The sequence below is a fragment of the uncultured Rhodoblastus sp. genome (assembly GCF_903903185.1).
GTDB lineage: Bacteria > Pseudomonadota > Alphaproteobacteria > Rhizobiales > Beijerinckiaceae > Rhodoblastus.
The window spans coordinates 1-43,673 of sequence record NZ_CAIUXT010000044.1; the positions used below are offsets into that span (position 1 = coordinate 1).

The 43,673-nt window shown below is 62.9% G+C and carries 43 protein-coding genes; 23 read left to right on the forward strand and 20 right to left on the reverse strand.

The genetic code is table 11. The features are described 5' to 3' along the window. Positions 1-135: 135 nt before the first annotated feature. The 6 genes from QZY01_RS03610 to crtD all read right to left on the reverse strand — a co-directional run bounded on the left by QZY01_RS03610 (position 136) and on the right by crtD (position 5,218). Positions 136-402 (reverse strand): hypothetical protein, encoded by a 267-nt coding sequence (locus QZY01_RS03610; RefSeq protein ID WP_294533461.1) that lies wholly within the window; start codon positions 400-402, stop codon positions 136-138. 211 nt (positions 403-613) lie between these two features. Beyond that, on the reverse strand, positions 614-1,087 hold the full coding sequence (locus QZY01_RS03615; RefSeq protein WP_294533464.1) for a hypothetical protein: 474 nt from the start codon (positions 1,085-1,087) through the stop codon (positions 614-616). A 580-nt stretch (positions 1,088-1,667) separates the two neighbouring features. Next, positions 1,668-1,829: a hypothetical protein gene (locus QZY01_RS03620; RefSeq protein WP_342394871.1), complete on the reverse strand. Its 162-nt coding sequence runs from the start codon at positions 1,827-1,829 to the stop codon at positions 1,668-1,670. 132 nt (positions 1,830-1,961) lie between these two features. After that, positions 1,962-2,333, reverse strand: coding sequence for a Crp/Fnr family transcriptional regulator (locus QZY01_RS03625; protein ID WP_342394872.1), 372 nt, complete (start codon positions 2,331-2,333; stop codon positions 1,962-1,964). A gap of 441 nt (positions 2,334-2,774) precedes the next feature. Continuing rightward, on the reverse strand, positions 2,775-3,728 hold the full coding sequence (locus QZY01_RS03630; RefSeq protein WP_294533468.1) for a carotenoid 1,2-hydratase: 954 nt from the start codon (positions 3,726-3,728) through the stop codon (positions 2,775-2,777). Then, positions 3,632-5,218 (reverse strand): 1-hydroxycarotenoid 3,4-desaturase CrtD, encoded by a 1,587-nt coding sequence (gene crtD / locus QZY01_RS03635; protein ID WP_294533473.1) that lies wholly within the window; start codon positions 5,216-5,218, stop codon positions 3,632-3,634. Before crtD ends, QZY01_RS03630 begins: the two co-directional genes overlap by 97 nt. A 139-nt stretch (positions 5,219-5,357) precedes the next feature. On the opposite strand from crtD, the gene QZY01_RS03640 reads away from it, so the two are divergent. The 13 genes from QZY01_RS03640 to rquA all read left to right on the forward strand — a co-directional run bounded on the left by QZY01_RS03640 (position 5,358) and on the right by rquA (position 17,163). After that, on the forward strand, positions 5,358-6,227 hold the full coding sequence (locus tag QZY01_RS03640) for a polyprenyl synthetase family protein (RefSeq protein WP_294533475.1): 870 nt from the start codon (positions 5,358-5,360) through the stop codon (positions 6,225-6,227). A gap of 76 nt (positions 6,228-6,303) precedes the next feature. Next, positions 6,304-7,395, forward strand: a complete 1,092-nt coding sequence (locus QZY01_RS03645) for a methyltransferase (protein WP_294533554.1) — start codon at positions 6,304-6,306, stop codon at positions 7,393-7,395. A gap of 76 nt (positions 7,396-7,471) precedes the next feature. Then, positions 7,472-8,404: a chlorophyll synthesis pathway protein BchC gene (bchC, locus tag QZY01_RS03650; RefSeq protein ID WP_294533478.1), complete on the forward strand. Its 933-nt coding sequence runs from the start codon at positions 7,472-7,474 to the stop codon at positions 8,402-8,404. Continuing rightward, positions 8,401-9,387, forward strand: a complete 987-nt coding sequence (locus QZY01_RS03655) for a chlorophyllide a reductase iron protein subunit X (RefSeq protein WP_294533480.1) — start codon at positions 8,401-8,403, stop codon at positions 9,385-9,387. Before bchC ends, QZY01_RS03655 begins: the two co-directional genes overlap by 4 nt. 91 nt (positions 9,388-9,478) lie before the next feature. Beyond that, a complete protein-coding gene (bchY, locus tag QZY01_RS03660) occupies positions 9,479-10,969 on the forward strand; it encodes a chlorophyllide a reductase subunit Y (RefSeq protein WP_294533559.1) in 1,491 nt (496 codons plus the stop codon). Further along, on the forward strand, positions 10,963-12,396 hold the full coding sequence (gene bchZ / locus QZY01_RS03665) for a chlorophyllide a reductase subunit Z (protein ID WP_294533483.1): 1,434 nt from the start codon (positions 10,963-10,965) through the stop codon (positions 12,394-12,396). The genes bchY and bchZ overlap by 7 nt, the downstream gene beginning before the upstream one ends. Positions 12,397-12,434: 38 nt before the next feature. Continuing rightward, the gene (locus QZY01_RS03670; protein WP_294533486.1) at positions 12,435-12,716 is read left to right on the forward strand and encodes a hypothetical protein; all 282 of its coding nucleotides are present in this window, start codon (positions 12,435-12,437) and stop codon (positions 12,714-12,716) included. Positions 12,717-12,776: 60 nt separating this feature from the next. Then, on the forward strand, positions 12,777-12,995 hold the full coding sequence (gene pufB / locus QZY01_RS03675; RefSeq protein ID WP_294533488.1) for a light-harvesting antenna LH1, beta subunit: 219 nt from the start codon (positions 12,777-12,779) through the stop codon (positions 12,993-12,995). Between the two features lie 12 nt (positions 12,996-13,007). Next, positions 13,008-13,184, forward strand: a complete 177-nt coding sequence (pufA, locus tag QZY01_RS03680) for a light-harvesting antenna LH1, alpha subunit (protein WP_294533491.1) — start codon at positions 13,008-13,010, stop codon at positions 13,182-13,184. A gap of 100 nt (positions 13,185-13,284) precedes the next feature. Beyond that, a complete protein-coding gene (gene pufL / locus QZY01_RS03685; RefSeq protein ID WP_294533493.1) occupies positions 13,285-14,109 on the forward strand; it encodes a photosynthetic reaction center subunit L in 825 nt (274 codons plus the stop codon). Positions 14,110-14,228: 119 nt separating this feature from the next. Next, positions 14,229-15,209 (forward strand): photosynthetic reaction center subunit M, encoded by a 981-nt coding sequence (pufM, locus tag QZY01_RS03690; protein ID WP_294533496.1) that lies wholly within the window; start codon positions 14,229-14,231, stop codon positions 15,207-15,209. Next, positions 15,206-16,225, forward strand: a complete 1,020-nt coding sequence (gene pufC / locus QZY01_RS03695; RefSeq protein WP_294533498.1) for a photosynthetic reaction center cytochrome PufC — start codon at positions 15,206-15,208, stop codon at positions 16,223-16,225. The genes pufM and pufC overlap by 4 nt, the downstream gene beginning before the upstream one ends. Positions 16,226-16,365: 140 nt before the next feature. Beyond that, positions 16,366-17,163 (forward strand): rhodoquinone biosynthesis methyltransferase RquA, encoded by a 798-nt coding sequence (gene rquA / locus QZY01_RS03700; protein WP_294533501.1) that lies wholly within the window; start codon positions 16,366-16,368, stop codon positions 17,161-17,163. Positions 17,164-17,716: 553 nt separating this feature from the next. On the opposite strand, the gene hpnE is transcribed toward rquA, so the two are convergent. The 5 genes from hpnE to hpnA are packed head-to-tail and all read right to left on the reverse strand — an operon-like array spanning position 17,717 to position 22,824. Further along, positions 17,717-18,952 carry a hydroxysqualene dehydroxylase HpnE gene (hpnE, locus tag QZY01_RS03705; protein WP_294533562.1) on the reverse strand — a complete coding sequence of 412 codons (1,236 nt, stop codon included), beginning with the start codon at positions 18,950-18,952 and terminating at the stop codon, positions 17,717-17,719. Then, positions 18,949-19,788, reverse strand: a complete 840-nt coding sequence (gene hpnD / locus QZY01_RS03710; protein ID WP_294533503.1) for a presqualene diphosphate synthase HpnD — start codon at positions 19,786-19,788, stop codon at positions 18,949-18,951. The genes hpnE and hpnD overlap by 4 nt, the downstream gene beginning before the upstream one ends. After that, positions 19,785-20,675, reverse strand: coding sequence for a squalene synthase HpnC (hpnC, locus tag QZY01_RS03715; protein WP_294533506.1), 891 nt, complete (start codon positions 20,673-20,675; stop codon positions 19,785-19,787). Before hpnC ends, hpnD begins: the two co-directional genes overlap by 4 nt. Beyond that, positions 20,672-21,853, reverse strand: coding sequence for a glycosyltransferase (locus QZY01_RS03720; RefSeq protein ID WP_294533509.1), 1,182 nt, complete (start codon positions 21,851-21,853; stop codon positions 20,672-20,674). The genes hpnC and QZY01_RS03720 overlap by 4 nt, the downstream gene beginning before the upstream one ends. Beyond that, the gene (hpnA, locus tag QZY01_RS03725) at positions 21,823-22,824 is read right to left on the reverse strand and encodes a hopanoid-associated sugar epimerase (RefSeq protein ID WP_294533511.1); all 1,002 of its coding nucleotides are present in this window, start codon (positions 22,822-22,824) and stop codon (positions 21,823-21,825) included. Before hpnA ends, QZY01_RS03720 begins: the two co-directional genes overlap by 31 nt. A 322-nt stretch (positions 22,825-23,146) precedes the next feature. Between hpnA and QZY01_RS03730 the strand changes: the two genes are divergently transcribed. From QZY01_RS03730 to cysN, 6 genes are read left to right on the forward strand one after another with little or no spacing between them, the layout of a single operon-like run. Further along, positions 23,147-23,470 carry a DUF2849 domain-containing protein gene (locus tag QZY01_RS03730; protein WP_294533514.1) on the forward strand — a complete coding sequence of 108 codons (324 nt, stop codon included), beginning with the start codon at positions 23,147-23,149 and terminating at the stop codon, positions 23,468-23,470. A gap of 35 nt (positions 23,471-23,505) precedes the next feature. Then, positions 23,506-25,176: a nitrite/sulfite reductase gene (locus QZY01_RS03735; RefSeq protein WP_294533517.1), complete on the forward strand. Its 1,671-nt coding sequence runs from the start codon at positions 23,506-23,508 to the stop codon at positions 25,174-25,176. Further along, positions 25,163-25,684: a DUF934 domain-containing protein gene (locus QZY01_RS03740; RefSeq protein WP_294533520.1), complete on the forward strand. Its 522-nt coding sequence runs from the start codon at positions 25,163-25,165 to the stop codon at positions 25,682-25,684. The genes QZY01_RS03735 and QZY01_RS03740 overlap by 14 nt, the downstream gene beginning before the upstream one ends. Then, the gene (locus QZY01_RS03745) at positions 25,677-26,426 is read left to right on the forward strand and encodes a phosphoadenylyl-sulfate reductase (protein ID WP_294533522.1); all 750 of its coding nucleotides are present in this window, start codon (positions 25,677-25,679) and stop codon (positions 26,424-26,426) included. Before QZY01_RS03740 ends, QZY01_RS03745 begins: the two co-directional genes overlap by 8 nt. Further along, positions 26,427-27,332, forward strand: coding sequence for a sulfate adenylyltransferase subunit CysD (gene cysD / locus QZY01_RS03750; RefSeq protein WP_294533565.1), 906 nt, complete (start codon positions 26,427-26,429; stop codon positions 27,330-27,332). It abuts the gene before it with no gap. Beyond that, positions 27,332-28,957, forward strand: coding sequence for a sulfate adenylyltransferase subunit CysN (gene cysN, locus QZY01_RS03755; protein WP_294533524.1), 1,626 nt, complete (start codon positions 27,332-27,334; stop codon positions 28,955-28,957). Before cysD ends, cysN begins: the two co-directional genes overlap by 1 nt. A gap of 52 nt (positions 28,958-29,009) precedes the next feature. On the opposite strand, the gene QZY01_RS03760 is transcribed toward cysN, so the two are convergent. From QZY01_RS03760 to QZY01_RS03775, 4 genes are all read right to left on the reverse strand, one after another. Next, on the reverse strand, positions 29,010-29,411 hold the full coding sequence (locus QZY01_RS03760) for a hypothetical protein (RefSeq protein WP_294533526.1): 402 nt from the start codon (positions 29,409-29,411) through the stop codon (positions 29,010-29,012). 131 nt (positions 29,412-29,542) lie between these two features. Next, positions 29,543-29,983, reverse strand: coding sequence for a DUF3775 domain-containing protein (locus tag QZY01_RS03765; RefSeq protein WP_294533527.1), 441 nt, complete (start codon positions 29,981-29,983; stop codon positions 29,543-29,545). 93 nt (positions 29,984-30,076) lie between these two features. Continuing rightward, positions 30,077-30,655, reverse strand: a complete 579-nt coding sequence (locus tag QZY01_RS03770; protein WP_294533529.1) for a hypothetical protein — start codon at positions 30,653-30,655, stop codon at positions 30,077-30,079. A gap of 70 nt (positions 30,656-30,725) precedes the next feature. Continuing rightward, positions 30,726-31,895: an AAA family ATPase gene (locus tag QZY01_RS03775; RefSeq protein ID WP_294533531.1), complete on the reverse strand. Its 1,170-nt coding sequence runs from the start codon at positions 31,893-31,895 to the stop codon at positions 30,726-30,728. 1,105 nt (positions 31,896-33,000) lie between these two features. Here QZY01_RS03775 and QZY01_RS03780 point away from each other — a divergent pair. Then, entirely contained in the window at positions 33,001-33,411 is a 411-nt protein-coding gene (locus QZY01_RS03780) for a response regulator (RefSeq protein WP_294533567.1), read from the forward strand. Between the two features lie 146 nt (positions 33,412-33,557). Here the strand turns inward: QZY01_RS03780 and QZY01_RS03785 are convergent, their stop codons facing one another. The 5 genes from QZY01_RS03785 to QZY01_RS03805 all read right to left on the reverse strand — a co-directional run bounded on the left by QZY01_RS03785 (position 33,558) and on the right by QZY01_RS03805 (position 39,834). Continuing rightward, positions 33,558-33,893 (reverse strand): cupredoxin domain-containing protein, encoded by a 336-nt coding sequence (locus tag QZY01_RS03785; RefSeq protein ID WP_294533534.1) that lies wholly within the window; start codon positions 33,891-33,893, stop codon positions 33,558-33,560. A gap of 32 nt (positions 33,894-33,925) precedes the next feature. Next, positions 33,926-34,831 (reverse strand): hypothetical protein, encoded by a 906-nt coding sequence (locus QZY01_RS03790; protein WP_294533537.1) that lies wholly within the window; start codon positions 34,829-34,831, stop codon positions 33,926-33,928. A gap of 505 nt (positions 34,832-35,336) precedes the next feature. Further along, complete coding sequence (locus QZY01_RS03795) at positions 35,337-35,648, reverse strand: DUF3240 family protein (protein ID WP_294533540.1); 312 nt, start codon at positions 35,646-35,648, stop codon at positions 35,337-35,339. Then, on the reverse strand, positions 35,624-38,740 hold the full coding sequence (locus tag QZY01_RS03800; RefSeq protein WP_294533542.1) for a CusA/CzcA family heavy metal efflux RND transporter: 3,117 nt from the start codon (positions 38,738-38,740) through the stop codon (positions 35,624-35,626). Before QZY01_RS03800 ends, QZY01_RS03795 begins: the two co-directional genes overlap by 25 nt. 2 nt (positions 38,741-38,742) lie before the next feature. Further along, complete coding sequence (locus QZY01_RS03805; protein WP_294533543.1) at positions 38,743-39,834, reverse strand: efflux RND transporter periplasmic adaptor subunit; 1,092 nt, start codon at positions 39,832-39,834, stop codon at positions 38,743-38,745. Between the two features lie 512 nt (positions 39,835-40,346). Here QZY01_RS03805 and QZY01_RS03810 point away from each other — a divergent pair. The 3 genes from QZY01_RS03810 (at position 40,347) to QZY01_RS03820 (ending at position 43,484) form a co-directional block, all read left to right on the forward strand. Continuing rightward, the gene (locus QZY01_RS03810) at positions 40,347-41,189 is read left to right on the forward strand and encodes a MaoC family dehydratase N-terminal domain-containing protein (protein ID WP_294533546.1); all 843 of its coding nucleotides are present in this window, start codon (positions 40,347-40,349) and stop codon (positions 41,187-41,189) included. A 160-nt stretch (positions 41,190-41,349) separates the two neighbouring features. Continuing rightward, complete coding sequence (locus tag QZY01_RS03815) at positions 41,350-42,564, forward strand: CoA transferase (protein ID WP_294533549.1); 1,215 nt, start codon at positions 41,350-41,352, stop codon at positions 42,562-42,564. 92 nt (positions 42,565-42,656) lie between these two features. Continuing rightward, positions 42,657-43,484, forward strand: a complete 828-nt coding sequence (locus QZY01_RS03820; RefSeq protein WP_294533551.1) for a CoA ester lyase — start codon at positions 42,657-42,659, stop codon at positions 43,482-43,484. Positions 43,485-43,673 lie beyond the last annotated feature (189 nt).

The following is a 43,673-nucleotide window of genomic DNA, read 5'->3' on the forward strand; positions in this document are numbered from 1 at the left end:
GCCAATCTCCTCCAGCGCGTCACCAAAGTTCGAAAAGGCCAAAAACGGCGCGACGCGCCGAACAATTACGCGCGACCAGCGGCGCAGACCTCGTCTCCATCGGCCAGGGAGGCAACTCGCGGTGAATAGATCAGGCTAGCGGGCCTTCACCCAGCCCGCCTCTTTGCCGGAGCCGACGACCGTCTTCCCGAAGTATGCGGCGGCAGCGGAGGCGAGCGCCGCCGCGATCGCGAGCGACGATCCCAGACCGCTCGGCGTCGGGAAGATTGTTGTCGCCGCTCCACAGAGAGCGGCGACAACAATACAGATCAGCGCAAGGACATTCCAGAAATCCGATTCCAACTGCAGGTCGCGCGCCCGCTTCGCCCAGCCCCGGTAGTTCGCCCAGCTATCCTTCATCATAATCGTTCTCCTAGCGTCGCTTGCATCGACATTCTGTCGTTGACTCGATTGAGTTGTCGGCCGGTCGCCAAGGCCCGCTGTTCCGACCGAAACTTCGGCGTTTCGGCGCCATGAATGGCGCGCATCAGAAAGCCGCGGTTGAAGCCCGCAATGCAGCCCAAGCGATCGTCTTCCGGATTCCATGGCGTCCCGCGTTGCGGCCGGGTGGTTGCTACGGCAGAGGGCAAATTTTCGGATCGAGCCTGAATTGAGAATGGCTGGAGCTGTGGACTTCGTCCGCGTTCAGATTGCGGCCCGCTATTCGGCAGGCAAGCGTCTTCAGATCGGTCGGATTCACCTGGTACAGTTCGCTGTCGGCATCGGTCGAGGCAAACATCAAGCTGTCAGGACTGAATGGATTGGCGCAGTACTCGGTTTGATTGAGCGCCAGGCGCTTTCCATTCGGGCTAAACGAAACACAAAGCCCGACTGGCGCGTTGAGTAATGCCGAGGAGGTGGAGGGATCGTCATTAATCGAGCTCCACAGGCGAACAGTTCGGTCTTCATTCCCTGTAGCCAGCCACTTGCTGTCGGGGCTGAAGGCCAGCGAAAGGGTTCGCGCATTGTGGCCTCGGAGCACGAAGTCGCGGATCTCGATTGCTTTATCGTTGTTGTGGCTCGAATGACTGATAAAAAGAAGTGCCATAGGCCGGACCCAGTTTTGCCGAGACACCTTGAAATCCTCAAAATTTGTACCAGTTCAGACGACCGTGCAAGTCGAATAGTACAACTTATTTTTATTGTGATTCCCAAATTGACGCTACGGTGCCTGTCCGCGGGGCGGCGTCTTTGCTTTGCATCGATCCTCGCTGAGGGGAAACGGTTCTACTTCTGCCACGCCGTCACCAGTCTCCAGCAGCGCCAGCGGGCGAGATGTGGGCGAGATGGTATTTCGAGACATCGACGCAGATGGTATCATTCTGCATCTTTTCCGCGCCTCTACTTGCCATCCGGGGCTCTCCCCCGTGTATTTGTGCGTGTCTGGTACAGTGTCGATATCGCGTTCACGTTGCTGCACGAGACGAAGTAAGCGAGAGGGATGGAGGAGACAGCCAGACCACGACGCGATTGTCGACACTGGCCCGCGACGCGTGCGCGGCCTTCTGGGAAGGTCCGGACTTCCTGCTAAAGTGCTCGTTCAGCCAATGGCGGCAATCCGCCGAATGGAGCCATCGCCGCTAAAAAATCTACGGCCTCCGCCCGCCTTCCTCTCTCACAACCCGACCTCACACCCGAGGCATTCGAAACGGCAGCATCGCCTTGACGACGGGGTTTACAAAACGGTCGAGATCGAGGCTCTCGTGCGTCGAAATGGCGTCCTCGCCATCGACGCAATGCGCGATGCTGGAACGCGCGTAGAAGGGAGCGTCCCCCAGCGTCGCCAGCACGCGCGCCGGGCGTTCGCTTCGGGTGAGACTGCGCGAGCATTTTGCGCACGCACGGCTGCAGCCCGTTGCAAGACCCCGCCTGCCAATCTTAATCAGCCCGCCGGATTGGACGCGAGCGACGGCGAAAACGGATCAGGCCGCCGCGTTTTGAGCCCGCAAGCGACTTGCAAGAGCGCGCATGACGTTGAGCGCGAAATGCGGGGTTTCGCTGACCATGAACAAAAACTGTTTTTCCGTGACCGGAACGATTGTGACGTCCGTTGCGGCGGTAGCCGTCGCGCTGCGGGGCTGTTTGTCGATCAGCACCATTTCGCCAAAAATGCCATGATCGCCGATGGTCGCGAGCACCCGGCCGCCGCAGGAAATCTCAACCTGACCGTGTTCGACGACGAAAAGTTCGGTAGCGATGTCGCCTTCCCGAAAGATCGTCTCGCCTTTTTTGAACGCTCGGACTGGAATGCCGGCTCCTACAAGCATTTTGAATTGAACTTCGTTGTTCGACATTCGAGACCCTCACGCTTTGGGACGGAACCACACCCGGCTTAAGCGCCTTTAGTAGCGGTTTATTACATTTTGATGACGAGGCCAAAGCGCATCCGAATGGCGTTCTTTGCAACCTGGTCGCGGAGACCGACCGCCCGATGTCGGTGAGACAGGCGCGCTCGACGGCGCTGCGCTCGATCTTGCTCGGCCATTGATTCCGCGAGAAGTCGCAAGCGATCTCGTTGGTCCTTGCCGTCGCCAATGCAAAGTCGCCGGGGCGCCTCAATTCCGGCGGGGGCCGAAAGTCCGCTACGCGTCGAAATCATCGGCGCTACTTCATCAAACCCAAATTACCGCTCATGGCGCAACCTGCTCATTCGGCAATCGACCGGTGATTTCTCGCGGCCGGTCCTTCACGCTATGCCCGCTCCCCGCCGAATGGAGCCATCGCCGCTAAAAAAGCTACGGCTTTCGCCCGTCTTCCTCTCTCACCGCCGGCCCTCGCGCCCTTGGCATGCGGAACGGCAGCATCGCCTTGACGACGGGGTTGGCAAAACGGTCGAGATCGAGGCTTTCGTGCATCGAAATGGCGTCCTCGCCATCGACGCGATGCGCGATCCGCGAGCGCGCGTAGAAGGGCGCGTCCTCCAGCGTCTCCAGTACGCGCGCCGGGCGCTCGCTTCGGGTGAGGCGGGGCAGCCGCCAGAGGGTTTGCGGCAAGGGGACGACGCCCGGCGCCGGCCTTTCGACCCATTCGCCGCTTTCGGTGAAAATCAGGCTCAGCGCGGTTTGGCCGCCGCGCCGGTTTTCGGATTCGTAAAACACCCGCGTCCCTTCGCGCAGGCGCGCGCGCGACCAATGCCAGGAGCTAAAACCGGCTTCGAGCGGTTCATCGCCGCGATTGGTGTCGAAATAGGCGTGGCCGCGCCATTGGATCGCCGGGTGCTTCATCTCGACGCTGACGCGCGCGAGCGGGGCGATGGGGCGCCAGAAATGGCGCCCCTGCGACTCGAGTTCGAACGACTGGCGGTTGAGCGTCTCGGCATCGAGCCGCACCCGGCCGATCAGCCGGCGCGGCAAGGGCGCGCAAATCTCGTCGATGTCGATGTCGAGGCCCTGCCCGTCCCAATGCAGCGCGCTCGGCCCGACCGCGAAAGAATTCGTCGAACGCGCGAGCGCGCCGGCGCCGCGCTCGGTCATCGACCAGCGCGCGCCGCCGCCATAAAGTGCGACATTGATGGCGCAATGATCTTCCGGAGCGCGCCGGCCGCTCCAGGCGTAATAAGGCGAGAACACGCTGCCGACGAAGGCGATGATGGTCAGACCATGCTGTCCGTCGTCGCTGATGGCGTCGACGTACCACCAGACGTAGCCTCCCGGCGCGACGGGCGCAGCGAAGTCGGGTCCGGGCGCCACGACAGGTCCGAGAGCATCGCCAGCGCCGCCTGACGCCCCGACAGCGCCGCCATCGGTACGCCCGGACCCGGATGCACGCCCCCTCCCGCCAGATAGAGCCCCGGCAGCCGCGACCGCGCCCCCGGCCGCATGAACGAGGCTCTCCATCCGTGTGTCGCCGGGCCGTAGAGCGCGCCTCCCGTCGCCGGAAAGAAAGTGGCGAAATCCGCCGGCGTCGTCACCGCCCGCTGCGTCCAGGTCAGCCGGGCGCCGCAATCCTCCATCACCCGCATCGCCGCTTTTTCGCATCTTTCGATCTCCTGCCCGCCAAGCGCGTGGGGGCCCTCGGGGGGCGCGTTGATCAAACAGAACAGCCGCTCGGTTTCGCCCGGCTTGGTGTCGGCGTCGCCGCGATCGCCGGCGCAGACATAGACGGTCGGCCGCGCCGGCGCCCGTCCGCGTTTGAAGATCGCGTCGAATTCCTCGGGATAGTCGTCGCCGAAAAACACATTATGCCGAATGAGCGGCGCGCCCTCGATGCTGCCGACCCCCGCGAAGGTCACAGCCGACAGCGAGCGCGCGCCTGGCGGCGTCGGCTTGGCCGCCGCTTGCGCCTGCGGCCCCAGCAGACCCAAGCCCGAGACGTCGCCATTATACAGGATCGCGTCGGCTTCGAAACGCTTCCCGGAATCCGTGACGACGGCGCGCGCCCGCCCGCCCTCGACGACGAGACTCTCGACCCGCTCGCCGTATTGAAAACGCGCGCCGCGCGCTTCGGCGAATCCGGCGAGCGCCTCGGCGAGCTTGATCATGCCGCCTTCGACGTACCAGACGCCCTCGCGTTCGACATCGGCTACGAGCATCAGCGTCGCCGGCGCAAGGAACGGCGACGAGCCGCAATAGGTGGCGTAACGTCCGAATAATTGCCGCAGCCGGGGGTCGCGAAAATGCGCGCCGAGCGCCGGCCAAAGCGTCTGGAAGGGAGAGATCGCCAGGATGTCGCGCCAGCGCCGCCATCCGATCCGCGCCGCAAGCGAAATCGGATTGGGGCGCGAGGCGCGCATGTAGGAGCGATCGAGGGTCGCGTGAATGCGCGCCGCGCGCGCGGCGAAAGCGCGATAGCCTTCCGCCTCGCGCGCATCCGAAAAATCCCGGATCGCCGCGACATTGGCCTCGATGTCGGCGAACAGGTCGAGCCGCGAGCCGTCGGTCCAGAAGTGACGCGCCAGCCGTTCGGCGCGCGTCAGGGTCAGGTGATCGCGCAGCGCGCCGCCGCATTCCTCGAACAGGGATTCGAACACATCGGCCAGGGTGAACACGGTCGGACCGACATCGAGGCTCTGGCCGGCGACGTCTACCGAGCGGAGTTTGCCGCCGGGAGCGCCGGCGGCCTCGATCACCAGCGTGTCGAGACCCTGCGCGGCCGAAATCAGCGCCGCCGCCAGGCCGCCGACGCCGGCGCCGACGATGATGACCTTTGGCCTTTTCGCACCGGCTGGCCCTGTCGCCATGGTTGGCCTTCCCGCCATGGTTGGCCTTTTCGCCATCAGACCAACTCGAACTTCGCGCGAAAACGATTGACGCGAGGACAAAAATGTCAATATTATATTACACATTGGATGTCTAATAAAAAAGACAACGGAGGCGGGGATGCAGCAGGCGAAGCGCGTCGAAATGGCTCTGGAGATGGCTTTGGCGGAAGCGGCGGGACCTCGGTCGCCTCCGCTGCTCGCTGCGGCGCTGCGTTACGCCCTGTTTCCCGGCGGACACCGGATCAGGCCGCAAATCGTGCTCTCGGTTGCGCGCGCCTGCGGCGACGCCAATCCGGAGGGCGCGGACGCCGCCGCGGCGGCGATTGAACTGCTGCACAGCGCCTCGCTCATTCATGACGATCTGCCGGCCTTCGACGACGCCGGCACGCGGCGCGGGAAGCCGTCGGTGCATGTGCAGTTCGGCGAGCCGATCGCCGTCCTGGCCGGCGACGCGCTCATCATTCTCGCTTACGAGACGCTGGGACGCGGCTTCGCGACCGATCCGCGCCAGCTCGGGCAGCTGGTTTCCATCGTTTCGCGGGCGGTCGGCGCCCCGGGCGGCATTGTCGCCGGTCAGGCGTGGGAATCGGAGACCGCGATTCCGCTGGTCGATTATCAGCGCGCCAAGACCGGCGCCCTGTTCGCCGGAGCGACCCTCGCGGGCGCGGCGGCGGCGGGCTGGGATCCCGAACCGTGGCGCGCGCTGGGCGAGGCGATTGGCGAAGCCTATCAGGTGGCCGACGACCTGCGCGATCTTCTGTGCAGCGCGGAGGAGCTCGGCAAGCCCGTCGGACAGGACGAGCGCCGCGCGCGGCCCAATGCGGCGACGCAATTGGGGATCGGCGGCGCCAAGACGCGACTGACCGCACTCGCCGATCTGGCCGCGGACTCGATACCCGCTTGCCCCGGCGCCGAGGAATTGCGCGCGGTGATTCGCGCTCAGACCCGGCAATTGTTCCCGTCGCAACTCGCCCAGTTCGCTGCGTGAAATGACCCAATTCGCCGCCTCCGCGCGCGCCGGCGCAGGGTCGGTGGTGGACGCCTTTCGCCAATGGCGCAGGCGGATGATCGCCCAACCCGCCTTTCAGAGATGGGCGGCGGGATTCCCTTTGACGCGCAGCGTCGCGGAGCGGCAATCGGGCGCCTTGTTCGATCTCTGCTCCGGATTCGTCTATTCGCAAATCCTCGCGGCCTGCGTTCGCCTGAACCTGTTTTCGCGTCTGGCCGAAGGGCCGCGCCCCTGTGCGGCCCTGGCCGAAGAACTCGGTCTGACCGTCGAGGCGACGCGGCGGCTGCTTCGGGCGGCGGCGGCCCTGAACCTCGTCGAGCGGCTTTCCGACGACCGCTACGGTCTTGCCGACCTCGGCGCGGCCATGCTCGGCAATCCCGCGATTGAAGCCTTCGTGGAGCACCACGCTCTGCTTTACGCGGACCTCGCCGATCCCGTGGCGCTGCTGCGCGGCGAGGCGTCGACCCGCCTGTCCGGTTTTTGGCCCTATGCCGAGCGCAAGCCCGGCGATCCGCCGCTTGCCGAACCCGATCCCGAAACCGCTCGCGCCTATGCGCGCTACAGCGAACTGATGTCGCGTTCGCAGGCGCTCATCGCCGAGGACGTGCTCGAAGCCTTTCCGCCGCGCGGCCGGCGCCGCTGGCTCGATGTTGGCGCGGGCGAAGGCGCCTTTGTCGCGGCGCTTATGGCCAGGGCGCCCGACCTGGAGGCCATGATTTTCGATCTTCCACCCGTTGCCGCGCGGGCGCGCGCGGCGCTGGAGAAGCGCGGCCTATTGTCGCGGGTCGAGATTTTCGAAGGCGACTTTCTTGCCGACCCCCTTCCCAAGGGCGCGGATATCCTGTCGCTCGTTCGCATCCTGCACGATCACGACGACGATTCGGTCGCTGTCCTGCTCGGCCGCGCGCACGACGCGCTGGCGCCCGGCGCGACCCTGATGATTGCGGAGCCGATGGCGGGCGCGCGCGGCGCCGAGCGCGTCGGCGACGCCTATTTCGGTTTCTATCTCCTCGCCATGGGACGCGGCCGAGCCCGGTCCTCGTCCGAGATCGCGACGCTGCTCGACGCGGCGGGGTTCGATTCGGTCCGCGAATTGAAAACCCGACGCCCGCTTCTCGTCAGCGTCCTGACCGCGCGGCGGGTGTAAATTTAACTTGACGATTTAATTCGTCGGATTAAAGTTACAGTGGTGAAAATCAAGACGCGAGCAGAAGGTCCACGTCATGCAATCCGTCGCTGTTGTCATGGAAGAGCCGAGGCGCCTGAAGTTGGCGTCCCTCCTCCTTGATGAGCCCGGCCCCGCCGATGTGGTCGTCGAGACCCGTTGGTCCGGCGTCAGCGCCGGCACGGAGAAGCTGCTCTATTCCGGGCGCATGCCGTTTTTCCCCGGCATGGGCTATCCCTTGGTGCCCGGCTACGAGAGCGTCGGACTTGTCGTCGGCGCCGGCCCCGAATCGGGCCTGTCGGTTGGCGAGAATGTCTTCGTTCCCGGCGCGAAGTGCTTTGGCTCGGTGAGCGTGGTGCATGGCGGCTCGGCGTCGCACCTCGTCGTTCCCGGCGCGCGCGCCGCCCGTGTCGATCCCGCGCTCGGCGAAAACGGTGTTTTGCTGGCGCTGGCGGCGACGGCGTTGCACGCCGTAAAGGTCGCCGACCCGAGCGGCCCGACCCTGATCGTGGGCCACGGCGCCTTGGGTCGTCTGATCGCGCGCCTCGTCGTCGCGCGCGGCGGCGAACCGACTGTCTGGGAAACCAATCCGGTTCGCGCGACGGGCGCGGAAGGCTACGAGGCGCTCGCGCCGGAGGCCGATCCGCGGCGCGACTATCGGCACATCATCGACGCAAGCGGCGACGCCAAAGTGCTCGACGCGCTCATTCAACGGCTGGCGCGGCTCGGCCGGGTCACGCTCGCCGGCTTTTATGAAACCATCGGCTTTGCTTTCGCGCCGGCGTTCATGCGCGAGGCGGAAATTCGCATCGCCGCGCAATGGGCCCCCGGAGACGTCGCCGAGGTCATCGCCGAAGTCGATCGCGGTCGGCTTTCGCTTGACGAACTCATCACCCATCGGCGCGACGCGCGCGAGGCGCCCGAAGCCTATTCCATCGCCTTTGGCGACCCGTCCTGCGTAAAAATGGTCCTCGATTGGAGCACAATATGACAGTCTTGCTGAGCGAATCGGAAATCGCGAGCGGGCCGGGCGCCGAGGATGAAGGCGGCGCGCCGGCGCCGGCCAAGAAAACCACGCAGATCATTGCAATCTATGGCAAAGGCGGCATCGGCAAAAGTTTCACGCTTGCCAATCTCTCTTACATGATGGCCCAGCAAGGCCGCAAAGTGCTGTTGATCGGCTGCGATCCCAAGAGCGACACCACCTCGTTGCTGTTTGGCGGACGCGCCTGCCCCACGATCATCGAGACCTCGTCGCGCAAGAAGCTCGCGGGCGAGACCGTCGACATCGGCGATGTCTGTTTCAAGCGCGACGGCGTCTATGCGATGGAGCTCGGAGGGCCCGAGGTCGGTCGCGGCTGCGGCGGGCGCGGCATCATCCATGGCTTCGAACTGCTCGAAAAACTCGGATTCCACGAATGGGGATTCGATTTCGTGCTGCTCGATTTCCTCGGCGACGTCGTTTGCGGCGGGTTCGGTCTGCCGATTGCCCGGGACATGTGCCAGAAGGTCATCGTCGTCGGTTCGAACGACCTGCAATCGCTCTACGTCGCCAATAACGTCTGTTCGGCGGTCGAGTATTTTCGCAAGCTCGGCGGCAATGTCGGCGTCGGCGGCCTCGTCATCAACAAGGACGACGGCACCGGCGAAGCCGAGGCTTTCGCGGCGGCGGTCGGGATTCCCGTGCTGGCGGCGATTCCCGCCGACGAGGATATTCGGCGCAAGAGCGCCAATTACGAGATCGTCGGCAGGCCCGGCGGTCGCTGGGCGCCGCTGTTCGAGCAGCTGGCGGTCGGCATCGCCGAGTCGGCCCCGCACCGCCCGAATCCACTAAGCCAGGACGCACTGCTTTCCCTGTTCAAGGGCGAGGCGGTCGGTCGCGGCTACAAGCTTGAGCCGGCGACAATGGAAGACCTCTGTGGGCCTTCCCATGTCGCCAAGCCCTCGCTCGAAGTCGTCTACGACAGCATGTGAGGCGACAGTGGCGTTCGACGATTTCCCCAAAACTCCCTCCCCGATCGACGCGACGCGCGCACTCGCCGATTCGCCGGAAGCGGCAATCGGCGTGAACGCCGAGGCGGTAGGCAAGGACGGTCTGGGCTGCCACGCCGGGCGGGAGACGATGTTGGCTGCTGCGCGTCAGGCGGGCGCGGGCGAGACGCTCGCTCGTTACGCCAAGGATTACCCCGCCGGTCCGCACGATCAGCCGCAGAGCATGTGCCCGGCCTTCGGCTCGCTCCGCGTCGGTCTGCGGATGCGCCGCACCGCCACCGTACTCTCCGGCTCGGCCTGCTGCGTTTACGGCCTGACTTTCACATCGCATTTCTACGGCGCCCGGCGCAGCGTCGGCTATGTGCCTTTCAGTTCGGAAACGCTGGTCACCGGCAAATTGTTCGAGGACATTCGCGACGCGGTGTTCCAGCTCGCCGATCCCGAGAAATACGACGCGGTGGTCATTATCAACCTTTGCGTTCCGACCGCCTCCGGGGTGCCGCTGCGCCTGCTGCCAAAAGACATCAATGGCGTGCGGGTCATCGGCATCGACGTCCCCGGCTTTGGCGTGCCGACCCATGCCGAGGCGAAGGACGTTCTTGCCGGCGCCATGCTTAATTACGCGCGTTGCGAAGCCGAGCAGGGACCTGTGCAGTCGCCGCGCGCGCCGCGCGCGCAAGAGCCGACCATAACCCTGCTGGGCGAACTTTTTCCCGCAGATCCCATGCAGATCGCGGGCATGCTGAAGCCCCTTGGGCTGGCGGCCGGGCCTGCCGTTCCGACGCGCGAATGGCGAGAGCTCTATGGCGCGCTCGATTGCTGCGCCGTCGCGGCGATCCACCCATTCTATACCGCCTCGATCCGGGAGTTTCAGCTTGCGGGCCGGCCGGTGATCGGCTCCGCCCCGGTCGGCGTCGAAGGAACCGCCGCCTGGCTCGACGAGGTCGCAAAAGTTTGCAATGTCGATGCCTCCAGGCTGGACGCCGCCAAAGCAGCGCTGCTTCCCGCGATTCGCGCCGCGCTGTCGTCAGCGCCGATCCGGGGACGCGTCACGCTCTCCGGTTACGAGGGCTCCGAACTGATCGCCGGGCGCCTGCTGGTCGAAAGCGGCGCCGACCTGCGTTACGTTGGCACCGCCTGTCCGCGCACACCCTATTCGGAGGCCGACCGCGAATGGCTCGAGTCGAAGGGCGTCGAGGTGCGTTATCGCGCCTCGCTCGAACATGACCTCGCGGCCATGGAAGAATATGCTCCGGATCTGGCGATCGGCACGACGCCGGTCGTGCAGGCCGCCAAGAGCCGGGCGATCCCCTCGCTCTATTTCACCAATCTGATCTCGGCGCGTCCGCTGATGGGCGCCGCCGGCGCGGGATCGATCGCCGCCACGATCAATGCGGCGATCGGCAATCGCGCGCGTTTCGCGGAAATGCGGCAGTTCTTCTCGGGCGTCGGCGAAGGCTTCGCCGCGGGCGTCTGGCGCGAGGCTCCGAAGGATCGGCCGGAATTTCGGACCAAGCGCCGCAAGGCGACCGTGCCCACGATTCGGGAGGACGGCGCATGCTAGTTCTCGATCATGACCGGGCCGGCGGCTATTGGGGCGCCGTCTATGTCTTTACCGCCGTGAAGGGTCTGCAAGTCGTCATCGACGGTCCGGTCGGCTGCCAAAATCTGCCGGTCACCTCGGTGCTCCATTATACCGACGCGCTTCCGCCCGAGGAGTTGCCGATCGTCGTGACGGGCCTCTCCGAAGCGGAACTCGGCCGCCACGGCACCGAGGCGGCGATGACCCGGGCCCACAAGACGCTCGATCCCGATCTGCCCAGTGTCGTCGTCACCGGTTCGATCGCCGAAATGATCGGCGGCGGCGTGACGCCCGAGGGGTCCGGCCTGCAACGTTTCCTGCCGCGCACCATCGACGAGGATCAATGGCAGTGCGCCAATCGCGCCATGTTGTGGCTGTGGAACGAATATGGCCCCAAAAAAGCCAGGCCGGCCAAGCGCGAGTCGGGCGCCAAACCAAAGGTCAATATCATCGGCCCGTGCTACGGCGTTTTCAACATGCCTTCCGATCTCGCCGAGATCGTGCGGCTTTGCGAAGGGATCGGCGCCGAGATCAATCTGGTCTTCCCGCTCGGCGCGCATCTCGCCGAAATTCCCCGGCTGGCCGAGGCCGACGTCAATATTTGCCTCTATCGCGAATTCGGCAGGGCGCTCTGCGAAGCGCTCGACAAGCCTTATCTGCAAGCCCCGATCGGCCTGCATGGCACGACCAAGTTCCTGCGCGCGCTGGGCGCGTTGACAGGGCTCGATCCCGAACCCTTCATCGAGCGCGAGCGCCATACGACGATCAAGCCGATCTGGGATCTCTGGCGTTCCGTCACCCAGGATTTCTTCGGCACCGCCTCGTTCGGGATTGTCGCCACCGAAACCTATGTGCGCGGCATCCGGCGCTTTCTCGAAGACGAGTGCGGCATGCCCTGCGTGCTCGCCGTGGCGCGCAAGCCGGGCGAGAAAACCGATAACGCCGCCTTGCGCGAAACCCTGCGGTCGAGGCCGCCGCTCGTCGTGTTCGGCAGTTATAACGAGCGCATGTACCTCGCCGAGGCGGGCTCCCGCGCCACCTACATCCCGGCCTCGTTTCCGGGAACGGTCATCCGGCGGCATACCGGAACCCCTTTCATGGGCTATGCCGGCGCGACCTATCTCGTGCAGGAAGTCTGCAACGCGCTGTTTGACGCGCTGTTTCACATCCTGCCGCTCGGCAGCGAAATCGATCGCGTCGAGGCGACGCCCTCCAGGCTGCATCGAGAACTCGAATGGAGCGCGGAAGCCAGAGCAAGGCTCGACGAACTTGTCGAAGCGGCGCCGCTGGTGGCGCGTATCTCCGCCGCGAAGCGCCTGCGCGACGCGGCGGAGCGGGAAGCCCGCCGAGCCGGGGAAGTTCAAGTCAATCTCTCGCGTCTCGAACGCGCTGGGGAACTCACGAGCTAGCGCGTAGAGCGCTCGCTCGTCTCAAAGGGAGACGATCAATGAAACTGGCTGTCCACCCGGTCTCAGCGATAAGCCAAGAAGATATTCCCTGGCGCGTGTTCTACGGACTGCTCCTGGTCCTGATGGTAATTTTCGGCGGGCTGAAAGCTCTGTCCACCCGTTTCCTCGCGGAGACGGAAGAGAGCCGGCCGACAACCAACTCGTGGCTCGCGGAAGCGCGCTCACAAGCCTCTATCGCGACTTCGTATGCGCTTATGGCGAAATCGTCGTTGCAATCTTCCGGGCGGGAAAACCGTCAGGAACGCCGGTCGAGACCCTGAAAAGTCGAGACGAATCCTGCCGCGTAAGGCGTGCGCGGTAACCTGAAGGAGGTCAAAAAAATGGCCGATGACAGATCATCTTTGTCCGGATTGACGGATGCTGAGGCCAAGGAATTCCACACCTTGTTCGCCTCCAGCTTCATCGCGTTCACCATCATTGCAGTCTTCGCGCACATCCTGGTTTGGTTGTGGCGCCCCTGGATCCCTGGAGCCAAGGGTTACGCGTTGCTCGATGGCGCCGCGACGGCGGTCAATCACGCAATCTCATTGATCGGGTAAGGGGAGAGGCAAATGTATAAAGTATGGCTGCTTTTCGATCCCCGTCGTGCACTGGTTGCGCTCTCAGCCTTCCTGTTCGTTCTGGCGCTGATCATCCACTTCATCCTGCTCAGCACGGATCGGTTCAACTGGCTCGAAGGCCATGCGGTCAAAGTGGGTCAGATCGCGCAGACGGTTTTGGTCGTCTGAATTTTCCGACTGGCGGGATTCACCCGCATCTCGGGCGGACGCTTCGGCGCCCGCCTGTATCAGAAATCTTCAACCACATGTCGTTTGAGGGGCGCCGACCATGGCGATGCTCAACTTTGAAAAAAAGTACCGCGTGCGGGGCGGTACGCTCCTGGGCGGAGATTTGTTCGACTTCTGGGTCGGACCTTTTTACGTCGGCTTCTTCGGTGTCACCACCCTCATCTTCTCCGTGCTTGGCACGGCGATGATCGTCTACGGGGCGGCGCTTGGCCCCACCTGGAACATCTGGCAAATCAACATCGCGCCGCCGGACCTCAAATATGGTCTGGCTCTCGCGCCCTTGAAGGAAGGCGGGATCTGGCAGATCGTGACCGTCGCCGCGACCGGCGCCTTCGTATCCTGGGCGTTGCGCGAGGTCGAGATCTGCAAGAAACTGGGCATAGGCTACCACGTTCCATTCGCCTTCGCCTTCGCGATTCTGGCCTATGTGACCCTGGTCATCATCCGCCCGATTCTTCTGGGCGCATGGGGACACGGATTTCCCTATGGCATCCTCAGTCACCTCGATTGGGTTTCGAACACGGGTTACCAGTATCTCCACTTCCACTATAACCCGGCGCATATGCTCGCGATCTCCTTCTTCTTCGGGACCGCCTTCGCGCTCTCCCTGCACGGCGGCGTGATCCTGTCGGCCGCCAACCCGAAACCCGGAGAAACCGTCCGTCCGACCGAATACGAGGATTGGTTCTTCCTGGATTCGATCGGCTATTCGATCGGCACGCTCGGCATTCATCGGCTCGGCCTGTTCCTGGCTCTGTCCGCCGTGTTCTGGAGCGCTGTGTGCATCGTGATCAGCGGTCCGTTCTGGACCCGCGGATGGCCGGAATGGTGGAACTGGTGGCTCAACCTGCCGATCTGGCGCTAAGAGCGTTCGGTGAACTAAAGCTTCACCGAACACGCTCCAGAGTTTTGCTTTGCCGCGTTTCTTTAACGCGAACCGGCATCCACTTCGCAATTAAACGCTTCAGCATCTAGGAGGCGCGCGTGTCCGTTTACGAGAACGTCTTCACTCAAGTCCAAATCCGTCCGACCTCTCCCGAGGAGGGCGTAGGCGACTCAAGCCACCAGCGAGAGCGCATCGGCGGCACCACATTTTCGTATTTGCTCGGTTTCATCGGCAATGCGAAGATCGGACCGGTCTATCTCGGCACGCTCGGAGTCTTTTCGCTCATCAGCGGGTTCTTCGCGTTCGAGATCATCGGCCTCAACATGCTCGCCTCGGTTCACTGGAATCCGATCCAGTTCGTCAGGCAATTGCCCTGGCTGGCGCTTGAACCGCCCAAAGCCGAATATGGCCTCAAGATATTGCCGCCGCTCGCGGAGGGCGGCTGGTGGCTGATCGCGGGATTCTTTTTGACCGTGTCGGTTCTGCTCTGGTGGGTGCGCATGTATCGCCGCGCGACCACTCTTGGCCTTGGCACCCATGCCGCCTGGGCTTTCGCTTCGGCGATCTGGCTCTATCTGGTGCTTGGTTTCATCCGCCCCCTGTTGATGGGCCATTGGAGCGAGGCGGTGCCTTTCGGCATCTTCCCGCATCTGGACTGGACCGCGGCCTTTTCGCTGCGTTACGGCAATCTGTTCTATAACCCCTTCCACATGCTCTCCATCGCTTTCCTCTATGGATCCGCGCTGCTTTTTGCGATGCATGGCGCGACGATCCTCTCGGTCGGGCGCTATGGCGGCGAGCGTGAAGTCGAGCAGATCCTGTATCGCGGGACGGCCTCGGAACGCGCGGCTCTGTTCTGGCGCTGGACCATGGGGTTCAACGCGACGATGGAGTCCATTCACCGTTGGGCGTGGTGGTTCGCGGTCCTGACCCCGTTGACCGGCGGCATCGGCATACTTCTCACCGGAACCGTCGTGGATAATTGGTATCTCTGGGGAGTCCAGCACGGTATTGCGCCGTCCTATCCGCACGTCTTCCCACCCATCGTCGATCCTGCAGTGTCGGGAGCCCCGCAATGAAAAACATCGTTCTGATCTTCGCCGGGGTGGCCGCCGTGCTGCTCACCGCGGCCATGTTGCTGACCGCAGGATGGACCAGTCCGCCTATCCAAACCGTTCAGGGCGGATTCCGCGGCCTGTCGATCGGCCAGCTGTCGACCAAAGAGAGCCGACACGTTCTGCAACTCGCCAACACTCTGCCGGATCCGATCGATCCGGCGGAAGCCGGCGGCAAAAAAGCCACCGACGTATACAAGAATGTGCAAGTCCTGACCGACCTTACAGAAGCGCAGTTCAATCGCGTCATGCTGGGCCTGGCCGCCTGGGTCGGCGGCGAACAGGGATGCAACTATTGCCACAACCCGGAAAATTTGGCGGAAGACAAGCCCTATACCAAGATTGTCTCCCGATCCATGCTGAAGATGACGCGCCACATCAACAAGGATTGGTCACATGTGATTAAAAGCGGCGTGACCTGCTATACCTGCCATCGTGGCAATCCTGTTCCGGCCAATATATGGTTCAAAGGCGCTCCGCCGAAGTCTGGAGGATTCGCCGCGACCAATGACGGGTTTGGCCACCCTAACGCTTTCAATGGCTCTACTGGCCTTGGCGAAGACCCGTTCAGCGGCTATCTCGATGCGAAAGAACCGATCCGCGTCCAGAGCACGCAGGCGCTGCCGGTGAATTTCGGCTCTTCGATTCAAGACGCGACCAGGTCCTATGGGTTGATGATGTCGTTATCGACCAGTCTTGGCGTCAATTGCACGTTCTGCCACAATAGCCGGGCCTTCTCGAGCTGGGAGCAGGCTTCGCCCCAGCGCGTCACCGCCTGGCATGGCATCCAGATGGTGCGCGATCTCAACATCAACTACATGAACCCGCTTCTGGCCCAATGGCCCCCGAATCGCCTGGGTCCGACGGGCGACGGTCCCAAAATCAATTGCGCGACCTGTCACCAGGGAGCGTCAAAGCCGCTGCTCGGCGTCAGTCTCGCCAAGGATTGGCCTGAACTCGGCGGCGGCGCCGCGCACTGACCAACAAACAGGCGCGGCGGCCGAAACAACAGGCCGTCGCGTTTTTGGCAAAAATTTGATTTGCCACAAGACGGCGGAAGACGCGTCGGTTAGAGTGGGCTGGCTTCATGGTGATGCCAAGCGCACCGGGGATGTATAAAGTGTTCCAACCAGCCAATAGCTCGACACCAATCGATAGTGCGACCGATCAACCCACCTGGACGACGCCCGCGTCGTCTGAATCGCCGGTCGCTCGGCACGCAAAAAACGCCGAGGGAGTCCACGAGATCCCGCGTTATCTGACCGATCATTATTGGTGGGCCTATGTCCACCCGCGGGCGATCTGGGTGTTCGAGCGGCAATGGTTGGCCGACGGCATCCTGTGGGGAAATTATCGGCGCTTGCGGGACGCCGGACTGAATGAGCTCGGCGCCGCCCTGCCGGGCCGTACTTTGCAGGTTGCGAGCGCTTACGGCGATTTCACGCCCGCGCTGGCGGAGCGGGCGGCGGCGGGCGGCGGCGAAATCGACGTGATCGACGTGTTGCCGCTCCAGCTCGAAAATCTCAAACGCAAGTTGAGCCCGGACGCGCCGGTGCGCATGACGAGGATGGACTCGGCGGCGCTGGACTTCGAGAGCGAAAGTTTCGATCGCGCGGTGCTGTTTTTTCTTCTGCATGAAATGCCCGATCAGTGGAGACGCCGCACATTGTCCGAGACGCTGAGGGTGGTGCGGCCGGGAGGCCGGGTCGTCATTGTCGAATATGCGCAACCCTCGCGGTGGAATCCGTTGCGCTATCTCTTCGCGCCGGTGCTTGCGGCGCTGGAGCCCTTCGCGCTCGACCTTTGGCGCAATGACATAAGGGAATTTCTTCCCAAGGGCGCGAAAATCGATGGTTTTACCCGGCGGCGCCTGTTCGGTGGTCTCTATCAGGTCGTCAGCTTCGAAATTCGGGGATAATGGCCGTCGGCGCATTCCGGCTTGCGCCACCAAATTCGGGCGATCGGCGGCCTGAGCCCCTTTACAGAATTCGCTTTGGCCCGCTTCGACCTCCGCCTTGCCGGTTTCTGGCAAGGTTGGGTCTTTTTCGCTGTGGAAATTACCATCTAAGGTTGTGAATCGAACGCCTAAACCGTGCAAAATATGTGCGATTCAGTGAATTTTCGCGTGATTTTCGTTCAAAAAGCGTCGATTTTCACCCCATGCAACGCAAGGTTGCGCGGCAATCGCCCTTTGCGGACGGTGGTGAGGCGTCGGCGAATTAATCGAGCGCGCCGCCGGACCCTTTTGGCGCACCTGCAATTTTCAGTTTTGGAACAATAGCTTAAACCAAAACGGCGCCGTTGCGCGGGTCCATCCGGGCACAACGAATCGGCGCGGAAGTTTCACGTGAAACAAAACAAGAACAAGATTCGCGGATCGAAAAGGGTTTTCACCCCCTCGATTTCATTTTCACCCTCAGCCGTTTTGGCCAAAGAACCCTCGTCCAGGCTGCGTTGGCCGCCCAAATGGATCAGCCCGAGCATAAGCCCGCCGCTGTCGCCCCCGAGCGGATTGCGCCTTCGATGGTCGCCGGCAGTCCCGTCTGGGTCCAGTCTCCGGCCATCGCCAGATTGCGCCATTGGGTTTCGGCGAAGGGCCGCAAGGCGTCCTGTTCCGGCGTGGCGGCGAAGGTGGCGCGCTTTTCCTTGATGATCTGCCAGGCCGGCAGAGGCGCCTCGAAGCCCGCGACCGCCTGAACCTCGTCCCAGATCGCGCGCGCCAGATCTTCGCGCGGCGTCGCCAGAAAACGCTCCGCGGCGCTGATCGTCACCGACAGGCGGTCGGAAAAGCCGAACAGCCATTCGGAAGCCGCGCCGATCACCCCGGTCAGCAGCGGCAGGTTTTTCGGCGCCGGAAAGGCGAAATGGGCGTTGACGATGGCGCGAAACTCCAGCGGCGCCTTGAGGCCGGGAACAAGCGCGACCGCAACCAGCGGCGGGACGGCGAGGACAACTTTATCCTGCCCGCCGAGTTGAACAATTTCTTCGCCGAAATCCAGCGCGCTCACCCGATCCCCGGCGAACTGAATCGCCCGCAATTTGGCGCCGAAACGGACCTGCCCCCCTTGCTTGCGCAAAAAATCGAGCGCCGGATCGACGAAAGCGGCGCTCAATCCCTCGACCGCCACCAGCGGCCGGCAGGCCTCCCCGCCCCTTGCAAAAGTCTCGCGCACGATTGCGGCGGCGAGGAAGGCCGAGGCTTCCGATGGATCGGTGTTGAGCGCCGAGACGAAGATCGGGTCCCAGAGTTTGCGCGCCAGATCGCCCGAGCCGATAAATGGCCGCAAAGTCTGGTCGCGGCGCGCAAACAGCAATTTCGCCAGCGCCGCGTAATCGAGGCCGGCGGTATGGGGCACGCGCCGTTCGGGTGCGAGAATCCACCACGGCAGCCGCCCTGCATTTGGACGCAGCCGCCAGCACTCGCGCCGCTCGATGTCGCAAAAGTCGAAGACCGCCTCGTCGGGGCCGGCGAGCTTGCGGTCGCCGCCGATCTTTCTGGCATAGGCCAGCGCGCTGTCATTGCCGGACAGCAGCAGGTGATTGCCATTGTCGATGGTCATGTTCAGGCTGGAATCGAAATAGGAACGGCAGCGCCCGCCCGCCTGCGGCGCCGCCTCGTGAATCAGGACCTCCCGGCCGTCGGCCAGTTCGACCGCGGCCGACAGGCCCGCGAGGCCGGCGCCGACGATATGCACGCGCGCCATCAGAAAATCCCATAGGCGAGAACGGCGCCGAGCAGCGCCATTTTCGGCATTTTGATTTTTTCGCGCGGCCGGGCGAAGCCTCGGGCGGAGAGCCGGCGCCAGATTGCGCTATAGGCGAGGAACATGATTTTTGGCGCGCGAATTTCGTCGCGGGGCCTTGGCGCCATCAGCGCGTCGGCCTGATCGAAATGCTTTTTCGCCTGAGCCATCAGCGGCGCGCAGACGGCTTCGAGATCGGGCAGAGCGACGATGGACGAAGGCGTCAAATCGACGATGCCGGCGGCAAGGAAATTTTCGCGCGGCAGATAGAGCCGGCCGACTCCGGCGTCCTCGTCGATGTCGCGCAGGATATTGGTCAGCTGGAGGGCGCGGCCGAGGTGGTGCGCCAAGGCGATTCCCTCCGTCTCAGGCAGGCCGAAAATGCGCACGGACAGCCGTCCGACCGCGCTGGCGACGCGGTCGCAATAGAGATCGAGCAGGCTCGCGTCGGGCGCGACGATGTCGGCGTCGACATCCATCTGCATCCCGTCGATAACGCTGAGAAAATCCTCGCGCAAGAATCCGAAGCGGCGCAGCGGCGCGACCAGACCGAAGGCCAATCCCGGCGATCGACCGGCGTAAAGCGCCTCTATGTCGCGCCGCCATCGGTCGAGACCGGCGCGTTTTTCCGCCCGGGAGCCGCCCCCGTCGGCAATATCGTCCACCGCACGGCAGAAGGAATAAATCTCGAACATGGCGTCGCGTTTTTCGCGCGGCAAAATCGCCATGGCGCGATAGAAGGAGCTTTTGCGCGCCCGCTGCCGGGCGGCCTCCGCCGTCTCGGTGGGCAGGGCCGTCATCCTCTTCCCCGCCGGAAAAGGCGGGCAGCCGCGCCGGCGCCCGCCGCCGTCACAGCGCCAAAAAGCATCTGCGTCTTGTCTAAGCGGACATTTTCGCTGAGCGGATCGCGCGCGACCAGAAGATCGGCGATTTTTCGCGCATGGCTCACGACCACGGCGATTTCCAGACCGAGGCGAAAGTCCGCGATCTCGCCGGAAAGGGCTGCGCCGCTCTCCAGCAGGGCGCGATTCCGGTGCGCGAGTTTTTTCAGGCAGGCGCGCAAATAAGGCGAGGCGCGGGGCGCGCCGAGCTGGGCGACGTCGGCGCCCTCCGCCGTCAGGGCGTCGAGCGGAATATAGACCCGGTTCAGGTCAACGAAATCCTTGCCGCAATCCTGCAAATGATTGTTGATCTGCAATGCGGCGCAAATGACGTCCGAGGCCGGCCACCGATCGCGGCTCTCGCCATGGACGTCGAGCAGGAAACGTCCGACCGGCATGGCGGAAAGGGCGCAATAGGAAATCAATTCGTCCCAATTGGCATAGCGGCTTTTGTCCACGTCCTGGCGGAAAGCGTCGAGCACGTCGCGCGCGTGCCGGTTGACGAGCCCCCGCGCCGCGAGTTGCGCCCGCAAGCGGACGCCCAGCGGTTCGACGTCGCTCTCGCCGATCAGGCTGCGGTCGAGCTGGTCGAGAAGCGCGTGTTTGCGATCCGGCGAGAGGGCCGGATGGTCGGCGACATCGTCGCCGGCGCGCACGAAATCATAAAAGGCGAGTATAACCGGACGCAGAGGCGCGGCGATCAGCAGCGAGGCGACGGGGAAATTCTCGTCGCCGCCGCTCTTGCCGCTCCGAAAGCTTTCCGCCGTCGGCGGGGCCGAAGGTTCTTGCGAAATGGCGGTGCTCATGCACCCTCCGTCCTGTGCGCCTGAGCGCGCCCTTTCCACATGCCGCCGCGCCCGCGACGAAATTGTAGGGCTGAATCGAGCGTATAGACCATATAAAGCGCGGCGATAAGCGGCAAGGTCAGGGCCCGCATTCCCCAGAGGCCGTAAAAGCGCTGAATCGGCCAAAAAGTCACGCTCATCAGCGCGAAAGCGGCAATGCCGCAGGCCTGCGGGGCGCCGTCGGCGAACAAAGCCAGCAGCGGCGGCGCGAAATAGGTCAAAACCATTCCAGTGAGCGCGCCGGCCAGAGCCCAGGGCGAATAATGCAATTGCGCGTAAGCCGAGCGGGCGACCATTTTTCTGATGTCGTCGAAATGCGGATAGGGCCGCAGGCTGACGACGCGACGGGTCAGGCCGAGCCAGATAGGCCCGACCCGTTTCATCCGGGCGCCGAGCGCGCAATCGTCGATCAGCGCGCCGGAGATCGACTCGACGCCACCCGCCCTGGCCAGCAGATCGGCTCGGGCCAGCATGCAGCCGCCCGCCGCCGCAGCGATTTTTTTCCGCACGTCGCAGACAAAGCGGAACGGATAGAGCATCTGGAAGAAATAGACGAAGGCCGGGATCAAAAGCTTTTCGGCAAAACTCTCGCAGCGCAACAACGCCATGAGCGAGACGAGCGCATAAGACCCCTGCTCCGCCCGCGCGATCAACGCGCGCAGATTGTCGGGCGCATGGGCGATGTCGGCGTCGGTGAGCAGAAAATAGTCCGGAGCGAAATTCTTTTCCGCGAAATGGACCCCCTGCGATACGGCCCAGAGCTTGCCGGCCCAGCCCGAAGGCAGCGGCGCGCCTTGCAGCACGGTCAGGCGACCAGGAGCAGCCGAAGCGGCGGCGCAGGTTTTCGCCGCCTGCGCCGTCCCGTCGCCGCTCTGATCGTCCACCAGCACGATGCGGAAATCGCCGGGATAATCCTGCGAAAGCAGCGAGCCTATGCTCGCCGCGATGACATCGGCCTCGTCGCGGGCCGGGATCACCGCCGCCACGCGCGGCCAGCGATTCGGCGCCGGCGGGTTGGATCGATCGTCGCGTTCGCGGCACAGCCAGAAGCCGCCGCGCGCAAAAAACAGCGCCAGCCATATCGCCAGAACGAGAAAGGCCAGCACGATCAACCGACCATGCCCCGGTTGCGGAACCACTCGATCGCATCGGCCAGAGCCTCGCGGTAGGGCCGCGCCGTGAAGCCCAGTTCGCGCTCGGCCTTCAGGGAAGAAAAATACATGCGATATTTCGCCATGCGCAAGGCGTCCACCGTGGCGAAGGGCTCCTTTTTGGTGAATTGCGCCAGAACTTCTGCGGCATAGGCAAAGGGGAAAAGCGGCGCGCGCGGAATTTTCAAGCGCGGCGGCTTCCGTCCAACCAATCCGGCGATTTCGCCGAGAATCTCGCCGAGCGGCGCGTCCTGTCCGCCGAGAATATAGCGCTCTCCGATGCGGCCCTTGTCCATCGCCGCGAGATGGCCGGCGGCGACATCCTCGACATGGACGAGATTGAGACCGGTATCGACAAATCCGGGCATGCGGCCATTGGCCGCCTCGACGATCAGTCTCCCGGTCGGCGTCGGCTTGATGTCGCGCGGACCTATCGGGGTCGATGGATTGACGATCACCGCCGGCAGGCCCCGCTCCAGGATCATTTTCTCGATCAGACGCTCGGCGATGGTCTTGCTTTTCTTGTAGGCGCCAATGGCCTGATCCGGCGAAGCGGGCGAGGTCTCGTCCACAGGGCGGCCTTCAAGGTTGAGCTTCAACGTCGCCACCGAGGAGGTATAGACGATGCGACTGACCCCTTGTGCAAGGGCGGCGTTCATGATCGTGCCGACGCCGATGCGATTGGCCGCGATGATTTCTTGGGGATCGGGCGCCCACAACCGGTAGTCGGCGGCGACGTGATAGAGTTTTTCCGCCCCTCGCAGGGCGGCCTCCATCGAGGCGGCGTCGCGCAGGTCGCCGATAACCACTTCCGCATCCAGCCCTTCGATATTGCCTCGAGGCGAGTCTTTGCGCGCCAGCAGCACGACCCTGTCGCCCCGCGCGATCAAGGCGCGCGCGACCGCCGCGCCGACAAAGCCGGTGGCGCCGGTAACGAGGGTTTTCCCGTTGGAAATCATGCCAATCCTTAAGATCGCTCAGTTCTGCGTGCTTCTACTACCATGGCGGCGCGCTTGTCAGAATGGTGAAAAAGCCGCGCGCAGTTGGCGTCGCCATTTTTTTGAAACAGGAATAAAATTCTCCTTTAATGCCAGCAAATCGGTCAACTAAAGGGGTTTTAATCTATTTTTGAGGCAAAAAAAGGGTTTTATTCTATTTTGGCGCATTGCAACGCGCCGCCGCACCATTTATTCTGCGTCCGCTTGTGGAAAAGCTGCCGCGTTTTCGCACGAGCGCGCCGGTCGCCGATGGAATCGCGGCCTTTTTCAAGGAATTTCGACCATGGCCGCCGTGAAGCGACCGCACATGCCGGTAATGCTCGTCGCCAATGATCTGCTTGAAGGCGATGTGGTTTTCGCCGCAACCGAAGGCTGGACCCGCGATCCGCGCGAGGCGTGCATCGCTCGCGACGACTCGCATGCGCAGGCGTTGGAAAGCTTCGCCGCCGACGAGTTCCGGTTGGCGCGCATTGTCGATCCCTATCTGGTCGAAGTCACGCTGAACGCAAAAGGCCATCCGGTTCCGCGTCATTACCGTGAAGTCCTGCGCATGCTCGGGCCGAGCAACCGCCTCGATCTCGGCAAACAGGCGGATTTTAAGTTTTGAACGGAGCGCCAGGCAAGGCGTGAAAATGGACCCCAATGTACGCTTATGACCAATTCGACGAGCGCCTGGTGCGCGAAAGGGTGGCGCAATTCGCCAGCCAGGTGGAGCGCCGGCTCGACGGTTCGCTGAGCGACGAAGAATTCCGCCCACTGCGCCTCAAGAACGGCCTCTATCTGCAATTGCACGCCTATATGCTGCGCATCGCCATTCCTTATGGAACCTTGAGCGCTAGGCAATTGCGACAGTTGGCGCATATCGCCGATGTCTACGATCGCGGCTACGGCCATTTCACCACCCGCCAGAATCTGCAGTTCAACTGGCCCAAACTGAAAGACGTGCCTGCTATCCTGGGCTTGCTCGCCGATGTCGAGATGCATTGCATCCAGACTTCGGGAAACTGTATCCGCAACGTCACAGCCGATCATTTCGCCGGCGTCGCCCATGACGAAATCGAAGACCCGCGCCCGAGCGCCGAATGGATCAGGCAATGGTCGACCCTGCATCCGGAGTTCGACTGGCTCGGGCGCAAATTCAAGATCGCCGTGTCCGGCGCGCCGCATGATCGCGCCGTGCTCAAGGCGCATGACATTGGCGTGCAGATTCTGCGCGACCCCGTTACGCAGCAGATCGGCTACCAGTTGCTCGTCGGCGGCGGGTTGGGCCGCACGCCGATGGAAGGAAAAATCCTTCGGGAATTCCTGCCGCGTGAAGAATTGCTCGGCTATCTCGAAGCGGTTCTCCGAATTTATAATCTCGAAGGCCGCCGCGACAACAAATACAAGGCGCGTATCAAGATCCTGACGCATGAAATCGGCATCAAGGCCTTCCGCGCCAAAGTCGAGGAAGAGTTCGCTCGTATCGACTCAACGAATTTCGGCGCCGATCTCGAAGAATTTTCGCGTATCGCCGCACAATTCGCGCCTCCAGCCTATGACAATCTTCCCGATGTCTCGCGTAAGCTGGAAGTCGCTCAGGCCGGCGACGAGGAACTTGCGCGTTTCGTCGAGCACAATCTCTATCGCCACAAGCGCAAGGGCTACACGGCGGTCACCATTTCGCTCAAGGCCATCGGCCAGGCGCCCGGCGACGCAACTTCTCTGCAGATGCGCGTCATCGCCGATCTCGCTGAAAAATATTCGCTCAACGAGGCGCGCGTCACCCATATGCAGAATATCGTGTTGCCGGACGTGCGGCTCGACGACGTTCCCGAAATTTTCGCGGTTTTGCGCGAAAACGATCTCGCCACCGCCAATGTCGGCCTGATCACCGATATTTTGTGCTGCCCCGGCCTCGATTATTGCGCGCTCGCGACGGCGCGTTCGATCCCGCTGGCGCAGACGCTTTCCCGCCATTTCGCGGATCCGATCAAGCAGAAGGAAATTGGCGAGCTCAGCATCAAGATGTCGGGGTGCATCAACGCCTGCGGCCACCATCATGTCGGCAATATCGGCATCCTCGGGCTGGAGAAGAAGGGCGCCGAATCCTATCAGATCACCATCGGCGGCGACGCCAGCGAAAATTTCGCGCTCGGCGAATTGCTCGGTCCCGGGCTGCCCGAACAAAATGTGCCCGAGGCCATCGACAAGGTTCTCGGCGTCTATCTGGCTCTCCGCCAGCCCGGCGAGAGCTTCATCGAAGCCTATCGCCGCCTCGGCCTTGCGCCTTTCAAGGCCGCCTTCAAGGAAGTCGCCGATGCTGTTGCTTGATCGCCGGGGCGCCAAGGAGGAAACCTTCACCCGTATCGAAAGCGCGGGGGAGTCCGGCGGCGGCTCAATACTGGCGCCTTTCGCGCTGATCGAGGAAATTCTGGCGCAGCATGGCGACAATCGCCGAATCGGCGTGCTGGTCTCCAACAATGTCACGGCTGACGCACTCGAGCCTTATTTCGACCGGCTGGCCCTTATCGCCGTCGTATTTCCGAGCGGGACCGACGGGCGCGGTTTTTCGCTGGCCCGCCAGATTCGCCGGCGCGGTTTCAGGGGAATTCTGCGCGCCTCCGGGCCTCTGTTTTCCGACCAGTTTCCGCAGGCGCTCGCCTGCGGTTTCCATGAAGTCGAAATTCCCGACGCCAATGCGGCGCGCCAGCCGGTTGAGCAATGGCTGGCTGCGGCAAACCGCGTCAGCCTCGCCTATCAACGCACGCATGGCGCGGGCGAAAATATTTTAGACCTGCGCCGCCGGGCGCGGCTCGATGGGGAAGCCAAGGATGTCTGAAGTTTTACGCAAAGCCGCCGACAGGTTGAATGATGCTTTCGCCGCCGCCACCCTGGCGGAACGGCTGCGCCTGCTGCGCAACTCGACCGGCGGCCGCATCGTTTTCACCACCAGTTTCGGCATTGAGGATCAGGCGATTACCCATGCGCTCGGCGTGGAAAAAATCGATGTCGAAATCGTCACGCTCGACACCGGCAGATTATTTCCCGAAACTTATGACGTCTGGGCGCACACGGAAGTCAGATACGGGCTTCGCATCGGCGGGTTCTATCCAGACGCGATCGCTTTGCAACAACTTGTCGCGCGCCAGGGCATAAATGGATTTTATGACTCGCTCGAAGCGCGCAAGGCTTGCTGCGAGTCGCGCAAGGTCGAGCCGCTGGCGCGCGCGCTGGCGGGAGCCAAAGTATGGATCGCCGGTCTGCGCGCCGATCAGTCGGCGCATCGCGCCGGCGCGCGTTTTGTCGAATTCGACGAGACGCGGGGCTTGATCAAGGCCAGCCCGCTGCTCGATTTTTCACGCGACGAGGTCGCGGAGTTCTGCCTGACGAACGATGCGCCCACCAACGTCCTGCATCAACGGGGTTTTGTTTCGATCGGCTGCGCGCCCTGCACCCGGGCTATTCAACCCGGCGAGCCCGAACGCGCCGGACGCTGGTGGTGGGAAGATGAAGCGAAAAAGGAATGCGGCCTGCATATCGGCGCCGACGGCAAGATTTCGCGCGCGACCGAGGCCGCCTGAATCATGATCCAGTTCACCCATCTGCAAAAGCTCGAAGCCGAGAGCATTCACATTTTTCGCGAAGTCGCGGCGGAATGTGAAAATCCGGTATTACTCTATTCGATCGGCAAGGATTCCGCCGTCCTGCTTCATCTGGCGCTCAAGGCTTTCTATCCTTCGAAACCGCCCTTTCCGCTGCTGCATGTCGACACGACATGGAAGTTCCGCGAAATGATCGCATTCCGCGACCAACTCGCAAAAGATCTCGAACTGGATCTGCTCGTCCATATCAACGAGGAGGGCGTAAAGGCGGGCGTCAATCCCTTCGATTCCGGCTCGCGCATTCACACCGACGTGATGAAAACGCAGGGGCTCAAACAGGCGCTCGATAAATATAAATTCGACGCGGCTTTCGGCGGCGCGCGGCGCGACGAAGAAAAATCTCGCGCCAAGGAGCGCGTGTTTTCGCTGCGCTCAGCCGAACATCGCTGGGACCCCAAGAACCAGCGGCCGGAGCCCTGGAGACTTTACAACACGCGCAAAAAGCCCGGCGAAAGCTTTCGTGTCTTCCCTCTGTCCAATTGGACCGAAGCCGACGTTTGGGACTATATCGCGCTGGAGAACATTCCCGTGGTTCCGCTCTATTTTGCGAAGGCGCGCCCGGTGGTGCGGCGCGATGGCGCACTGATCATGCGCGACGACGAGCGGATGAAATTGCTTCCCGGCGAGACGGTCGAGAACCTGAGCGTGCGCTTCCGCACGCTCGGCTGCTACCCCCTGACCGGCGCCGTCGAAAGCACGGCGGCGACCCTGCCCGAAATCATCGCGGAAATGCGCGGCTCGACGAATTCGGAGCGCGAGGGCCGCATCATCGATCATGACGGCTCCGCCTCGATGGAGCAGAAAAAGCAGGAAGGCTATTTCTGATGGCTCATGCATTGGCCGAAGCCGGGTATACCTTGCTTCCGGAGCCTTTCTCCGGCGGCGCGCCCGCGCCACAGATTCAGGAAAAGGCGCTGTTGCGCTTTATCACCTGCGGCTCGGTCGATGACGGCAAATCGACCCTGATCGGCCGCCTGCTCTATGATTCGAGCATGATCGCCGACGACCAACTGGAGGCGCTGGACCGCGATTCGAAAAAATTCGGCACCCAGGGCGGCAATCTGGACTTCGCTCTGCTGGTGGATGGGCTCTCCGCCGAGCGCGAACAAGGCATCACCATCGATGTCGCCTATCGTTACTTCAAGACCGACCGGCGCTCATTCATCGTCGCCGACACCCCCGGCCACGAGCAATATACGCGCAACATGGCGACCGGGGCCTCGACCGCCGATGTCGCGGTGATCCTGGTCGATGCGCGCAAAAGCATTTTGCCGCAGACGCGACGCCATTCTTTCATCGTCGCCATGCTCGGCGTGCGCGACGTAATCGTGGCGATCAACAAGATGGACCTCGTCGACTACAGCGAGGCGCGGTTCAACGAAATCGTCGCTGCCTATCGGGAAATGGCGCAAAGCCTGAAATTTCGCACCATCGCGCCGCTGCCTATTTCGGCTCTGGCCGGCGACAATATCGCCAGCCTGTCGGACAGGACGCCCTGGTTTCAGGGTGCGCCGCTGTTGTCGCTGCTCGAAACCATCGACGCCTCGCGCGCGGAAGAAGTCGAAGGGGAGTTCCGGTTTCCCGTGCAATGGGTCAACAGGCCCAATCTCGATTTTCGCGGCTTTTCCGGCTGGGTGGCCAGCGGCGCCGTCAAGGTCGGCGATGCGATCGCCTCCATGCCTTCGGGCCGCGAGTCGCGGGTCAAGCGCATCGTGACCATGGGCGGCGATCTTGACCGCGCCGTAGCGGGGCAATCGGTGACGCTGACGCTCGAAGACGAAGTCGATGTGTCGCGCGGCGACCTGATCGTCGGCGCGTCCGAGAAGCCGGCGGTCGCGAGCCGCGTCGGCGCGAGGCTATTGTGGACGGCGGAAACGAACATGCACCGGGGCGCGTCCTATATCGCCAAGCTTGGCGCGCGCAGCGCCAATGTCTCGATCGAAAAGCTGCACTATCTGATCGATATCCACACGTTTGAAAAGGCGCCGGGCCGTCCGCTTGGGCTCAATGAAATTGGCTTCGCCAGTCTGCAATTCGATCGGCCGATGATTTTTTCCGACTATCGCGACAACCGCGAACTCGGCGGCTTCATCCTTATAGATCGCATTACCAATGAAACCGTGGCCTTCGGTCTGATCGACCGGCAGGCGCAGACGACGCGCGATGAGTCCGCGGCGACGCCCCAGGGCGCGGAAGCGGCCTGGCCCCGGCTGGCTCGGGAATATGGCGCAAGACTGGCGCCGGCGGCGGCCAGCGGCATGGCTGTAGGCCTGGGGGCCGTGCTGTTGGGCGCCAGCCCCATGACTGGCGCGACGCTCGGTCTCGCCGACGCCGTGTTGCGTCCGCTGGCGCATCGGCTTTATGGCGACTACCTGGGCTATTCGGCCCGGCGAGACGCCCGCCAGCAGGCCGTCCGCGACGAGGTTCGGTCCGAAGGCGACGGAATCTGAAAGAAATCCCGCGAAACATGCCGGTATGCCGGATTGTTTATCGGCGCAACTTCTACCAGCGGCGGCCGTAGCCCCAGCCGCCACCATAATAAACGGCGACGCCGGGTCCATAAAAAGGACCGGGACCCCAATAGGGGCCGGGACCATAAAAATAGGGACCGGGTCTCCAAGCGTAGCGCGGAACCGGCGGCCCCTCGATTTGATAGCCGCGATCCGACATGCATTTCGCGTAAACGCTGTCATAAAGGTTCTGCAAGCCGAGTTCGCCATTGGCCGCCGCCCGGTCGGCCCCGCCGTGTGCGCGAGCGCGGCATTCGGCGTCGTCTCGTGCGAATTTCTGGTCGCTGACGTTTTCTCCGGCGACAGCGACCACGCTCGGGCCGCTCGGCGGGATGCTGGCGCAGGCGCCAAGCGCCAGACAAAAGGCAATCGGCAGGAGCGGAACGGACTTCATCGAAGCGGACCCGGCGGCGAATAAGGAAACGCCAGAAATCTCGCCCGATCGGCGGGCGGAAGCAAGGCGATGCGCCGCCCGCCCGCAATTTTCTCTGGCGACGGCGCCCAAAAGCCACACCGCTCTGGCATTCAGACCCGGGGATCCGGCTTTAGATCGAAATCGCGGCAGGATCGACCGAAAGCGGAAAGCGCGTCCTCGAGATAATCGGCCAGCAGCGGTTCGCCGAGCAGATAGGTTGTGGTGGGGGTTTCGCGGCGTTCGCGCGCCTGCGCCACCGCATCCTCCCATTCCCCGGCCTCGAAATCGCCCCGTCCAATCCACAGCAGCGCGACCAGCGCCGCCGTCTCGTCCTCGTCGAGATCGGCGACATATTCCATGAACTCCGCATGGATGGGCGGCCGGGCGGCCTCGGACAGCGCCAGGCGTTCGTCGTCGTCGGCCGCATTGGAGCCGTCCGGCCTCAAACCCTCGTCCTCGCTCAGCAGTTCGCGCGCCATGGTGGCGATGAAACAGACTTTCTGCGGATTGATGTCCGGCATGGAGGGAGTGGATTCGTCGATGATGCGCATGACCCGTTCCAGCTTTCGCCGCCTTCCGTTCTAGCCCGATCCCGGCCTTTCCGCATTTTGCAAGCCGCGGCGCGGAAAGCCGCTTTGCTAAAGTCAACGATGGTTTTCGATCGTCAGGCTCTCGACCCAGCGCGCGCCGGGTTGAAGGTCGTAGCGGCGATCGGCGTTGTAATAAGCGGTCGACAGATCGTCCGGGGGCATGGCGATTTCATCGAGATCGATCGATTGCGGCGTTCCGACCAGACCCTTGTCGGTGATTTTCAACGAATAGATCAGACCGTTGCCCATGCGCGCGCCATATTCCGTTGGCGTTTTGAAAATGAACAGCAAAGCATGTTCAAGCCATCCGAGGTCTTTTGGCGAGACGGTGCGTGGGTTGGCGTAGGGATAGGGAACGTGGCACAGGACATCCTCGCCCTCCACGCATTTGAACTCGCGCATCGACAGGAAATATTCGGCGAATTTTTTGTCGTCAAATGCGATGGCAAAAGCGGCCTCTTCACCCTTCGGCGCGAAAGTCACGGTTCCGATAGCGATATTCTTGCCGTCGCGCGTGTGCAGGACGATGTCCTTGGCGCCCTCCAGCGCCGGTTCGCTGGCCCAGGCCAAGCCTGAAAAGCCCGATCCAGAACAGGCGAGCAGGCCCGCCAGCACGAGCGCGAAATATTTCATTGGACCTCCCGAAACGAAATTCGTCTCAGGCCCTATGTGGGCGGTTGTTCGCCCCGGCACAAGCGGCGCCTCAACCGCCAACAGCATGCAGCAGGGTCGCTCCCCGAGCCAGTTCGGATTCAGCCTCCTCGGCTGTCAGGGTCGAGAACAGGCGCTGCAACTCGGCGCCGGGACGCGGCAAATAGGCCTTGATCCCGTCGCGGCCATAAAACGCGCGGAACATTTTCCGCGCGCAATCCAGTTGCAGCGGACCTACCTCGATCACCTCATCGATGCGGCCCGGCCGGATAATGGCTGGATCGAGACGGTCGAGATGATTGGTGGTGACAATGAATTTCAACCCGTCCGGCGTCAGCATGCCGTCCATGCTGTTGAGGATTTCATGTAGCGGCGAAGCGCGCAGCGACGCCTCGTCCGGGCGCGACGCGTCGGCGTCGCGGCTTAGCGCCCCGGAGATCGCGTCAATGTCTTCGATGACGAACAGGTCGTCTTTCCTGCCCGTCTTGAAGGCGCCGGCCAATCCATGCAGGGATTTGATATATTTGATGTTGAAGCCGAAGTCGGACGCCAGAGCGTGGATCAGGCTGGTCTTGCCCGTGCCGGGGGGGCCATGCAGCACGACTCCCAATTTCCAGGGAATGCCACGTGAAAAATGCCATTCCTGGGCGCCCTCAAACCATTCGAAGCGCGAAACCAGCCGCCGCTTGACCTCCTCGGCGACAAAAACCGTATCGAGGCCCCTCTTGCGCCGACGCAGGCCGCCATCATTGCCCGACGCGGAGAACATCGTCACCTGAATGGTATTCTTATGCTCATCGGGCCGGCATTCGTGCATGAACCGCTCGATCACGGCGCGGTCGCGGGTGAGAAACGACAGGGTAATGGTTTCGAAATGGGCGATCTGTTGCGCCGCCTTGGTCTTGGAATATCTGAACAACACGCCGTCATACAGGCCAAAGCCCTCGCCGAAGCCGGTTTTCAGTTCGCCTTCCTTGATTTCCAGCGACCGGCTGAAGAATTTAAGCCTCTTGCCTTCGATGAAGGCGTCGACGTCGCGATACTCGTTGGACAGGCTCTCGACAAAAACCTTGGTCCAGGCGGTCTTTTCGATCAGATCGAGGATTTTGAGCGGCACGGCGCGCAGGGCGTAGACGAAGCCGCCGAACATCAGCGTGCCGATGCCGCCGGCCAGAAGCTGGTTGGAGGCGAGAGCCGAGAAAAATGTTTCGATCAGCGTCATGCCGCGTCCGTCCGTCCGGAGTCGAATTGCAGCCTCGCCCTGTTGCGCCGTTCGGCGGGCCACACGAGGTTGGGCCTTTAATTTGGCGTGGCCGCTCGAAAGCGAAAGGGGCCGCGCGGCGGGGTTTATACGGACGCGGCCAGAACATCGGCAATGCCCGATCCAGCAAGGCTTTGCCACGCATCGAACCGGGACGCGACGCTGCATTTCGCGCCAGACGGCAGGCGCAAACCGGGCGCGCCGCCTCGACGTCATGGGCGTGACCTCGTTTGCGGCGGGTGAAAATGAATTGGCAGGGGTGAAAAGACTGTCGGAGCCGCCTCGTTTGTTCTTGTTTTGTTTCACGTGAAACAAGCAGGATGCGGCGTCACCCGGAGATCGGCGCGCAGGCCGACCTCGATATTTCTAGCAACATTCTGTTTTAAATATGAAATTCGCTTATACGCGGGAATGGCGATCGGCGGCGCTCAATCTGTTTGGCCCATTGCGGAGACCCGCCCGAGGCGGGAAAACCAACCGCAACCTTAGGTAGAAATCGGTGAAAATGGTAATTTTTGGAACGAAAATGCATCGCTTTTTTCAAAAATCTGCACGGTTTTTCATTGTTTCGCGCGCCATTATACAATCAGGGATTGTAATTTCTCACAAAATCGAGACCGACTGGAAAAAAGGACCGCCTGAAGATCGACCGCCAGCGCGAACGCCTCAGGGGTAAGCCGCGCGGCAGGAACTCTGGGGCTGGGCCGCAATTTTGGGAGCCGGGCGCCGCTCGATGGATTCGCAATTTGGCAAGTATTCCTCGTCGCGACGCGAATTTTCTTGCCCAAGTCTTTGCATTTTGCATTTCGCGCTGCCCGCGAATTTCAAAATATCCATTTAAAATCATATAGTTAATCAAAATAAGCCGGCAATTGCCGCTCGGCGCCAAGATTGCGTGGGGCCGAGGGAGGCGAAGGAAGGCCGCAGCGCGTCATTTTGGACGCGCGGCCGGTAAAATGTTGATGAAACACCAGTTTGGCCGGGAGCGACGCCCAAGACCAGTCAGGTGAAAGCTCGGCGTTTGACCAACTCCTTCCGAGCTTCATGAACAGGTTACTGTGATTTGGTGACGATAAAGAAAGCAAAAAAGGAGGTTACGGTGAATGCATGTCAAACTACCCATGTCGTCACCGCTCATCGCGCGACAAGGCATTCATTGGATATGTTATTGAAATTGGAGGGTTATACGGTTAAAACATATGGCTCCGCCCGATCGCTCCTCGCTGCGATCGACACAACCGACACCGGATGCATTTTGACCGATGTTCAACTGCCCGGGATGAACGGTCTGGATCTATTGGCGGCGTTGAATGAGCGGGGCGTCTATTTGCCCGCCATTGTCATGAGCGGACTTCCCGATGCTGAAATTGAAATGACGGCCAGGATGCGAGGGGCAGTCCATTTTTTCGAGACGCCTTTGGACCCCGAAATCCTGCTTGCGGCCATTCGCAATACATTCAAGCAAACCCAAAGCTGAGGCGCATTTGCCCCAATCCCCCGGACCTAAGCCGCCCGGCAGGGGCGAGGAGGTCCTACGGTCGAAGATGTTCGATGTCGGCTGATTGAATCGCGGATCTTGCCATGGGAATCCGCCAAGCTGTAACCGTTACCCCTGAAAGCCGTTCACTCGACGATCAGTTCGCCTTCGGCCTCATCGACATGAAAATCGTCGAAAAAACGATAGCGGCCCGGATTGAGCGGGCGAACCTGCATCGAGATTTCGCTCCCCGGCGCCGCGACCTTTTCGATCCGAAGAGACTTGCTCTCGAATTCGGCCGCGGTAGAATCGAGGTTCCTGACGATGATGGTCAGCGGCCGGTTGGCAGGCGCATGCGCCGTCGCCGGCGAGAATTTGTGATCCTTGATCGTCAGCCGCACGGTGGCCTGCTGCGCCATGGCCGGCGCGGCGAACAGCAGCGGCAGGGCGAGCGCGGCGGCGAGAGACGGGTTCAGCTTCATGGTTCGGTCCTTTATGATGCGGACGGCGTAGATCAGAATTCGAGGCCCATTTTCAGATTGGCGCGCTGGCGCTCGAAATTGTCGAGATCGAGCCGGCCGGGATCGCCCGAGGCATGGCCGGACACTTCGACCGACCAGGCGGCGGCGAGAAAGATTTTCGGGGTGACCTGAATATGCAAAGTCGGGCCAATAAACAGCGCGCTGCCGCTGAAGGCGCCAAGACCCCAACCGCCATAGGCGACATTGACTTCCGCTTCGCCGCCGAGCGTCACTTTCGGCGCGACGCGATAGGCCAGGGCGCCGCTGGCGCCGTAAGTCGAAACCCGGCTCCAGGCGAAGTCGGCGGCGGCGCGTTCCATTTCCGGCGCATAGAACAGATTGACGGCCCCATAAAACATGTTGGGGATTATTTCCGTATCGACCGCGAGCCGCGTCGCGAAACTGAAAGTGGAAGTATGGGCGCCGCTGCCGCCATCGAGGCGCTCCCATGCGGGCTGAACCGACAGCGACAGGCCGAAGGGGTTTCCCGGTCCGCGCCCGACGATGAGCCACTTCGGCTTCCACGACAGGCCGCTGAACCCGGTCTGGCTCAGATTGTCGAGGCCCGGAACGTTGGTTATCTGCTGCGAGAGGAAATGGGCGCTGAATTCATTGCCCCAATATTGCGTCGGCACGTATTCGAATTCGATTTCCTGCTCGATCGCATTATAGCGGCCGGCGCGCTTGCGGAAGGCGCCCGTCGTCTCCAGTTCGATCTCCTTTTCGCCTTCGGCGCCAATATCGGTTCCGTTGGTGAAGCCGAAAATATATTTGGTCTCCAGTTCGTAATAGCGGTTGGTCTTGATTTCCTGCGCGTTCGCCGCGCGGGGCGCGGCCAGGCCAAGGCCCGTGGCCAGCAGGGCGAAAGCGGTTCGGAGGGGGGACGCAGCGAACGACATCGTGTCTCTTTTCCTGGCCGGATGTCGGAAATCCCCGGCGAAGCGATGAACCTTTATCGCCTCTCGCAAACGGGACGCCAAACGGAACGCGTTTGTTTAGAATAATTCAAAACTGGATCGCGTTCGGAGAACCTCCGTTTGACGAAAGCTCACTGGATTTCAATTTCATGCGCGTTAGTTTCGCTGTTGAACCGCGCCGGACTTGCGCTGTCGCGCGCGAAATTTTAGCCGACGCCACAGCGCCAGAGGCTGAAAGCCCGCGACTTTTCGCGCCAGGCCGTTGGTGATTGAAGGCCCCCACGATCGCCCTGCGCGACGCTCCACGTCAACAATGGGGCCAGCCCCGAAACCTGCTGGCGGGCTGCGGGCCCCCGCCCCCAGAAATTCGCCGCCAAGGATTTGGATGAAGGCATCCGGGATTTCGAAATCGGCGTGAAACGCCACTGCGGCGCGCATGACAAAAAGGGCGCCGTCGGAGGGCGGGGCGAAGACTAAAGCCGTCCGTTCATTTGAAAATGCCGAAACTCTCGACCCGCTCCACCCAATAGGCGAGATCCGGGATGGCGCAACCGGCGCGCAACCCGGCGAGCAGGTCGGCGAGGCGCGCGCGGTCGAGCACCATCGCCAGCATGTTCCGCTCGATGCGGCCGCGCACTTTCTCGCGCGTCGAACTCCCCTCGAAGCTCGCGCCATGGCCTTCGGCGCGCCAACTGGTGAAGCCCGGCAACGGCGGCGCCGAGTCGAGCAGAAAATCGAGCACCCGATCTTCGGCGGCGACCGGATAGACCAGTGTCAGTTTGCAGAGCTCTCGATCCATTGACGTTTCCGATTTTGCGCTGGAGAGGACCGGCCGGCGCCGCCATAGCGCCTGAACGAAATGGGCAGCAGCACGAGGGTGAGCAAGGTCGAGGTGATCAGGCCTCCGATCACCACGACGGCGAGCGGCTTCTGGATCTCCGACCCCGGTCCTTGCGCGAACAGCAGCGGAACGAGGCCAAGCGCGGCGATGGTCGCCGTCATCAGCACCGGACGCAGCCGCCGCAAGGAGCCTTCGGACACGGCGACATCGAGCGAAGCGCCCTGCGCCAGAAGCTGGTTGAAGTAGCTGACGAGCACGAGGCCGTTGAGCACGGCGATGCCGAGGAGGGCTATGAAACCGACGGAGGCGGGAACCGAGAGATATTCGCCGGAAATCCAGAGCGCGATCATTCCGCCGACCAGTGCGAAAGGCACGTTGGCGAGAACCAGCAGCGCATGTTTCACCGAGCCAAGCGTCGCGAACAGTACGATGAAGATCAGGCCGAGCGCGATAGGAATGACGATTGCAAGACGCGCGGCGGCGCGCTGCTGATTTTCAAATTGGCCGCCCCAGACCAGCCGGTAGCCGGGCGGCAGCGGAACTTGCGCCGCGACCGCCTTTTGAGCGTCCTCGACGAAACCGACGAGATCGCGGCCGCTGACATAGGCCTGCACGATCCCGAACCGCGAGCCGTCCTCGCGGTCGATCTTGACGACCCCCGAGGTCCGCAACAATTGCGCGACATCGCCGCTGCGCACAACGCCGCCGTCGCCGGTCACAATCGGCATTTGCGCGAAAGCTTCCGGCGACTCGCGAACCTCCTGCGGGCCGCGCAGAAGAATTGCGGTGCGGCGATTGCCTTCGATGACGAGCCCGCCCGGCGCGCCGTCGAGCAGGGCGCGCAACTCATCCTGGATGCGGCTGACCGACAATTTCGCGCGGCCGAGCGCCAGCGTGTCGAGCTTGATGTGCAGATAATCGACCGCGCCGGCGGCCGGCGTGACCACTTCCGCCGCGCCGCGCACCTTCGCAAGGGTCGCCTTGATGCGGCCCGACAGGTCGGAAAGGGTCGCAAGGTCGGGACCGAAGATTTTTATCGCCAGATCCCCGCGCGATCCCGTCAGCATTTCCGACGTCCGCATTTCAATGGGCTGGGTGAAGGCGAACTCGACCCCCGGAAAACCCGCCATGACGTCGCGCAATTGGCCGAGCAGCCATTCCTTGTCCTGCACACGCCATTGATCCTTGGGCTTGAGTACGAGGAAATTGTCGGCCTCGTTGAGCCCCATCGGGTCGAGTCCGAGTTCGTCGGCGCCGACGCGGGTGACGATGCGTTCGACCTCCGGAATCTTCTCGCGCAGCGCTTTCTGGATTTGCCGGTCGAGGTCGGCGCTATGCGCCAGATTGATCGACGGCAGCTTCGTCGTCTGCATGATGATCGCGCCTTCGTCCATGGTCGGCATGAAGGCCTTGCCGACGGCATTATAGGCGAAGACCGCCGCGACCAGCCCGGAGACAGCCACCAGCACGACCGGAAGCGGCCGCTTCAGCGAAAAGCCGAGCGCCGTGCGATAGGCCGGCGTCAGACGCCGCATGAGCCAGGGTTCATGATGGCCCGAGACTTTCAGGAACAGCGACGACAACACCGGAATGAGCGTCAGCGAAAGGCAGAGCGAGGCGCTCAAAGCAAAAATAATGGTGAGCGCGACAGGGGCGAACATCTTGCCTTCGAGCCCTTGCAACGACAGCAGCGGCAGGAACACGAGACAGATAATCACGATACCCGAGGCGACCGGCGTCGCGACCTCCGCGGTCGACTGGAAAATCTGATGCAGGCGCGGCACGGCGCTGGTTCCTGCGGCGCCGAGGCGTTCGACATTATTCTCGACCACGACGACCGCAGCATCGACAATGAGGCCGATGGCGATGGCGAGACCGCCGAGGCTCATCAGATTGGCCGACATGCCGAAGGCCGACATGATCAGAAAGGTCGCCAGCGCCGACATCGGCAGAGTGATGGCGACGACGATGGCCGCCCGAAAATCGCCGAGGAACAGCAGCAGCAGCAGGACGACGAGGACCGTCGCCTCGATCAGCGCCTTCTTGACCGCGCCCACCGCGCCCTGGATGAGGTCGGCGCGATCGTAGAAAACATGGACCGAAACGCCGGGCGGAAAACCTTCCTTCAGCGCGTCGAGCCGTTCGCGCACGGCCTTGACGACGGCGCTGGCGTCGGCGCCGCGCAGCGCGATGACGCTGCCCTGCACCGCCTCGCCCACGCCATCCTGCGACACCGCGCCATAGCGCGTCAGCGCCCCGATCTTCGCGGTCGCCACGTCGCCGATGCGCAGGATGCGGTCCTTGTCGGTCTTCAGCACGATCTGTTCGAGATCGCGCGGCGTCTGGATCGAGCCTTCCGAGCGCACGACGAGCGCCTTCTCGCCATCGCCGAGCCGGCCCGCGCCGTCGTTGCGGTTGTTGGCCGAGATCGCCTCGACCAGATCGGCGACGCTGAGCCCGGCAGCGGCGAGCAGGCGCGAATCGGGCGCGACTTCGAAGGCGCGGACATAGCCGCCGAGCGTGTTGACGTCGGCGACGCCCGGAATCGTGCGCAAGGCCGGGCGTATCGTCCAGTCGAGCAGGGTGCGGCGCTCGTCGAGGGAGACGCCCTCGCCTTCCACGGTGAACATGAACACGTCCGACAGCGGCGTCGAGATCGGCGCGAGGCCGCCGGAAACATTCGCCGGCAGATCGGGACGCACGGCGGCGAACCGCTCCGTCACCTGCTGGCGGGCCCAGTAGATGTCGGTGCCCTCCTCGAAGTCGACGGTCAGATCGGCAAGGGCGTATTTCGCCGAGGACCGCAGCACGGTTTTGCGAGGAATGCCGAGCAGCTCCATTTCGAGCGGCGCAACGACCCTGGTCTCGACCTCCGCCGGCGTCATGCCCGGCGCCTTCAGGATGATCTTGACTTGCACTTGCGCGATGTTGGGAAAAGCATCGATGGGGATGCGCAGGAAGGCATAGGCGCCGGCGAGAGCGATCAGGGCCGCGATCAGCAGCGCGAACAGACGCTGCGACAGCGAGAATTCAATCAGGCGACGCAGCATGTTCAATCCCCGGCCATCATTTTTTCGAGCTGCGCCAACCCGTTGGTCGGCAGCTTCTGACCGGATTTCAGGCCTTCCGATTCCACCGTCGCGACATCGGCGGTCCTGCCCTTGACCACGATTTCCAACGGCAGAAACCCTTTCGCGGTGCGCACGAAAACATGCGGCTTGCCGGCGATCCAGGCGATGGCGTCAGCGGCGATCTCGAACTCCTTCGCCATTGCGGGCCGCACAATCAGGATCGTCGTCGCCTCTCCGGTCATGTGATCCTTGCGTGACGGGGTTTCGGCGAGAAGCGTGGTCGAGCGCGTGACCGGATCCAGCGAGATGCCGACCGAAATCACCTTGCCGGAATCGCCGTCCGGCAATTCGATCCGGTCGCCGACCTTGACCTTTCCGACCATCTGGGCCGGCAATTGCGCCTGGAGCCAGAGTTCCTCGCTGGTGTCGACGAGAACCACGGCGTCCATCGCCTGAAGCGCCACGCCCGGCGTCGGGCGAATCTCGACGATGCGGGCGTCCTTTGGCGCGGTCAGACTGTAGCTTCCGTCGGCATTGAGAATGATAGCGCCCATCGCCAGCAGGCGCCGGGTTTCAACCGCGAGGGCGCGGACCTTTTCAACCTGCGCTTCGGCTTCGCCGACCCGGCCCGGAGCGACGAGATCCTTCTGGAGCAGGTCGCGCTGGCGCTGCGCCATAACCTCCGCCGTCTGCAACTCGGCCTCGGCCTGCCTGAGCCGCACCAGGGTCTCCGAAAGGTCCCGGCTCGCCAGCGTCACGAGAGGATCGCCCTTTTTGACGGCCTGTCCGGGCAGGACGTGCAATTTGAGAACCGTGCCGGCAAAGGGCGCGGCGACGGCGACGCGCGCGTTCATCGGCGGGATGATCGTCGCCGGAAGCGCCGCGACGATGCTCTTTTTGGCGAGACGCACTTCGCTCGCGCGCACATCGAACGGTTCCATCTGGTCCGGCCTGACGAGCAATTCCTTCGCGACTTCCTGCGCCGCCAATGAAGCGTCGCAGCCCAGCAGCGCAGCAACCAGCAGAGCGGGGAGCCAGGATCGGCGGACGGTGGGTTGGTGCGTGCGCGCCATGACGAATCCAGTCTGTTCAAGTATGCCGACGAAGTTCGGTTTCGCCTCCGGCGATTTTTGAAACCGTCGCGCCGACCGCTTTTGACAAATCAGATGATCCGGCGATTGGTCGGGTAGGGGTTATAAGGCGCGGAACCTGACATTTCGCTGTCAACGCGCCGTCATTCCCGGCCCGAGGCCAGAGAATGCTTTCACCGCCTCCCCGATTTCCTTCTTTCGAATGCAGCACCTCGGCTGCCATAAAGGCTTATCGGCTCTCCAAACACTGAAGCAGGATCGGAATCTACTCACCTTAGTCCTGAGGCAGAACGGTCGGTTTCGGTCGTTGCAAGACCTTCGGCGCTCGCCGCCTGGCGCTCGGGTTCAGTGTTGAAGTTTTAAAACGCAATCTCCTTAAATCCCGGGGAGATCGTGGCGACATCCAACCCCGCGCTGTCTCAAGCGCCCTTGACGAAGGCAGGCTTTTCTTCCCGCGCCAGTTATGCGAGTTTGGCGGCTGGTCGGGAGGGCCCATGAGCGACGAACCCTGGAAGGATTGGGTCGGACGGCAGGAAATCGCCTATGACCGGATCGGCGAAGCGCCCGCTCGCGCGCTGGCGGCGACGCTCAACCGGTCGGTCGATCTTGCCGTCGATCCGGGCGCGGCTTTGCCGGCCGTCTTCAACTGGCTTTACTTTCTGAAATTTGCGCCGATGTCGGAAGTCGGCCCCGACGGCCATCCCAAGCGGGGCGGATTCCTGCCGCCGGTCGAGCTTCCCCGGCGCATGTGGGCGGGAAGCCGGTGCCGGTTCGGCGCGCCGATCCGCGTCGGCGACGAGGCGGAAAAAATCTCGACCATTCGCAAGATCGAACACAAGTCCGGCAAGGCGGGCGAGATGGTGTTCGTCACCGTCCATCACGAGATCCGCGTCGGCGGCCAGACCGCCATCGAGGAGGAACAGGACATCGTCTACATGGGCATTCCCGAGACGTTCCGCCTGCCCGCGCCGATCCCCCTGCCGCCCTGCGACTGGCGCGAGATCGTCGCTGTCGATCCGGTGCTGCTGTTTCGCTTCTCCGCCGTCACGTTCAATGGCCATCGCATCCATTACGACCGGTCCTATGCGATGGAGGTCGAGAAATATCCGGGCCTCGTCGTGCATGGGCCGTTGCAGGCGGTGCTGCTGTTCGACGCCGCCTGCCGGCGCGAGCCGAACCGGACGCCTGCCGGATTCGACTTTCGTGGGGTGCGGCCGCTTTTCGACTTCGACACTGCGACGGTCAACGGACGCAGCCGCGACGACGGGGCGACCGAAATCTACACCGCGACCGGCGACGGCGCCGTCTGCATGCAAGCCACGATGCAATGGGCGTGAGCGGGCCCGGGAGCGCCTCGCGCCAGGACGCGTTCGGCTGCGGGCGAAGCCCTCTATTCGACCGCATGGCGCTGTCCGAAATTTCTGCAACTTTTCGGGAATAGGCGCGTCGCGAATAAGCTCTTATAGCCGCAGGCGACGGCAAGGCAGGACGCGCATAATGGTCAAGATTCTTGAGGGGCTCAGAATAGTGGAAGGATCGGCGTTCGTCGCCGCCCCGCTGGCGGGAATGACGCTCGCGCAAATGGGCGCCGACGTCATTCGCTTCGATCGCATCATCGGCGGGCTCGACTACCATCGCTGGCCGGTGACCGACAGCGGCCGAAGCCTGTTCTGGGAAGGCCTCAACAAGGGCAAGCGCAGCATTGCGGTCGATATGGCGACGCCGCGCGGCCGCGAGGTGCTGACGCGGCTCATCTGCGCGCCGGGCGAGCAGGCGGGCATTTTTCTGACCAATCTGCGCGTGCGCGGCTGGATGGACTACGACTCGCTCAAAAAACACCGCGAAGACCTGATCATGATGTCGATCATGGGCGACCGCAGCGGCGGCCCGCAGGTCGATTACACGGTCAATCCGGCGATCGGGTTCCCGATGGCGACCGGGCCGGAGGATTATGCGGGACCGGTCGGGCATGTGCTGCCGGCCTGGGACTGCATCACCGGACAGCAGGCGGCGCTGGGGATCCTCGCCGCCGAGCGTCACCGGCGCGCGACCGGCCAGGGCCAGCTCGTCGAAGTGGCGCTCAAGGACTCGGCGCTCGCCATGCTCGGCAATCTCGGCATCATCGGCGAAGTCGCGATCAATGGCGTCGATCGGCCCAAATACGGCAATTCGCTCTATGGCGCCTATGCGCAGGATTTTCTGTGCAAGGATGGCGGGCGCGTTATCGTCGTCGGCCTCACGATAAGGCAATGGGACAACCTCAAGGCCGCGACGCATACGCAAGTGGCCTTCGACGAACTGACCACCAAGCTCGGCGTCAAGCTGAGCCACGAAGGCGAGCGCTTCAAGCATCGCCACGCCATTACCGCCGTCCTCAAGCCTTTCTTCGACACCCACCGGATCGAGGATTTCGCCAGTTCGTTCGACGAGCACGGCGTGACCTGGAGCCCCTACCGGACCTTCAAGGAATGCGTCGAGCAGGATCCCGACTGTTCGACCGACAACCCGATGTTCTCGGTGGTCGATCATCCGGGCGTTGGCTCTTACCTCACGCCCGGAAACCCCGTTGCGTTTTCGCAGGTCGAGCGCATTCCCTCAGGGATAGCGCCGCGTCTTGGCGAAAACACCGACGAGATTTTGAGCGAAATCGGCTATGCCGAGGGCGAGATCGCCAGGCTTCACGACGACCACATCGTGGCGGGGCCGTCCTGACGGGACTTCCGTCCGCAAGGGCTGTAATTTCGCGTCCAAGTGTCCGCCGTCCGGCTTAAAAAAATCCGCCGCCGCAGAAGTGAGCCCCCGATATGTCGTCCGAACTCTCGACCCTGGCGCTGTTCCTGTTCGTTCCCGCCGACCGGCCCGACCGATGGGAGAAGGCCTACGCCGCCGGCGCCGACGCCGTTATCCTCGATCTCGAAGACGCGGTCGCCGCCGCCGCCAAGGACGGCGCAAGGTGGGCGCTGCGGGAGGGACGCGACACCATCGCCGCCGCGCCATGTCCCAGTCTCGTGCGCATCAACGCCCGCACCAGCGAGCATTACGGCCACGACCTCGAAGTTGTGAGGCACCTCGGACTCGCCGGCGTCATTCTGGCGAAGGCCGAAACGGGCGCGGACATCGAGGCGACCGAGGCCGCGGCCGGAGCGCCGGTCGTGGCGCTCGTCGAGAGCGCGAAAGGACTGGCCGAGGCGCGGCAGATTGCAGCGGCAAGCGCGCGCATTGCCTTCGGTTCAATCGATTACGCCGCCGATATCGGTTCGGCTCATACGCGCGCAGCGCTCGCCTCGGCGCGCGCCGAACTCGTTCTTGCGAGCCGGCTCGCCCATCGGCCAGCGCCCATCGACGGCGTGACGACGAATATCAAGGACCCCAATCTCGTTCGCGCCGACGCGGAATATGCCTGCGAACTCGGCTTCTCCGGCAAGCTTCTGATCCATCCGGCGCAGATCGCGCCGGCGATGGACGGTTTTCGCCCGAGCGACGTCGACATCGCCTGGGCGGAGCGCATTCTGGCCGCGCGGGGCGCCGCCGGCGCGGTCGCTATCGACGGCGCCATGGTCGACGCCCCGGTTTTCCTGCGCGCCGAACAGATTCTTAGGCGCGCGACGCGGTTCCGCGCGCCCGCTGCTTGAAAGCGCGGCGCGTTGCGATAACGGAATTTGGCGAAGGCAGTTTGGGGATTTGAGAAGGTGTCGGCGTAATCGCGCCGAAATCCCCAAGAGCGCGGCGCGAGGAATTCGGGGACTGGATTCGAATTGCGCAAGCATGGCCTTTTCAGGCGAGGCGCGCGCGATGGGGCGCAATTCGTTTCCTGTCCCCGA

Bases quoted from the DNA above. Each gene is read 5' to 3' on its own strand.
- QZY01_RS03610 (WP_294533461.1), bottom strand. From the start codon at position 402: ATGATGAAGGATAGCTGGGCGAACTACCGGGGCTGGGCGAAGCGGGCG.
- QZY01_RS03615 (WP_294533464.1), bottom strand. From the start codon at position 1,087: ATGGCACTTCTTTTTATCAGTCATTCGAGCCACAACAACGATAAAGCA.
- QZY01_RS03625 (WP_342394872.1), bottom strand. From the start codon at position 2,333: ATGTCGAACAACGAAGTTCAATTCAAAATGCTTGTAGGAGCCGGCATT.
- crtD (WP_294533473.1), bottom strand. From the start codon at position 5,218: ATGGCGACAGGGCCAGCCGGTGCGAAAAGGCCAAAGGTCATCATCGTC.
- QZY01_RS03640 (WP_294533475.1), top strand. From the start codon at position 5,358: ATGCAGCAGGCGAAGCGCGTCGAAATGGCTCTGGAGATGGCTTTGGCG.
- QZY01_RS03645 (WP_294533554.1), top strand. From the start codon at position 6,304: ATGATCGCCCAACCCGCCTTTCAGAGATGGGCGGCGGGATTCCCTTTG.
- bchC (WP_294533478.1), top strand. From the start codon at position 7,472: ATGCAATCCGTCGCTGTTGTCATGGAAGAGCCGAGGCGCCTGAAGTTG.
- QZY01_RS03655 (WP_294533480.1), top strand. From the start codon at position 8,401: ATGACAGTCTTGCTGAGCGAATCGGAAATCGCGAGCGGGCCGGGCGCC.
- bchZ (WP_294533483.1), top strand. From the start codon at position 10,963: ATGCTAGTTCTCGATCATGACCGGGCCGGCGGCTATTGGGGCGCCGTC.
- QZY01_RS03670 (WP_294533486.1), top strand. From the start codon at position 12,435: ATGAAACTGGCTGTCCACCCGGTCTCAGCGATAAGCCAAGAAGATATT.
- pufB (WP_294533488.1), top strand. From the start codon at position 12,777: ATGGCCGATGACAGATCATCTTTGTCCGGATTGACGGATGCTGAGGCC.
- pufA (WP_294533491.1), top strand. From the start codon at position 13,008: ATGTATAAAGTATGGCTGCTTTTCGATCCCCGTCGTGCACTGGTTGCG.
- pufL (WP_294533493.1), top strand. From the start codon at position 13,285: ATGGCGATGCTCAACTTTGAAAAAAAGTACCGCGTGCGGGGCGGTACG.
- pufC (WP_294533498.1), top strand. From the start codon at position 15,206: ATGAAAAACATCGTTCTGATCTTCGCCGGGGTGGCCGCCGTGCTGCTC.
- hpnD (WP_294533503.1), bottom strand. From the start codon at position 19,788: ATGACGGCCCTGCCCACCGAGACGGCGGAGGCCGCCCGGCAGCGGGCG.
- hpnC (WP_294533506.1), bottom strand. From the start codon at position 20,675: ATGAGCACCGCCATTTCGCAAGAACCTTCGGCCCCGCCGACGGCGGAA.
- hpnA (WP_294533511.1), bottom strand. From the start codon at position 22,824: ATGATTTCCAACGGGAAAACCCTCGTTACCGGCGCCACCGGCTTTGTC.
- QZY01_RS03730 (WP_294533514.1), top strand. From the start codon at position 23,147: ATGGCCGCCGTGAAGCGACCGCACATGCCGGTAATGCTCGTCGCCAAT.
- QZY01_RS03735 (WP_294533517.1), top strand. From the start codon at position 23,506: ATGTACGCTTATGACCAATTCGACGAGCGCCTGGTGCGCGAAAGGGTG.
- QZY01_RS03740 (WP_294533520.1), top strand. From the start codon at position 25,163: ATGCTGTTGCTTGATCGCCGGGGCGCCAAGGAGGAAACCTTCACCCGT.
- QZY01_RS03745 (WP_294533522.1), top strand. From the start codon at position 25,677: ATGTCTGAAGTTTTACGCAAAGCCGCCGACAGGTTGAATGATGCTTTC.
- cysN (WP_294533524.1), top strand. From the start codon at position 27,332: ATGGCTCATGCATTGGCCGAAGCCGGGTATACCTTGCTTCCGGAGCCT.
- QZY01_RS03760 (WP_294533526.1), bottom strand. From the start codon at position 29,411: ATGAAGTCCGTTCCGCTCCTGCCGATTGCCTTTTGTCTGGCGCTTGGC.
- QZY01_RS03765 (WP_294533527.1), bottom strand. From the start codon at position 29,983: ATGCGCATCATCGACGAATCCACTCCCTCCATGCCGGACATCAATCCG.
- QZY01_RS03770 (WP_294533529.1), bottom strand. From the start codon at position 30,655: ATGAAATATTTCGCGCTCGTGCTGGCGGGCCTGCTCGCCTGTTCTGGA.
- QZY01_RS03775 (WP_294533531.1), bottom strand. From the start codon at position 31,895: ATGACGCTGATCGAAACATTTTTCTCGGCTCTCGCCTCCAACCAGCTT.
- QZY01_RS03785 (WP_294533534.1), bottom strand. From the start codon at position 33,893: ATGAAGCTGAACCCGTCTCTCGCCGCCGCGCTCGCCCTGCCGCTGCTG.
- QZY01_RS03790 (WP_294533537.1), bottom strand. From the start codon at position 34,831: ATGTCGTTCGCTGCGTCCCCCCTCCGAACCGCTTTCGCCCTGCTGGCC.
- QZY01_RS03795 (WP_294533540.1), bottom strand. From the start codon at position 35,648: ATGGATCGAGAGCTCTGCAAACTGACACTGGTCTATCCGGTCGCCGCC.
- QZY01_RS03800 (WP_294533542.1), bottom strand. From the start codon at position 38,740: ATGCTGCGTCGCCTGATTGAATTCTCGCTGTCGCAGCGTCTGTTCGCG.
- QZY01_RS03805 (WP_294533543.1), bottom strand. From the start codon at position 39,834: ATGGCGCGCACGCACCAACCCACCGTCCGCCGATCCTGGCTCCCCGCT.
- QZY01_RS03810 (WP_294533546.1), top strand. From the start codon at position 40,347: ATGAGCGACGAACCCTGGAAGGATTGGGTCGGACGGCAGGAAATCGCC.
- QZY01_RS03815 (WP_294533549.1), top strand. From the start codon at position 41,350: ATGGTCAAGATTCTTGAGGGGCTCAGAATAGTGGAAGGATCGGCGTTC.
- QZY01_RS03820 (WP_294533551.1), top strand. From the start codon at position 42,657: ATGTCGTCCGAACTCTCGACCCTGGCGCTGTTCCTGTTCGTTCCCGCC.